This is a genomic window from Streptomyces sp. NPDC127106 (assembly GCF_042677605.1).
GTDB lineage: Bacteria > Actinomycetota > Actinomycetes > Streptomycetales > Streptomycetaceae > Streptomyces.
In genome coordinates this window covers 13,697-57,721 of the sequence record NZ_JBHXTC010000047.1, presented here as the reverse complement: position 1 = coordinate 57,721, position 44,025 = coordinate 13,697, and the positions used below count along the sequence as shown (strand labels likewise).

The window sequence follows — 44,025 nt, the reverse complement described above, 5'->3', positions numbered from 1 at the left end:
GGGGGGGGGGCGGGCGGCCGGGCCCGGGGCCCGCCCCCGGGGCGGGATGCCCGGGGGGGCCCGGGGGGGGGCGCGCCGCCCCGGTACCACCGTTCGGGCGCATTCGGTACGGGCGGCGCCGACGTGCGACGATGAGCGACATGTCGCAGCCGCCCCACAACCGGAGCTCTGCGCCGACGCCGTCGGCGCGCCCGGACGCGTCCATGTCGCTGCTGACGCACGTGATGGACCACAGTCTCGACGAGGGCTATGCGGAAGCGTCGGCCCGGCGTGAGGCCGAGGGCACGGCCGGACTCCCGCGGACCCTGAAGTCCAAACTGGCGCTGGCAGCCGGACTCGTCCTGGCCGCCATGGTCGTCACCCTCGGCGCCGCCCAGACGCAGTTCACCGCTCCGGTGCTCGCCAAGGAGCGCCAGGAACTGATCGACCGCGTACAGGTGGCCGACGAGCGGGCGGACGGCCTGGAACAGGACATCGAGCGGCTGCGTGCGGACGTCGCGCGGCGCCAGCGCCAGGCGCTCAAGCAACACGGCGGGGACCAGGGGCAGCTGGTGACCTTGCTGTCCGGTGCCTCGGAGGTCCGCGGTCCGGGGCTCAAGCTGGTCGTGGACGACGCGAAGGGCTCCTCCGCGGCCGGTGGGGGCAAGCCGCGGGAGAACACCGGGTTCTCCGACACCGGGCGGCTCAGGGACCGCGACATGCAGCGGATCGTCAACGGGCTCTGGCAGGCCGGGGCCGAGGCGATCTCCATCAACGGGCAGCGGCTGACCGCGCTGTCGGCGATCAGGGCCGCGGGTGACGCGATACTGGTCGACAACAGGCCCCTGGTGCCGCCGTACGAGGTACTGGCGGTGGGGGACAAGAAGCGGCTCGGCACCGTGTTCCAGGACTCCGTGGACGGCCAGTACCTGCGCGTCCTCCAGGAGAGCTACGGGATCCGGTACTCCCTGTCCCCGACGGACGAGGTGCGGCTGCCCGCCGCGTCCAGCCTGACCGTACGGACAGCCACAGCAGAAGAGCCGAAGAAGGGTGCATCGTGATCGCGGTACTGGGCCTCGTGGCCGGAGTGGTGGTCGGACTTCTGGTCCGGCCCGAAGTGCCGGCCGTCGTCGAGCCTTATCTGCCGATCGCCGTGGTGGCGGCGCTGGACGCGGTGTTCGGCGGCCTGCGCGCGATGCTGGACGGCATCTTCGTGGACAAGGTCTTCGTGGTGTCGTTCCTGTCGAACGTGGTCGTGGCCGCGCTGATCGTCTTCCTCGGCGACAAGCTGGGCGTCGGCTCGCAGCTGTCCACGGGTGTCGTGGTCGTGCTCGGCATCCGCATCTTCTCCAACGCGGCGGCCATCCGCCGGCACGTGTTCCGGGCGTGAGGCCGATGAGTACGAACGACACCCCGCCCGAGGAGCCGAAGGTCCCGGAGCAGCCCCCGCGGGAGATCCGGAAGGGTCCGCAGCCCGGGGAGCAGTCCGCAGCCCCCTCCGCGCCCCGGCCTGGCGAGCCGGCGGCCGAGCCCTCCCCGCCCGCGGCGCCGGGCCCGCCGGCCGGGCCGGCCGAGTCCGCCGGGCCGGCCGAGTCCGCCGAGTCCTCCGGGCCCGCCGAGTCAGTCGAGCCCGCCGAGTCCGTCGAGCCGGAGATGACCGGGCGGCAGCGGCTCGCCGCCGGGCTGTGGCCGCTCCGGGCGAGCCGGGCCCAACTGATCGTGGCGCTCCTGCTGTTCGTGCTGGGACTGGGCCTGGCCATCCAGGTGCGGTCGAACAGCGACTCCGGCGCGCTGCGCGGAGCCCGCCAGGAGGACCTCGTCCGGATCCTCGACGAGCTGGACAGCCGGACCAAGCGCCTGGAGGACGAGAAGCAACAGCTGGAGGATCAGCGCAAGGAGTTGGAGAGCAGCTCCAACCAGGCCGAGGAGGCGCGCCGGCAGACCGTCGAAAAGGAACGCCAACTGGGGATCCTGGCCGGTACGGTGGCGGCGCAGGGCCCGGGCATCACCATGAAGATCACGGACCCGAGGGGGCAGGTGGAGTCCGACCAGCTGCTGGACGCGCTCCAGGAGCTGCGGGCCGCCGGGGCCGAGGCGATCCAGGTCAACGGTGTGCGAGTGGTGGCGGGCTCGTACTTCTCGGACGAAGGCGGCCAGATCGCGATCGATGGTAAGAAGATCGCACAGCCCTACGAGTTCAAGGTGATCGGCAAACCGCAGGACCTGGAGCCGGCGCTGAACATCCCGGGCGGTGTGGTGCAGACACTGGAGAAGGAACAGGCCACTGTTGCCGTCACACGGTCGGCGAAGATCGTTGTGGATGCCTTGCGGGCTGCGAAGCAGCCTGACTACGCTCGGTCGTCATCGTCGTGATGCGGGACGGAGAGCGGAGGGTCCTGCGCGGGCTGCTGCCTGCGGGGGGTCGGCGCACTGAAGTCGTGGTGCGTGGTGGAAACTGTCTGGTGGTTGCGGACGTTGAGAGGGTGTCCGGGTCGGCAGGTGTGTGCATTCGGAGTTCGTCCTGCCCCACGGGCGGGTCTGTTTCGTTCAAGGGGAATCGCCCGTGAAGTTGTTTGAGAAGTTGTTCGGCAAGAAGAACCGCGAGGAAGGCGGCGCGGCAGAGCCCCGTGCCGGCCACGAGGAGACGCAGAGCCGGGGGGACCGGCCGCTCTTCCGGGACGAGGTCGCGGGTGCGGGGGGTGTTCAGGGCGCGCCGGGCGCGTCGGCTGTTGACCCTGCCGGTACCGGACGCATAGGTTTCGGTGAATCATCAACCTCGAGTACGGGTGGCGGGTTTGCTCCCGACCCGTATGCCACCGACGCCTCCGCGGGGTACCCGCGGCACGAGGAGCCGTCCATGTCGGCCGAGCAGGTTTGCAGCAGGTGCGGGCACCGTAGCGATGCGGCCAGCCGGTTCTGCTCCAACTGCGGGGCGCCGCTGCGGGCGGGTCTGACGCCGGAGCGTGCCTCGGAGACCACGTCCACCATCTCGATCTCGGGCCTGGAGGCCTATGAGGCCGAGGTGACGGGACAACAGCACGTGTCGTCGGCGCTGTCCCCCGAGGCCCAGGCCGCGGTGGAGGCCCTGCCTCCGGGTTCCGCGCTGCTGATCGTGCGGCGCGGCCCCAACTCCGGCAGCCGTTTCCTGCTGGACGGCGAGCTGACCACGGCGGGCCGGCACCCGCAGAGCGACATCTTCCTGGACGACGTCACCGTCTCCCGGCGGCATGTCGAGTTCCGCAGGAGCCAGGACGGCGGCTTCACCGTCGCCGATGTCGGCAGCCTGAACGGCACGTACGTCAACCGTGAGCCGATCGACTCGGTCCCGCTGCACAACGGCGACGAGGTCCAGATCGGCAAGTACCGGCTGGTCTTCTACGCGAGCCTGCGGGGCGTCTGACCCATCCCGGACTCCGTCCGGGGGGAACCCCAGGGAGGTCCTGTGCTGCGTACTCCGACGGGCGGTGCCGGGAACGGCACCGCCGCCTCGGCCGGGCGGCTGGTGAGCATCGGCACGGTGCTCACGATGCTGCGCGACGAGTTCCCCGAGGTCACCATCTCGAAGATCCGGTTTCTGGAGGCGGAGGGGCTCGTCGAGCCCCGACGCACACCGTCCGGGTACCGCAAGTTCAGTACCGAGGACGTCGAGCGGCTGGGCCGCATCCTGCGCCTGCAGCGCGACCACTACCTGCCGCTGAAGGTCATCCGCGAGCAGCTGGACGCGCTGGACCGCGGTGAGCAGGTGCGGATCCCGGCGCCCACGGCGCACGGGGACGGCGCGGAACCCGCCGCTCCCGGGGCCCTCCCGGGCAGTCCGGGGCAGGAGCTCCCGGCCGGAGCCCGCGTCGGGCGGGCGGAACTCATGGCCGCCGCCGAGGTGGACGAGGCCCAGTTGGCCGAATGGGAGTCGTACGGGCTGCTCGCGGAGGCCGCGGGCGGCGGGTACGACGCGGATGCGCTCACCGTGGCCCGGCTGGTCGCAGATCTGGGTCGCTTCGGGCTGGAGCCCCGGCACCTGCGCGCCATGAAGGCGGCCGCGGATCGGGAGGCGGGGTTGGTGGAACAGGTCGTGGCCCCGCTGCGGCGCCACCGCAACCCTCAGACCAGGGCGCATGCGGAGGCCACCGTGAAAGAGCTCGCGGGGCTGTCCGTACGGCTCCACGAGGCTCTGGTCCAGGCCGCCCTCGGGGTGCGGCTGCACTGACCGGCGGGGTCCCGACTACCCAAACCTGCCGGGCAGGTCCTAGGGTTGCTGTGTGAACGAGCTCGACGTTGTGGGTGTCCGGGTGGAAATGCCCTCCAACCAGCCGATCGTGCTCCTGCGTGAAGTGGGAGGCGACCGGTATCTCCCCATCTGGATCGGACCCGGGGAGGCGACCGCGATCGCCTTCGCGCAGCAGGGCATGGCCCCCGCCCGTCCGCTGACCCACGACCTGTTCAAGGACGTGCTGGAGGCGCTCGGTGAGGAGCTCACCGAGGTCCGGATCACGGATCTGCGGGAGGGCGTCTTCTACGCGGAGCTGGTCTTCTCCAGCGGGGTCGAGGTGAGCGCGCGGCCCTCCGACGCCATAGCGCTGGCCCTGCGGACGGGAACGCCGATCTACGGCAGCGACGGCGTGCTGGACGACGCCGGAATCGCCATCCCGGACGAGCAGGAGGACGAGGTGGAGAAGTTCCGCGAGTTCCTCGACCAGATTTCCCCGGAGGACTTCGGCACGGGGCCGCAATGAGACAGCGGTCTTGTCAAAGTCGATGAGACCGTCGCCCCATTCAGTTAGCCTTGCCCCTTCAAGAGGCACGGGAAACCACTCTCAGGGTGATTATCACTCGGCGTGCCGAGTGTGGCGATCGTTGACGCACCCCGGGTGACTGCCTACCTTCGAGGGGGCAGGTCAAGGACGGAGGGTCGGCGTGAGAGTCACGGGCGACGGTACGACCGGGGGCATCCCCGCACGGACTGACGGTGGGCCGTACCCGCTCCTCGGGAGTGCGTCGGGCTCCGCGCGCCGTCAGCCGGAGACCTCGCCGACGGCGTCGGCGGCCGGCTCCCCGGCGGCCGAGCAGGTGGGCTACCGCGGGCCGACCGCGTGCGCGGCGGCCGGCATCACGTACCGGCAGCTCGACTACTGGGCGCGGACCGGGCTGGTGGAGCCCACGGTGCGGCCCGCGTACGGCTCCGGCACCCAGCGCCTGTACAGCTTCCGTGACGTGGTCGTCCTCAAGATCGTGAAGCGTTTCCTGGACACCGGGGTCGCGTTGCAGAACATCCGCAACGCGGTGCAGCACCTGCGGGACCGCGGTTTCTCGGACCTGGAGCGCATGACGCTGATGAGCGACGGCGCCACCGTGTACGAGTGCACCTCGCCGGAGCAGGTGGTACGGCTGCTCCAGGGCGGTCAGGGGATCTTCGGCATCGCGGTGGGCGTGGTGTGGCGGGACGTGGAGAACGCCCTGTCGCAACTGCACGGCGAGCGGGTCGATACCGGCGAGACGGTGATCGGGCACAACCCGGCGGACGAGCTGGCGGCCCGGCGCAACCGGGCCGGCTGAGACGCCTCACGCACCGGCGCGCGTAGCCCGGCGCGCGCTGCCCCCTGCGGCCTCGGCATTGTCAGCGGCGTAAGGCAGCATCGGTGCTGTGAGAGCCGCGCCGACCATCCTCCATCTCGACATGGACGCCTTCTACGCCTCGGTGGAGCAGGCGTCGAAGCCGAGCCTGCGCGGGAAGGCCGTGATCGTCGGCGGGCTCGGGCCGCGCGGGGTCGTTGCGACCGCCTCCTACGAGGCCAGGCGCTTCGGGGTGCACTCGGCGATGCCGACGGCCCAGGCGAGGCGGCTCTGCCCGAACGGCGCCTACCTGTTCCCCCGCTTCGAGCTGTACCGGTCGGTCAGCGACATCGTGATGGGTCTGCTGCGGGAGCTCTCCCCGCTCGTGGAGCCGCTGAGCCTGGACGAGGCCTTCGTGGACCTGGAGGCGGGCGGCGGCGTCTGGGACTCCCGCTCCGCGCGGGAGACCGGGGAGCAGCTGAGGGCGGACATCCTGGCCGCGACGAGCCTGACCGGGTCGGTGGGGCTCGCCGGATCGAAGATGCTCGCCAAGGTGGCCTCCGAAGAGGCCAAGCCGGACGGGCTGCTGATGATCGAGCCGGGCACCGAGCGGGAGCTGCTCGCGCCGATGTCCGTACGCACCCTGCCCGGGGTGGGGCCGGCCACCGGTGAGCACCTGCGGCGGGCCGGGATCTCCACGGTCGGGGAGCTCGTCGAGGCCGGGGAGGACGAGCTGGTCCGGCTGATCGGGCGGTCGCACGGGGTGGGGCTGTACCAGATGGCGCTGGGCCTGGACGACCGGCCGGTGGTCGCCGAGCGCGATGCGAAGTCGGTGTCGGTGGAGGACACCTTCGACGTGGACCTCCACGACCGGGTGCGGATCCGGACCGAGGTGCAGCGGCTCGCCGACCGGTGCGTGGGACGGCTGCGGGCCTCAGGGCACTCGGGGCGCACGATCGTGCTGAAGGTGCGGCGGTACGACTTCTCGACCCTGACCCGTTCGGAGACGCTGCGGGGGCCGACGGACGATCCGACGGTGGTGCGGGAGGCCGCGGCCCGGCTGCTGGAGGCGGTGGACACCACCGGCGGGGTGCGGCTGCTGGGCGTGGGCGTGACCGGCCTCGCGGACTACACGCAGGAGGACCTGTTCGCGCAGTTCCAGGCCGCCGCCTCGGCCATCGGGGGCGCTGGGGGCACCCCGGACGCGTCCTCGGGGGCCGCAGGGTCCGCGGGGCTTCCCGGGGTCGGCGGGGGCGAGGGGTCGGAGGGGGCCCAGGGGGCTCCTGAGGCGCCTGCGGCGGACGGGTCTACCGGATCGACCGAGGGGCCGACTGACGGTCCGGAGCGGGCCCGTGAGCGGCACTGGGCGGCCGGGAAGGACGTCCGGCACGCCGTCTACGGGCCGGGGTGGGTGCAGGGCAGCGGACTCGGCCGGGTCACGGTGCGGTTCGAGCAGCCCGGATCGGCCCCGGGCCGGGTCCGCACCTTCCAGGTGGACGACCCGGACCTGGAGCCGTCCGATCCGCTGCCCCTGGTGGGCCGGGCCGGGTGACCAGTGCCCGCGGGCGGGCGGTCGTCCTCGCCGGCGCTACTCCTCGTTCTGCTCGCCCTTCGCCAGACGGCCGAAATCGGCCTGGAACGTGAAGTCGGACGGGAGGGACACGTCCAGTCCGTAGTGGTGGTAGAGCTGCAGCTCCTGCTCGGGGGACAGGTGGCGGCCCACCCCGAAGTCCGGGGCGTCCTTGATCAGGGAGCGTTCGAAGGGGACGCGCAGGGTGTCGTCGACCAGCTCGCTCGGCTCCAAGGGGACGAAGGCGTCCCGGCTGAACAGGCCGGTCCGGACGGCGGCCCACTCCGGCACTCCGGTGGCATCGTCGAGGTAGACCTCGTCGACCGTTCCGATCTTGGTCCCGTTGCGGTCGAACGCCTTGCGGCCGATCAGGCTGCGGGGATCGATATCTGTCTGCACGGTCCCTCCACGTGGGTCGCAACTCCTCCGTAATGACTACAAAAGGCCATTTCCCTGATGGGGGCCACTCGAAAGAGGTCCGGGAACCTCGCTGGTAGGCTGGGTGGTGGCTGCTGACCCTGTGCGGGAGAGTCCTCCACCGAGTTCGACGGAGGCGCCGAAGGAGCAAATCCTCCCCGGAATCTCTCAGGCATACGTACCGCACGGACGAGGCCACTCTGGAAAGCAGGGGCGGTGCCGGGCCCGCAGTGCCGGTTCCACTCCTCACCGACGGTGAAAGCCGGACCCCGCGGACGACCTCCGCAGGAGCCGGTGAAGCTCTCAGGTTGAGATGACAGAGGGGGAGGCCGTCCGGGCGCCCGCGCCGTGGTGCCCCTCGCAGGTCGTACGACCCAGGAGGCCTCCGTACATGACCGCCAACCGCATTCCGCTCTCCCAGCTGGAGCGAGGCATCCCCTTCGAGCAGCGCCACATCGGCCCGGACGCCGAGGCGCAGGCCAAGATGCTCGCCCAGGTGGGCTACGGCTCGCTCGACGAACTGACCGCCGCCGCGGTACCGGACGTCATCAAGACCGCCGAGGCGCTGAACCTGCCCGAGGCGCGGACCGAGGCCGAGGTACTGGCCGAGCTGCGCAGCCTGGCCGGCCGCAACCAGGTCATGACCTCGATGATCGGTCTCGGCTACTACGGGACCTTCACCCCGCCGGTGATCCTGCGCAACGTGATGGAGAACCCGGCCTGGTACACCGCGTACACGCCGTACCAGCCCGAGATCTCCCAGGGCCGTCTCGAGGCCCTGCTGAACTTCCAGACCGTCGTCGCCGACCTGACCGGCCTGCCGACCTCGGGCGCCTCCCTCCTCGACGAGGGCACCGCCGCCGCCGAGGCCATGACCCTGGCCCGCCGCGTCGGCAAGGCCAAGGGCAACGTGTTCCTCGTCGACGCCGACGCCCTGCCGCAGACCATCGCCGTGGTCGAGACCCGCGCCGAGCCGATCGGCATCGAGGTCGTCGTCGCCGACCTGTCCGACGGCATCCCGGCCGAGATCGCCGAGCGTGGCATCTACGGTGTCCTCGTCCAGTATCCGGGCGCCTCCGGTGCCGTCCGCGACATCAAGCCGGTCATCGACCAGGCCCACGGGCTCGGCGCGATCGTCGCCGTCGCCGCCGACCTGCTCGCGCTGACCCTGCTGACCTCCCCGGGCGCCCTGGGCGCGGACATCGCCGTCGGCACCACCCAGCGCTTCGGCGTCCCGATGGGCTTCGGCGGACCCCACGCCGGCTACATGGCCGTCCAGGACAAGCACGCCCGCTCGCTGCCCGGCCGCCTCGTCGGCGTCTCCGTGGACGCGGACGGCAACAAGGCGTACCGCCTGGCCCTGCAGACCCGCGAGCAGCACATCCGCCGCGAGAAGGCCACCAGCAACATCTGCACCGCGCAGGTGCTGCTCGCCGTCATGGCCGGCATGTACGCCGTCTACCACGGTCCCGAGGGCCTGAAGACGATCGCCCGCCGCACGCACCGCTACGCGGCGCTGCTCGCCGCCGGTCTGACGGCCGGCGGGGTCGAGCTCGTGCACGGTTCGTACTTCGACACCCTGACCGTCCGGGTGCCTGGCAAGGCCGCCGAGGTCGTCGCCGCCGCCCGCGAGGGCGGGGTCAACCTGTTCCAGGTCGACGCCGACCACGTCTCCGTCTCCGTCGACGAGACCACGCTGCGCGCCGACATCGAGGCCGTCTGGGCCGCCTTCGGCGTCACGGCGGACGTCGAGGCACTGGACGGGACCGCCGCCGACGCGCTGCCCGAGGGTCTGCTGCGCTCGGACGCGTACCTCGCGCACCCGGTCTTCCACCAGCACCGCTCCGAGACCGCGATGCTGCGCTACCTGCGCAAGCTCGCCGACAAGGACTACGCGCTGGACCGCGGCATGATCCCGCTGGGTTCCTGCACGATGAAGCTCAACGCGACCACCGAGATGGAGCCGGTGACCTGGCCCGAGTTCGGTCAGCTGCACCCGTTCGCCCCGGTCGAGCAGGCCGAGGGCTACCTCACGCTCATCAGCGAGCTGGAGGAACGTCTCTGCGAGGTCACCGGCTACGACAAGGTCTCCATCCAGCCGAACGCCGGCTCCCAGGGCGAGCTCGCCGGCCTGCTCGCCGTCCGCGGCTACCACCGCGCGAACGGCGACGAGCAGCGCACCGTCTGCCTCATCCCGTCCTCCGCGCACGGCACCAACGCCGCCAGCGCCGTGATGGCCGGCATGAAGGTCGTCGTCGTCAAGACGGCGGACGACGGCGAGGTGGACACGGACGACCTGCGCGCCAAGATCGAGCAGTACCGCGACGAGCTCGCCGTGCTGATGATCACCTACCCGTCCACGCACGGTGTGTTCGAGGAGCACGTCGCCGACATCTGCGCCCAGGTCCACGAGGCCGGCGGCCAGGTCTACGTCGACGGTGCCAACCTGAACGCCCTGGTCGGCCTCGCCAAGCCGGGCCACTTCGGCGGCGACGTCTCGCACCTGAACCTGCACAAGACCTTCTGCATCCCGCACGGCGGTGGCGGTCCGGGCGTCGGCCCGGTCGGTGTCCGGGCCCACCTGGCCCCGTACCTGCCGAACCATCCGCTGCAGCCGACCGCCGGCCCGGAGACGGGCGTCGGCCCGATCTCGGCCGCGCCGTGGGGCTCGGCCGGCATCCTGCCGATCTCCTGGTCGTACGTGCGGCTCATGGGCGGCGAGGGCCTCAAGCGCGCCACCCAGGTGGCCGTGCTCGGCGCCAACTACATCGCCAAGCGCCTGGAGCCGCACTACCCGGTGCTCTACACCGGCCCGGGCGACCTCGTCGCGCACGAGTGCATCATCGACCTGCGCCCGCTGTCGAAGGAGACGGGCGTCAGCGTGGACGACATCGCCAAGCGTCTGATCGACTACGGCTTCCACGCCCCGACCATGTCCTTCCCGGTGGCCGGCACGCTGATGATCGAGCCGACGGAGTCCGAGGACCTCGTCGAGATCGACCGGTTCTGTGACGCGATGATCGCCATCCGCGCCGAGATCGAGCGGGTCGCGGCCGGCGAGTGGCCGGCGGACGACAACCCGCTGCGCAACGCCCCGCACACCGCGACGGCGCTCGGCGGCGAGTGGACGCACGCGTACACCCGGGACGAGGCCGTCTTCCCCGGCGGCGTCTCGGCGGCGGAGAAGTACTGGCCGCCGGTGCGCCGCATCGACGGCGCCTTCGGTGACCGGAACCTGGTCTGCTCCTGCCCGCCGCTGGACGAGTACGACGCCTGATCCGCGCGACCTGACACAAAAGTGTGAGGTGACTGCACGCTGAAGGGGCCGGTCCGGGAGAATTGCTCCCGGGCCGGCCCCTTCGGTTCGGGCTGTTCCGGCGTTCCGTCGAGCCGTGTCGGCTAGGCCGCCTGCGCCGCCGCGAGCGGGCGGTGCGGTGCGATGATCTGGCCGTCCGGCAGCAGCTCACCGGTGTCCTCGAAGAGCAGGACACCATTGCACAGCAGGCTCCAGCCCTGTTCCGGGTGATTGGCCACGGGCTTCGCGGCCTCCCGGTCGGCGGAGTCGGCTGACGGGCACGCTGGCTGGTGCTGGCACATGGATGCGTTCTTTCGCTGCGGTGTGGTCTGTGTGCTGCGGCTCGATGCCTGGTTCATGGCCGCCCCCCGTGGTCGACGACTAGATGCGGTCAGTCCCAGTGTTGCCCTCCGGACCTCGGACCGCAGGGATTTCCGGTAGCTGTCCTCACAGATTGATGACGCATCACCCGTGCGGGCGGTTCAGCCCAACTCCCCTGTCATTTTGGGTGGTTCACGGGTGGCCCGGCAGGACTACGCCGGATGGGCCGTACGGGGGAGGGGCTCTGCCGAGCGGCCTGCCGAGCGGCCTGCCGAGGGGTCTGCCGAGGGGCCTGCTCAGGCAGCCGGAGCGGCCAGCGGAGGCCTCATCGGCGGGGCCGGAGGGGTGAGCCGGTGCGTCATCACGGGCAGCAGCTCCGATACCGGATGCGGCCGGTACGCGGCGATGCCGGGCGGGGCCGGGGCCAGTGGCACCAGCAGGTCCGCGGCCGCGGGCAGACCGGCGGAGGCATCGGCTCCGACCGCACCGTGCAACCAGAGCGTCAGCATGTACAGCTCCGGCACGGACAACAAGCGGGGCTGGTAGTTCTTGCCGAGCGCCTCCGCCTGGCGCAGCGCCCGCTCGGTGGCGGCGACGTAGGGGCCCTCGAAGAAATGGGAGAAGACCCAACCGTCCGCGGTCAACCGGGTGTCCGCGGCGGCGATGTGCCGGTCTCCGCTGCGGATCAGGAACCGCCAGCCGGTCAGCCGGGTGCGGGGCGGACGGGCCGGGGTGGCCGGCTGGGCCATGCCGAGCCGGTCGAGGACGTGGACCGGCAAGGGCAGCTCGGCAGTCAGCGGACCCTGCACGGCGCGCAGGGCGGGGGTGCCCGCCGCGACGGCTGCGGGGGAACCGAGTGCCGCGAGGACGCTGCGCAGGGCAGGCGCGGGAGCCGGGGGGACATGCAGCGGCATGGTGGGTCGCCTCTCACTTGGGAGACCTGTGGATCGGGGGGCAGTGCGGACGGCGCTGTCGCATTCTGGGGCCAGAGGGGGGCTGAGGGGCAATGGCCGCGCGCCAACTCTCTGCCTCGTTTGCGGAGTTTATACGACATGTGTTCACGCAGTGTTTCGGGTAGCCGGCCCGCCTATTGCAGGCAAGGCGCTTACCGGTCCCGCTGACATGGCATGCATGCCGGATACACGCGAACACGTCGCGCTGACCTCGGAGGTTACCTGACGGGGGCTCGGCTGGAAAGCGTCGATTATCCGGAACCGGCAAAACCGATGCGGAATTTGCATACGGACGGTTGCCAGGTGAATGTGCCATGGCGCCCTTCGGCCAAACCGGCGCACGCTCCCCGTCCCGCTCCACCCCGCCGCGTTATCGATCTCGCCTCCGGGGCATCATCGACCGTACACGCGCGTCCGGGTGCCCGGGCGATGCCCACTCGAGGAGGGACGCTTCGATGGGGGAGAAGGTCGTGGCGGGCGGATTCGACCTGTCCGATCGCCGGCGGTATCGGAGGAAGCTCCACGAGTGCCTGGAGGGACTGGAGCGGCTTCTGGCGGAGAAGCGGTTCGACCGCCCCAAGAACATGATGGGGCTGGAGATCGAGCTGAATCTGGCGGGGGCCGACGGGATGCCGAGAATGGTGAATGCGCAGGTTCTCGAGCGCATTGCGAGCCAGGATTTCCAGACCGAACTCGGAATGTTCAACCTGGAGGTGAACGTCCTTCCGCACCGACTCGGCGGCCGGGTTTTCGACCAGCTCGCCGAAGAACTGAGCGCGGGGCTCGGCTATGCGCACCGGCAGGCCGCCGCGATCGACGCGGGCGTGGTGATGATCGGCATCCTGCCGACGATCACCCGCTCCGACCTGGTCACCGCCAACCTCTCGGCCGTGGACCGCTACTCGCTGCTCAACGAGCAGATCCTGATGCTGCGCGGCGAGGACTTCCTCCTCGACATCGACGGGGTGGAGCGGCTGACCTGGAGCACCGGGTCGATCGTCCCGGAGGCCGCCTGCACCTCCGTACAGCTGCACCTGCAGGTGACGCCGGCCCGGTTCTCGGACGTGTGGAACGCGGCCCAGGCGGTGACCGCCGTCCAGATAGCCGTCGGAGCCAACTCGCCCTTCCTGTTCGGGCACGAGCTGTGGCGGGAGTCGCGCCCGCCGCTGTTCACGCAGGCCACCGACACCCGGCCGCCCGAGTTGCAGGCGCAGGGAGTGCGGCCGCGGACCTGGTTCGGGGAACGGTGGGTGGATTCGGCGTACGAGCTCTTCGCGGAGAACGTCCGCTTCTTCCCCGCCCTGCTGCCCATCTGTGACGAGGAGGAGCCGCTGCGGGTGCTCGCCGAGGGCGGGGTCCCGACCTTGCAGGAGCTGGTCCTGCACAACGGCACCATCTACCGGTGGAACCGGCCCGTGTACGGGGTCGCCGACGGGGTGCCGCACCTGCGGGTGGAGAACCGCGTGCTGCCGGCCGGGCCGACGGTCGCCGACGTCGTCGCGAACGCCGCCTTCTACTACGGGCTCGTCCGCACCCTCGCCGACGAGCAGCGCCCGGTGTGGACCCGGCTGCCGTTCGCCGAGGCGGAGGCCAACTTCGACGCGGCCTGCCGGTACGGGATCGACGCCCGGCTGCGGTGGCCGCGCCGCGGCCGCGGCGGCGGCCTGGCCAGCGTCCCCGCCGTACGACTGGTCCTGGACGAGCTGCTGCCGATGGCGGCGGCGGGGCTGGACGCCTGGGGCATCGAGCGCGCCGACCGGGACCACTACCTCGGCATCATCGAGGAGCGCTGCCGGCGGCGGGCGAACGGGTCGACCTGGCAGGTCGACACCTACCACCGGGCGCTCGCGGCCGGCCTGGATCGGGACGCGGCGCTCGCCGCGATCACCCGTCGCTACAGCGAGCTCATGCACAAGGGCGACCCCGTGCACACCTGGCCGGTCGGTCTCCCGGCCCAGGAGAGGGGAGCGCCGGTACCGGCCCGGAGGCCCTGAGCCGGGCCGGGCCGGGCCGCGTTGCAGCAGCCGGTACGCCGTCCGCTGATCCCGTTCCGCCGCCGAGGAGGCAGTATGGGGTGGTCGGAACGGGATGGCGGAACGGGAGTCGGACGTGCGGGCGCAGCCGGAGCCGGTGGTCGGGTCGTTGGACGAGGACGGGCGGCGGAGTCTGCTGCGCACCGAGACGCTGCTCGTGCTGGCGCTGTCGCTGGGCGCGAGCGCCGCCTCCTCGCTGATCAGTTTCATCGGTTCGCTGACCAAGCCCGGCGGCCTGAAGGACCAGGCCGCCACGCTCAACGGTTCGTACGCACCCGGCCGGCCCTGGCTCGACCTGGCCTGGCAGCTGTTCGGGATCTGCACCGCACTGGTACCCGTGCTGCTCGTCGCCCACCTGCTGACCCGGGAGGGGGTGCCGGGGCTGCGGGTGCTGGGCTTCGACCGTACCCGGCCCGGCTGGGACCTGGCGCGCGGGGCGTTGGTGGCGGCGGGGATCGGGAGCGCCGGGCTGGCGTTCTACCTGGCGGCGCGGGCGAGCGGGTTCAACCTCACGGTGGTGCCCGAGGCGCTGCCGGACGTGTGGTGGAAGTTCCCCGTGCTGGTCCTCTCCGCGGTGCAGAACTCCGTGGTGGAGGAGGTCATCGTGCTGGCCTACCTGCTGCGCCGGCTCGACCAGCTGGGTTGGTCGCCCACGGGTTCGCTGGTGGCCAGTTCGGTGCTGCGCGGTTCGTACCACCTGTACCAGGGCGTCGGCGGCTTCATCGGGAACATGGTGATGGGCGCGGTCTTCGTGCTCGCCTACCGACGGTGGGGGCGAGTGATGCCGCTCGTCGTCGCACATGCCCTGCTCGACGTCGTGGCCTTCGGCGGGTACGCGCTGCTCGCGGGCAAGGTGGGCTGGCTGCCGACCCCCTCGTAGCCCCCGGTTCCCGGAGCCGGCGCCGCACGGGGGGCTCAGGGCCGGGTGAGCAGCTCGCCGTCGATGACGGTGACCGCGTTCCCGGTCAGGAGGGTGCGGTCGCCCGCCAGGGTGACCCGTACCAGGCCGGTGCGGGCGCCGCCCTGGAGACCGGTCAGCTGCGTGCGGCCCAGACGTTCGGCCCAGAACGGGGCGAGAGCGGTGTGGGCGCTGCCGGTGACCGGGTCCTCGTCGATCCCGAAGGCCGGGAAGAAGCCGCGGGAGACGAAGTCGTAGCCGCGGGCGGGGTCCTCTGCGGGAGCGGTGACGATCACGCCGCGTCGGGCGTAGCCGCGCAGGGCGGCGATGTCGGGGGTGAGCCCGCGCACGGTCCGCTCGTCCGCCAGCTCGACGAGCAGGTCGCCGACGTGCGCGGACGTGTCGTGGACGGACCTGATCTCGGCGCCGAGGGCCGCGCGGACGGCGGTCTCGGTCGCGACGGGCGTCAGCTCGGAGGTCGGGAAGTCCAGGGTGATGCCGCCGTCCTCGGCGGCTTCGGCGGTGAGGATGCCGCAGCGGGCGGTGAACCGGATCAGGCCCCGGGCGAGGCCGCCGGTGGCGAGGACGTGCGCGGTGGCCAGCGTGGCGTGGCCGCACATGTCGACCTCGGCGGTCGGGGTGAACCAGCGTAGGGCCCAGTCGGCGTTCCCGCCGGGCGGCAGGGGGTGGGCGAAGGCCGTCTCGGAGAGGTTGACCTCGGCGGCGACCTGCTGGAGCCAGGGGTCCGGGGGGAAGCCGTCCGCCAGGAGCAGCACCCCGGCGGGGTTCCCGGCGAAGGGGCGGTCGGTGAAGGCGTCGACGATTCGGAGGCGCATGGCCCGACGGTAGGCTCGTTCCTTGATCGCGGACAAACGCCGATCCGGGAGGACTGGTGTCCGGTCTCACTGAACCTTGACCCGTCTCACTGAACTGTGACCGCTCGCCGCCAGTCAGCTGGCTGTGGTCCGGCCACGGGCGACCGGCGGCTGACCCGACTCCGGGCTCTTGTGGCTAGTCGGTCAGGGGGTGCCGGGGGCGGCGTCGAACAGGGGGGCGAGCGGACCACCGTCGTACCCGACGACGAGGCAGTCCGCCGCGACTGGTCCCCGGGAGAGCTCCACGAGTCGGGTCAGGGCCGCAGCCTCGGACGGCAGCCCGGCCGGATCGAGACCGAGCGCCTGGGCCGCGCGGTCGCGCCGCCGGTCGAAGTCGGGGCGGTCCTCCCGGTACTCGTCGGCGACCACCCGGAGCCCTTCGGCCGTCCTCCCGGGAGCGTCCCGCCACCACGGCGCCACGAGACACAGCCTCACCAACTCCGGCAGCCCGAGCGCGAGCAGTCCGGCCCCGCCGTCGAGGCTCACGTACACCACCGGGCGTTCCTCGCCGCCGTCGCCGACGAAGCAGAACGCGTCCCCCGAGCCGGCCCGAGCGAACTGCTCCAGTCGGGCTCCGGATGCGAGCCGGATCCCGTCCCCCAGCTCGTGGGAGGCCGGGTCCGTCGCGTCGAGGTCCGCGACCCCGGCGAAGAACGCGATGACCTCCTCGTCGGTGCCCAGGAGGGGCAGCAACGCGGCCGGCACATCGGGAGAGGTCGGTACGGCGGGTCCGGCTGGTGGATTCGATCCGTTCACCCGGCCACCGTATCCAGGGTCCCCGACACCGGCTGCGGCGGGCTGTCAGGGGCCCCTGTGGGCTCGTTGCGGTGACGAGGTGGCGCGACGCGCAGTCGAGGGGGTGCCGCCTGATCCACAGGGGGCAACGTCGACTGGACTGGTCACAGGGGTGTTCGGTACGAGTTTCCGATATATCGTTGACGCATCGCGAGCGATTGGCGATAGTTGAGACATCGCAGGAGCGATACACGGAGCACCGGAACCACGGATGGCGAAAGGAGCGCAGTCATGCGTTCACGCGGACAGCACGGATACGGCCACGGCCACGAGCACGGTCGGGGCCACGGGCACTGCGGGCCCGATCGTCGCGAGGAGTTCATGAAGCGCGCCGCCTTCGGCCCGTTCGGCCCGCCCTTCGGGGGCGGCCCCTTCGGCGGGCGGGGCGGGCGCGGCGGGCTGCGCGGCCGGGCCCGGCGGGGCGATGTGCGCGCCTCGATCCTGGCGCTGCTCAAGGACCGGCCGATGCACGGCTACGAGATGATCCAGGAGATCGGCGAGCGCAGCGGCGGGGCCTGGAAGCCCAGCCCCGGCTCGGTCTACCCGACCTTGCAGCTGCTGGAGGACGAGGGGCTCATCGCGAGCGAGAGCGAGGGTGGCAAGAAGCTCTTCACGCTCACCGACGCCGGGCGCGCCGAGGCCGAATCGGGGTCGGAGGCCCCCTGGGCCGAGGCCGGGCGCGGCTTCGACTTCGAGGCGATGCACGAGGTCCGGACGGCCGGGATCGGCCTGATGGAGGCCTTCGGGCAGGTCTTCAAGACCGGCACCCCCGAGCAGCGCGAGAAGGCCCTCGCGGTCATCAACGACGCCCGCAAGAAGCTCTACCTGATCCTGGCCGACGAGCACTGAGCCGGCGGGTGACGGGTGACGGGTGACGGTCAACGGCGCGGCGCGCCCCCCCGGGGCCCCCCCCGGGGGGGCGGGGGGCCCCCCCCCCGGGGGGGGGGGCGGGCCGGGGGGGGGGGGGCCCGGGGGGGGGGGCGGGGGGCGGGCGGTCGCGCCCGGGCGGGGCCCCCCGCGCGGCGCCCCCCCCCGGCGGGCCCCCCGCGCCCGCACGGCCCGGGGCGGCGGCGTCCCCGGTGGGGGGCGCCCCGGAGGCGGTCAGGTGACCAGGCCGGCGAGCTTGCGCAGCGATTCGTTCAGGGCGGCGGTGGCGGAGTCCTTCAGCTTGCCCGCCATCAGGGAGACGGCCGCGCCGGTGAACTCCCCGTCGATGCGGACGACGGTGGCGCCGTCGTCGGGGGCCAGGGTGTAGCGGGTGAGGACGGCGACCCCCATCGGGCCCTTGCCGGTGATGGCGAAGAGGCGCTCCTCCTCCAGCTCCGAGACGGTCCAGACGACTTCGGCGGGGAAGCCCATCATCTTCATGTTCTCCTCGAAGGTCGCCCCGACCGCGAGGGTCTCGGGTCCGCCCTTCGGGAAGCTCGTGTGCGTCGCGCTCCACCGGCCGTACGCCGGCCAGTCCGTCAGCTGGGCCCAGAGCCGCGCCGGGGACGCCTCGATGCGTGACTCCGCGGTCACCTCTGCCATGCCGCCACCACCCTTCTCGTCGGGTACGTGCGGCGGAACGTATCCCCGGCGGGCGGAACATTCAATACTGACGACTCGTCAGATAACAGGAGCTGATCACGGCGGGTATCACATGTGTCTCAACAGGTGTCATGGTCGTGACGGTCCTGACAAGCCCTGACATGATGGCCCGATGCAAGCGTCTGGGAGGAACGCCGGACTCGGCCTCGCGCTGGTCTCCGCGTTCGCGTTCGGTGGTTCGGGAGTGGCGGCGAAGCCGCTGATCGAGGCGGGGTTGGACCCGCTGCACATGGTCTGGCTCAGGGTGGGCGGCGCGGCGTTGGTGCTGTCCCCGCTGGCCTGGCGGCACCGGGCCCTGCTGCGCCGCAAACCGCTGCTGCTCGCAGGCTTCGGCATCGTCGCCGTAGCGGGCGTGCAGGCCTTCTACTTCGCCTCCCTGTCCCGGATCCCCGTCGGCGTGGCCCTGCTGCTGGAGTACCTGGGGCCGGCGCTGCTGCTCGGCTGGATCCGCTTCGTGCAGCGCAAGCCGGTGACCCGGGCGGCCGCGGCCGGCGCCGCGGTCGCCGTCGTGGGGCTGGCGTGCGTGGTCGAGGTGTGGGCCGGGCTGAAACTGGACGCGCTGGGCGTGCTGCTCGGCCTCTGCGCCGCCTGCTGCCAGGCGTTCTACTTCGTCTTCGCCGACCAGGGTGCCGACGGTGACGACGCGCCCGACCCGATCGGCGTGATCGCGTACGGCATGCTCATCGGCGCGCTCGTGATGTCGGTGATCGCCCGCCCCTGGGAGATCGACTGGCAGGTGCTGGGCGGTCATGCCCTGATGGGGGACACGCGGGTCCCCGCGCTGCTGCTGCTCGGGTGGGTCGTGCTGGTCGCGACCGTGTTCGCGTACCTGACGGGTGTCGTGTCGGTGCGCAGCCTCTCGCCCCAGGTGGCCTCGGTCGTGGCCTTCCTGGAGGCCGTCGTCGCCACCGTGTTCGCCTGGATCCTTCTCGGCGAGCACCTTTCGACGCCGCAGGCCATCGGCGGTGCGCTGGTGCTGGGCGGAGCCTTCATCGCCCAGACCGCGCGGCCGGCGCCCGCGCCGCCGCAGGCAGCGCCGCCGCAGGAGCAGCCGCAGGGAGCGGAGCAGCTCGTGCCGGTTCCGGTGGACCGGGAGGCGACCACCGCATAGGCTGGCGCCCATGCTTTCGACCGTGCTCCCGCCGCCCGCCGCCTAGCGCGGGCGGCCCACACCGTCTGAACGAGAACCCGGCCCGGGGGCTCCCGGGCCGAGTCGTGCTGCCCGCGATGCGATGAGTCGTCTCCTTCGTCCTTTACGCATGCGCGGAGAACCACGTGTCGAATCCCTCGCCCGCTTCCGGGCGCAGTCTGCTGTCCCTCGTCGTCGCCGGTGCCGCCTGGGGCACCGCCGGCGCCGCCGCCTCGCTCCTGTACCTGGCCAGTGACCTCGGCCCGCTGGCCCTGACGTTCTGGCGCTGTGCGGGCGGCCTCGCCGTGCTGCTGGGCGTGCTCGCCGTACGTCGGGCACACCGGGCACACCGGGCGCGCCGGACCCGGTCCCGCGGCGCGGCGGCCGCCCCCCGCCCGTCCGTGCGCTCGCTCGTCGGTACGGGGCTGCTGTTCACGCTCTTCCAGGCCGCGTACTTCGCCGCCGTGCAGGAGACCGGCCTCGCCGTCGGCACGGTGGTCACCCTCGGCGCGGGGCCGGTGCTGATCGCCGTCGGGGCCTGGTACCGGATGGGTGAGCGGCTCGGCGCGGGCGGCGTGGCCGCCGTCGCCGGGGCCCTCGCCGGGCTCGCCGTCCTCGTCCTCGGCGGAGGGTCCGGGGAGGTGCGGCCGCTGGGCGTGGGCTGGGCCCTGGCCTCGGCCGCCGGGTACGCGGGGATGACCCTGCGGGCCCGCGCGCTCGGGCGCCGCGGGGCGGCGGGCGACCCGCTGGTCACCACCGCCTGGTCGGCCGCGGTGGGCGCGCTGTGCCTGCTGCCGCTCGCGGCCGTGGAGGGGCTGCTGCCGCACACCGCGGAGCCGGCGCGGGTGCTGTGGCTGCTGGTGTACGTCGCCACCGTGCCGACGGCACTGGCGTACGCCCTGTACTTCACCGGGGCGGCTGCGGTGCGGGCCGCGACGGTGTCGGTCATCATGCTGATCGAGCCGGTCAGCGCGGCGGTGATCGCCGTGTTCGTGCTCGGGGAGCGGCTGACCGGTGCGGTGGTGCTCGGCACCGTACTGCTGCTGAGTGCGGTGGGCGGGCTGACAGCCGCTGAGGCGCGACGGCCGGCGGGCGGTGACCTCGCCGGCGGTGTGGTCGCGGCCGGCGGGCCGGCGGCCGGTGCTCCGGCGGACGCCCGGCCCGTGGAGGAGCCTGCGGCCGGCGGGGGCGCTTCCGGGCCCGCCGCCGTACCGGCTCAGAGCGCCGCGAGGTAGTCCGGAGCGGCGATCCCGGGGGCCAGCCCGTCGGCCGGGACGGGGGTCCCGTACGCCGGCGCGACCGGGACCACGCCCGACCAGTAGGGCAGGTCCAGGTCCTCGGGGTCGTCGTTCGGGCCGCCGGTCCGCAGCTTCGCGGACACCTCGGCCAGGTCCAGGCGGATCACGGCGGTGGCGGCGAGCTCCCTCGCGTTCGCGGGCCGGCAGTCGGCCGAGCGGCCCGGCACCACGTGGTCGACCAGGGCGTCCAGCGCCGTGCGGCGCTCGTCCTCGTCGGTCACCTGGTGGGCGGTGCCGTGCACGATCACCGAGCGGTAGTTCATCGAGTGGTGGAACGCCGACCGGGCCAGCACCAGGCCGTCCACGTGCGTCACCGTCAGGCAGACGGGCAGTCCGGCGTCTGCCTTGCCCGCGGCGAGCAGGGGACGGGAGCCGGTGGAGCCGTGGACGTACAGGGTCTCGCCGACCCGTGCGTACAGCGTCGGCAGGACCACCGGCGCGCCGTCGCGGACGAAACCGAGGTGGCAGACGTAGGCCTGGTCGAGTATCGCGTGGACGGTGGCGCGGTCGTAGCGCGCCCGCTCGCGGGAGCGGCTCGGGACGGTGCGGTCGGTGGGCTCGTAGGCGCCGGCCGGCGCGGTCGGCTCGGCCGACCCGGTGGTCCCCGTGGTCTCGGTCGTGGCGGTCATTGGCGCACCCCATTGCACTAGTGCATAATCGACTTTGTGCTAGGAGAGTATCGGATCACGGGCCGCCGCGCATCGGACATTGCGGCCAGCGTCGAGACGGGTGTGGGGTCGGGCGCGCTCCCGCCCGGCACGCTGCTGCCCCCGATGCGGGAGCTCGCCGGGGTGCTGGGCGTGAACCCGAACACGGTGGCAGCCGCCTACCGCACGCTGCGCGAGCGCGGGGTCATCGAGACCGACGGGCGGCGCGGCAGCCGGGTGCGGGGCAGGCCGGCCACCGCCCCGCGGGACGCGCTGCGGCCCGCAGTGCCGCCGGGCACCCGCGATGTCGCGTCCGGCAATCCGGACGTGCGGCTGCTGCCGGGGCTGGCCGCCGCACTGGCCGCGGCCGCGGCGCGCCACGCTCAGGAGCCGACCCTGTACGGGCACGACCCCGTCGCGCCGGAGCTGGCGGGTCCGGCCCGGGCGGGGTTCGACGCGGACGGGGTGCCGGCCGGTCCGCTGGCAGTGACCTCGGGCGCGCTGGACGGGATCGAGCGCGTGCTGAACGCACACCTGCGCCCCGGGGACGCGGTCGCCCTGGAGGACCCGGGCTGGGGAAGCGTGCTGGACCTGGTGGCGGCGCTGGGCCTGCGGGTGGAACCGGTGGCCGTGGACGACGAGGGGCCGTCGGCCGCGGGCGTCGAGCAGGCGCTCCGGCGCGGGGCGCGGGCGCTGGTGGTGACCGCCCGGGCACAGAACCCGACCGGAGCGGCCGTGAGCGGGCAGCGGGCCGCGGAGCTGCGGGCGGTGCTGGCGGCCCACCCCGAGGCGCTGGTGATCGAAGACGACCACGGGCACGGCATCGTCGACGTCCCGCTGCACCCGCTCGGCGGGGTCACCCGGCACTGGGCGCTGGTGCGGTCCACGGCGAAGGCCTACGGGCCCGACCTGCGCCTGGCCGTGCTGACCGGCGACGGCGTGACCCTGGACCGGGTGCGCGGGCGGCAGCGGCTCGGGCCGGGATGGGTGAGCCGGGTGCTCCAGTACGCGGTGGCGGACCTGTGGTCCTCGGGGCTGGTCGACCCGGCGGCGGTGGTGCGCTCGTACGGGGAGCGGCGGGACGCCCTGGTCGCAGCCCTGGCGGAGCGCGGCGTACGGGCGCACGGGCGCAGCGGGATGAACGTGTGGGTGCCCGTCGCCGACGAGACGGGCGTGGTGACGCGGATGCTGGCGGCCGGATGGGCGGTGGCGCCGGGCAGCCGGTTCCGGATGCAGGCGGGGCCGGGCGTGCGGGTGACGGTGTCCGGGCTGGACCCCGCCGAGGTGGCCCCCCTCGCCGAGGCCCTCGCGACGGCGGTACGCCCCGCCCCCGCCGGCCGCTTCGACTGACCGGTCGCTTCGACTGACCGGCCGCTTCGACTGGTCGACCGGTCGGCCGACCGGCCGACTGGCCGGGGCCGGGCGGACGCGGGTCCGGACGCGTGCGTCAGGCAGTGCCGTCGGCCGTCGGGGCCGGGCCCATCAGGACGAGGAGCGTACGGAAGGCGCCCCCGAGCCATCCGGGTTCCGCGCCGCCGTGGCAGGCCGTGACGACCTGCGCCGGCGCGTCGAGGAGGCCCCGGGCGTGACGCACGCCCCCGGCGGTCGAGCGCTGCGGTCCTGGCCCGGCCGGAGAGCCTAGCGGCGGCGGGTTTGGGTGAGGGCCGCGCCGGCCAGGACGATCGCCGCGCCCACGGGGGTGTTCCAGTGGAGCTGCTCGCCCAGCAGGAGGACGCCCGCCGTGGTGGCGATGACCGGGATGAAGTACGTGACCATCTGGGCCGTGGTCGGCCCGACTTCCGCCACCAGCCCGTACTGCATCTGCAGGGCCATGCCCGTGCCGAGTGCGCCGAGGGCGATCACGGCCAGCGTCGGCCACAGCGGCAGCCCCGCCGGCGCCGCCGTGAACAGGGAGCTGACCAGCAGCAGCTGGAGCGTGGAGATCAGCAGCTGCCCGGCGGTCAGGGCCGCCGGGGAGCCCGGCACCGAGGCCAGGGTGCGGCGGACGTAGATCCAGCCGACGGGGTAGCAGAGCGAGGCCAGCAGGGCGTAGGCCGTGCCCTCGGCGTCGACGCCGGAGAAGCCCTGCCAGGCGCCGAGGACCGTCAGCACCCCGAGGAAGCCGAGGCCGAGCCCGGCGACGCGGCGCCGGGTCGGGCGGTCCTCGGACAGCGCCACGAGCGACAGCGCCATCCCCCACAGCGGGGAGGTGGCGTTGCAGATGCCCGCCAGGCCGGACGGGATCGTCAGCTCCGCGTACGAGAAGAGCGAGAACGGCAGCGTGTTGAGCAGCAGCGCAGCCACGGTGAGGTGGACCCAGGTGCGCCGGCCCCGGGGGAGCGCCTCGCGCCGGACCAGGAGCACCGCGAGCAGGGCCAGCGCCCCGAAGAACACCCGTCCCAGGGCGACGTGGAACGGGGCGTAGCCCTGGGTGCCCACCTTGATCAGGAGGAAGCTGAAGCCCCAGACCACCGAGAGGAGCGCGAAGCGGAGTCGCCAGTCCACGAGGGCGGACCGGGCGGATCGGGCGGACCGGGCGAAGGGGGACGGCTGGGTTGCGGCCTGGGACGGCGGCGCGGGGCGGGGTGTGGCGGGGGCGCTCATGAGGAGTACTCTGCTCGGCTCAACCTCGTAGGACAAGCGAGATTTCTTTGGGGTGACGGCGTAGCATCGCTTACATGTTGAACCTGGAGCGCCTGCGCACCCTCGACGCCCTCGCCCGCCACGGGTCGGTCAGCGGCGCGGCCGACGGCCTGCACGTCACCACCTCCGCGGTGTCCCAGCAGATGGCCAAGCTGGAGCGCGAGGTCGGCCAGCCGCTGCTGGCCAAGAACGGGCGCGGGGTCCGCCTCACGGACGCCGGGCGGCTCCTCGCCGACCACGCCGCGCGGATCCTCTCCCAGGTGGAGCTGGCCCAGGCCGACGTCGAGGCCCAGCGCGGCCGCGCCGTCGGCGAACTGCGGATCGGAGCGTTCCCCACCGCGATGCGCGGGCTGCTGCCGAGGACGCTGAACGCACTGGCCGCCGCCCACCCCGGGCTGCGGCCCCTGGTGCGCGAGCAGGAGCCCGAGGAGAGCATGGCGGCGGTCGTCCGCGGCGACCTCGACCTGGCCCTGGCCATCGACTGGCACAACAAGCGGATGCCGGTCCCGGCCGAGCTCGTCCGCATCCACCTCCTCGACGACGCCTGCGACATCGCGGTGCCCGTCGGTCACCCGCTGGCCGACCGGGCGCGCATCTCCCTCGGCGAGTTCGCCGCCGACGAGTGGATCTCCTGGAACGAGGGCCAGTTCTGCTACGAATGGCTCGTCTACACCCTGCGCGGCCTCGGGGTGGAACCCTGCATCCGGCACATCGCCGAGGAGCACCACACCCAGCTGGCCTTCGTGGAGGCGGGGCTCGGGGTGTGCGTGACCCCGCGGCTCGGACGCGGGCCGGTGCCGCCCGGCGTCCGACTGCTGCCGGTGTCCGACGCCGTCCGTCGGCACGTCTACGTGGTCTGGCGGGCCGACGCCGACCGGCGGCCCTCGATCCGGGCCGCCGTCGACGCCCTCCGCGAGGTCGCCGCGGGGCTCTGAAGCGCGTACGGGGCCGGGCTGCCGGGCCGCAGGTCGCGCCCCCTACAGCTTGCGGAAGTCCCAGGAGACCACCGCGTCCGGGGTGAGGCGGATCCACGCGTGGCGCCCGTCGTGCGGCATCTCGGCGACGCCGAAGTTCTTGGCCGGGAAGATCCGCTCCACCTCCACCAGCTCCGGGCACGGCTCGCCCGTGCGCGGGGCCTCGCCGACGAAGACGGCGCGCCCCGACAACTCGACCCCGCGCAGCTCGTCGTACGCCTCGCCCGCGTCCACGACCACCGAGATCCGCGGGTTCCGGCGCAGGTCGGACCAGCGGCGGCTGCGCGTGATCGAGTACAGCCACAGCGAGGTGCCGTCCCAGGCGAACCACAGGGCGCCCACGTGCGGGCCGCCGTCCGGCGAGACGGTCGCCACCCGGCAGGTGCGCTGTTCCCGCAGGAAGGCGTCGACCTCCTCGTTCGTCATCATGATGCGGCGGCCCCGCCGCTGGGTCGCGCGTGTGCTCTCCGTCCGTTCCATCCGTACCGCACCCACCCTTCACATCTGACTGTGTGTCAGGAATCATGCGGGCTCGTCGGCCGCCACGCCAGGGGGAGCCATGACCCGACCCGATCCCGCCGGAGGAACCGGCCCCGCCACCCGACCCGATCCCGCCACCCGACCCGATCCCGCCACCACCGCGCTGCTCACCGTCGAGTGCCAGAACGGCGTCGTCGGCGAGGAGAGCGCGCTGCCCGAACTGGCCGAGGAGGCCCGGGACTCCGGGATGCTGGAGCGGGTCGCCGCGCTGGTCGACGCCGCCCACACGGCGGGCGTCCAGGTGCTGCACGCCGTCGCCGAACGGCGCCCCGACGGCCGCGGGGCCAGTGCCAACGCCCGGCTGTTCCGTGCCGCGGGCCGGCTCCCGGTGCGCCAGCTGTCCGGGAGTCCGGCCGTGCGGATCGCGCCGCCCATCCGGGTCGCCGAGGAGGACCTGGTGGTACGCCGCCTGCACGGCCTCTCGCCGATGGCGGGAACCGAGGTGGACGCCCTGCTGCGCAACCTCGGCGTCCGCACCCTCGTCGTCGCCGGCGTCTCGTCCAACATCGCGATCCCGAACACCGTCTTCGACGCCGTCAACCTCGGCTACCGGGTCGTGGTCCCCGCCGACGCCATTGCCGGGGTGCCCGCCGCCTACACCGCGGAGGTGGTCCGCCACTCGCTCTCCCTGGTCGCCGAGCTGACCACCACCGCCGCGCTCGTATATGCGTGGTCTCCCGCGGGCTGACCGCCGTAACCTGGGCGGATGCTGTCCGAAGTGATCGCGACCCGCTACGTCACGCCCCTGCGTGAGGGCGGCTCGCTGCCGGGGATCGTCGAGGCCGACGACCTCGGAACCTACGTCATGAAGTTCACCGGAGCCGGCCAGGGCCGCAAGACCCTGGTCGCCGAGGTCATCTGCGGCCGCCTCGCCCAGCGGCTGGGACTGCGGGTGCCCCGCCTGGTGCAGATGCAACTCGATCCCGTCATCGGGCTCGCCGAGCCGGACCAGGAGGTGCAGGAGCTGCTCAAGGCCAGCGGCGGCCTCAACCTCGGGATGGACTACCTGCCCGGGTCGCTCGGATTCGACCCGCTCGCCTACCAGGTCGATCCGGTCGAAGCCGGCCGCGTGGTCTGGTTCGACGCCCTCGTCAACAACGTCGACCGGTCCTGGCGCAACCCGAACATGCTGGTCTGGCACGGGAAGCTGTGGCTCATCGACCACGGCGCCACCATGATCTGGCACCACAACTGGCCCACCGCGCAGAGCGCCGCGGCCAAGCCCTACAACGCCTCCGACCACGCCCTGGCCCCCACCGGCCCGGACCTCGCGGCGGCCGCCGCCGAGCTCGCGCCCCTGGTGACCGAGGAACTGCTGACCGAGGTGGCCGCCGACGTCCCCGACGAGTGGCTGGTCGACGAGCCCGGCTTCGACTCGCCCGGCGCGGTGCGACGCGCCTACGTGGCGGCCCTGCTGCCGCGCGCGGCCACGATCCACGAGAGGATCTCCATGGAGCCGCAGGTGAAGGCGGAGCAGAAGCCGCCGGGCTGGCTGACCGACCACCTCACCGAGTGGCCCCACAAGACCGGGAACAAGCAGAAGAGCGGCGACGAGTGACCGAGCGGGACGTGTTCGAGTACGCGCTGGTGCGCGTGGTGCCCCGGGTGGAGCGCGGGGAGTGCTTCAACGCCGGGGTGATCGTCTATTGCCGGGCGCGCTCTTACGTCGCCGCGCGCACCCATCTCGACGAGGCGAAGCTCCTCGCGTTGGACCCGGAGGCCGACGTGACCGGCGTGCGGGCCGCACTGCGCGGGGTCGAGGGCGTGTGCAGCGGCGGTGAGCGGGCCGGCCAGGCGGCGGGCGACGACCCGGGCCGCCGGTTCCGCTGGCTGATCGCGCCGCGCAGCACGGTCGTGCAGCCGGGACCGGTGCACACCGGGCTGACGCTCGACCCGGAAGCCGAAGTGGAACGGCTGCTCGACCTGTTGGTGCGCTGATCCGTGCGACCTCGCAGCCCCGGGCCCGGCGCCGTTGACACCGGGTGCCGGGGCTCCTAGCGTCTCCTCAGTCGAAGCTACTAAGCGGTTGCTCACCCCTGGGTGGCCGCCAAGAGGATTCCAAGGGCGAGGAGATCCAGCATGTCCACCACCGAGCAGCGCGTCGCCGTCGTGACCGGGGCGGCCCGGGGCATCGGCGCGGCCACCGCCGTGCGCCTGGCCGCCGAGGGCCGGGCGGTCGCCGTACTCGACCTCGACGAGGCGGCCTGCAAGGACACCGTCGAGGCCATCACGCGGGCCGGCGGCAAGGCCCTGGCGGTCGGCTGCGACGTCTCGGACGCGGCGCAGGTGGAGGCGGCCGTCGAGCGCGTCGCGAGCGAGCTGGGCGCCCCGACCATCCTGGTCAACAACGCCGGTGTGCTGCGCGACAACCTGCTGTTCAAGATGAGCGACAGCGACTGGGACACCGTCATGAACGTGCACCTGCGCGGCGCGTTCCTGATGTCGAGGGCGTGTCAGAAGTACATGGTGGACGCCGCGTTCGGCCGCATCGTCAACCTCTCGAGCAGCTCGGCCCTCGGCAACCGCGGCCAGCTCAACTACTCCGCCGCCAAGGCGGGGTTGCAGGGCTTCACCAAGACCCTGGCCATCGAGCTCGGCAAGTTCGGGGTCACCGCCAACGCCGTCGCCCCCGGCTTCATCGCCACCGAGATGACCGCCCAGACCGCGGCCCGCGTCGGCATGGGCTTCGAGGACTTCCAGGCCGCCGCGGCCACCCAGATCCCCGTCCAGCGCGTCGGCAACCCGGACGACATCGCCAACGCGATCGCGTTCTTCACGGGCGACGCCGCGGGCTTCGTCTCGGGCCAGGTCCTGTACGTGGCCGGCGGCCCGCTCAACTGACGAGAGGCAGGCCACAGCCATGGCGTACGAAGGAACGGACAGCGGCAAGGTCGCGCTGATCACCGGCGCCAGCCGGGGCATCGGCTACGGCATCGCCGAGGCGCTGGTGGCCCGGGGTGACCGGGTGTGCATCACGGGCCGCAACGAGGAGGCCCTCAAGGAGGCCGTCGAGCGGCTCGGTGCGGACCGGGTGATCGGGGTCGCCGGCAAGGCGCACGACGAGGGCCACCAGGCCGTCGCCGTCGAGCGCGCGATGGAGGCCTTCGGGCGGGTCGACTTCCTGATCAACAACGCGGGGACCAACCCGGTCTTCGGCCCGATCGCGGACCTGGACCTGAACGTCGCCCGCAAGGTCTTCGAGACCAACGTGATCTCCGCGCTCGGCTTCGCCCAGCGCACCTGGCACGCCTGGCAGAAGGACAACGGCGGCGCGATCGTGAACATCGCCTCGATCGCCGGAGTCTCCGCCTCGCCCTTCATCGGCGCGTACGGGATGAGCAAGGCCGCCATGGTCAACCTCACCCTGCAGCTCGCGCACGAGATGGCGCCGGGGGTCCGGGTCAACGCGATCGCACCCGCGGTGGTCAAGACCAGGTTCGCGCAGGCGCTCTACGAGGGTCGGGAGGCGGAGGCCGCCGCGGCCTACCCGCTCGGGCGCCTGGGCGACCCGGCGGACATCGGCGGAGCTGCGGCATTTCTTACGTCTGCGCAAGCGGAATGGATCACCGGTCAAACTCTGGTCGTTGACGGAGGAATGTTCCTCAATGCCGGAGTCCACTGATCGATAACCGGACGTATTTGCCTCCCGATGGGAGGCAAATACGTACCGAACATGTGCGAAATCGGTCAAGTGTCACACCAAACCTACCCATTGGATTTGTGACGCACTGCGCTAGGGTTTGCCGCACCCCTGGCAGATCGAGGAGCGTGCACGTGTCCAACCGGACCAGAAGCCTGCAGATCACTGCGGCCCTTGCGTCCATATCCCTGCTCGCCGGATGCGGCATGCTTTCCGACGACAGCAAAGACGCCGAGAAGAGAATCGTCGTCGGCACGACGAGCGCCCCGAGCACCCTCGATCCCGCCGCCGCATGGGACGGCTCCTGGGAGCTGTACCGCAACGTCTACCAGACCCTGCTGGCGTTCCCCACGGGCTCCTCCAAGCCCCAGCCGGACGCCGCCCAGAACTGCGAGTTCACCGACTCCGGGAACGAGTCGTACCGCTGCACCCTGCGCAAGGGCCTGAAGTTCTCCAACGGCGAGGTGCTCGACGCCAAGGCCGTCAAGTACTCCCTCGACCGGATCCGGACCATCGGATCCAAGGTCGGCCCCAAGGACCTCTTCGGCAGCCTCGACAAGATCGAGACCCCCGACGCGCAGACCGTCGTCTTCCACCTGAAGACGCCCGACGCGACCTTCCCCTTCGTCCTCGGCTCGCCCGCCGCCTCGCTGGTCGCGCCCAAGGACTACCCGGCGGACAAGGTGCGCGAGGACGGCAAGGTCACCGGCTCCGGCCCGTACCTGCTCGAGTCCTACAAGGAGGGCAGCGAGGCCGTACTCGGCAAGAACGCCGGCTACACCGGCTTCGCGAACGTCCGCAACGACGCCGTCACCATCCGCTACTTCGCGGACGCCGCCCAGATGGTCACCGCGCTGAAGAACAAGGAGGTCGACGCCACCTACCGAGGACTGTCGGCCTCGCAGATCAAGGAACTGCAGAGCCCCGACGCCCACGGGAACGGCGTCCAGGTCGTCGAGAACGTCGGCGCCGAGATCCGCTACCTGGTGTTCAACCCCCAGGACCCCAACGTCAACAAGCTCCCGGTGCGCCAGGCGATCGCCCAGGTCATCGACCGCGGGTCGATCGTCTCCAAGGTCTACCAGGGCACCGCCGAGCCGCTGTACTCGATGGTCCCCAAGGGCGTCGTGGGCCACAAGACGCCCTTCTACGACAAGTACGGCCAGGCCGACATCGCCAAGGCCAAGAAGATCCTCAAGGACGCCGGGATCAACCAGCCGGTCGAGCTGACCTTCTGGTACACCACCGACCGCTACGGCGCCTCCACGGCCGACGAGTTCACCGAGATCAAGCGCCAGCTGGACGAGAGCGGACTCTTCAAGGTCACCCTGCGCAGCCAGCCCTGGAAGACCTTCCAGGAGGGCTACAAGAACGGCCAGTACCCGGTCTTCGGCCGAGGCTGGTTCCCCGACTTCCCGGACCCGGACAACTTCATCGCGCCGTTCGTCGGCAAGGAGAACGCGGTCGGTACCCCGTACGAGCCCGCCGAGATCCTCACCGACCTGCTGCCCAAGTCCCGCCGGGAGAGCGACCGCGCCGCCGGCGTCCAGCAGTTCGAGCAGGCGCAGAAGATCTTCGCCGACGACGTCCGGCTGCTGCCGCTCTGGCAGGGCAAGCTGTACGTCGCCGCGCGCGAGGACATCGCGGGCGCCGAGCGGGCGCTGGACCCGCAGACCGTCTTCCAGATGTGGGAGCTGTACCGCAAGACCAGCTGGTAGTGGCTGCGCCGGGGTCTTCGGACCCCGGCGGGTGCGGCGATGTCAGTGGGCACCGGTAGGTTCTGGAGCTGTCGCACCACGCAGTTGCGCAGACTTGTACTACCGGAGGTTGTCGCCGTGACCCAGATGCTGCCCGAGTCCTGGCTCCCCGTCCTCGGCGGGGAGCTGGACCAGCCCTACTTCAAGGAGCTCACCGAGTTCGTCGAGAAGGAGCGGGCGAACGGGCCGGTCTACCCGCCCCACGAGCAGGTCTTCGCGGCCCTGGAGGCCACCCCCTTCGAGAAGGTGAAGGTCCTCGTCCTCGGCCAGGACCCCTACCACGGCGCCGGCCAGGGCCACGGCCTGTGCTTCTCCGTCCGGCCGGGCGTCAAGACGCCGCCGTCGCTGCGCAACATCTACAAGGAGATGCACGAGGAGCTCGGCACCCCCATCCCGGACAACGGCTACCTGATGCCGTGGGCCGAGCAGGGCGTCCTGCTGCTCAACGCGGTGCTCACCGTCCGCGAGGCCGAGCCCAACTCGCACAAGGGCAAGGGCTGGGAGAAGTTCACGGACGCGGTGATCCGCGCGGTGGCCGACCGCCCGGACCCGGCCGTCTTCGTGCTGTGGGGCGCGTACGCGCAGAAGAAGCTCCCGCTGATCGACGAGGAGCGGCACGTAGTCGTCAAGGGCGCCCACCCATCCCCGCTGTCGGCCAAGAAGTTCTTCGGCTCCCGGCCCTTCACGCAGATCAACGAGGCCGTGGCCGAGCAGGGCCATGAGCCGATCGACTGGCGGATCCCGGACCTGGGCTGAGCGCCGACCGCGCCTCGGCGGCGCGGGCGGTACCTCCGGCTAGCGTCGTGACGATCAGACCGAACCAGGTCTGGCAGACCCAGCCGGAGGCCGCGGTGACCGAGCAGCAGGAGGCGTCGGAGGACGCCGTCATGACCCGGATCGGCCAGGCGGTCATCCTGCTGCACGCCGGGGACCGCGAGGAGGCCCGCAACCGGCTCCGCGATCTGTGGACCGAGCTCGGCGAGGACGGCGCCGGCCTGCACCGGTGCACGCTCGCCCACTACATGGCCGACGCCCAGGACGACCCCGCCGACGAGCTGGCCTGGGACCTGCGTGCCCTGACCGCCGCCTGCGGGCCGCGGCACGGGCCGCAGGTCGAGCCGGGGGAGTCGGGGGAGCCGGGGAAGGGGCGGCGGGAAGAACCGGAGGCGGAGCCCGCGGAGGGGCCGGCGGGCCGGCCCCGGGGCGGGCCCGGGAGCCGACCGCGTACGCCGGACGAGCCGGATCCGGCCGTGCGGGTGCTCTACCCCTCCCTGCACCTGAGCCTGGCCGCCGACTACCTCAAGCTGCAGCGGCCCGAGGAGGCGCGGATCCACCTGGCCCGCGCCTGGGCCGCCGCGGGCGTGCTCCCGGACGACGGGTACGGGTACGGCGACGGCGTACGGGCCGCGCTGGCGCGCCTGGAGCGGCTGCTGGCCGGGGAGCCGGGCCGGGGACCCCGCCCGTTCCCGGAGCAGCACGCCTGACGGCCGACGGGCCCGGGTCGCTCTCGGGAACGTCCCCGGGAAGCCTCCGGGAAGCCCCGGGGGTGTGCGGCGGACCGGGCGCCTCCCCTTCCGGCCGCCGCGGGCGGCGGAAGCGTCAGCCGCCGTGGACGCCCTCGCAGATCCGGGCCTCCGGGCTGTCCGGGGACCAGCGGCCGTGCTTGCGGCCCATCGCGCACACGTCCGAGGGCCGCACGGGCAGCTTCTCCGCCAGCCCGCGGGCCACCCCGGCCTTCGGATCCAGCGGATCGGGGCGGTTCGCCTTGCTCCCGGGGGCCGGTTCCACGGCCCCCCGCGGCTCGGGGATGTCCGGGACCGGCGGCACGCCCTTCGCGGCCGGCCCGGCGGCCGCCCCCACCGCTGCTGCCGCTCCCGCCGAGGCCCCAGCGGCCGGGCTGCGGCCGGCGGGGGCCGAGGCCGTCGGCCGCACGGACTGCTCCGGCAGCACCTCGAGCGCCTCCAGGGCGGGTGCCTGGACCTCCACCGGAGCAGCTCCCGGGCCCCCGCGCGGCTCGTGCTGCGGCGGGGCGCCCGCGGTTCCGGGAGCGCCCGCCGGCTGCGTCGGGGCGGGGGACACACTCACACAGCCGGACACCGCCGAGACGGCGCAGGCGACGGAGAGCAGCAGCTTCGTCGTGGTTCGGGTTGGGTGCACCCGCGCAACTCTGCTGTGCGAGGACCCCGTTGCGGAAACCGGGAGCCGATATTCACTCCGCACGGGTGACGCCGCGTCCCCCGGACACCCTCGCCCCCGCCCCCGCCCGGACCGGCGTCAGTCGCCGGTGGCCCCGTCTATCTGCTCGCGCAGCAGGTCCGCATGGCCGTTGTGGCGGGCGTACTCCTCGATCATGTGCGTGTAGACCCAGCGCAGGCTGAACACCTCGCCCCGGTGGTGGCTCTCCGGCTTCGACACCAGGTCCAGCGAACGGCTCGCCGCGGCCTCCCGGGCCCGCTCCACCTCGGTCCGCCACACCTGCTCCGCCTCGGCGAAGGTGTCCTGCGCGGTGAAGTGGAAGTCGCCGTCCCGGTCTTCCCGGGTGACGTACAGGTCGGGCAGGTCCTCGCCCAGCATGATCTCCCGGAACCAGTACCGCTCCACCTCGGCCATGTGCCGTACGAGGCCCAACAGGCTCAGCTCGGAGGGCGGCAGCGGCATGCGGCGCAGCTCCTCCTCCCCGAGGCCCTCGCACTTCCAGGCGAGGGTGGCGCGGTGGTAGTCCAGCCAGCCGTCCAGCATCGCCCGCTCGTCGGCGGAGGTGGAGGGTTCGGTGCGGCGTGATCCCGAAGTCATCGTCATGGCCGCCATCCTCGGGCCAACCGGACCGTCTCCACCAGGGATTAAGCTGCGGGGGTTGGGGACCGCCGGCGAGCGGCCGCGCACGAGGAACCACCTGGAGGTCCGCGGTGAAGGTCGGCGTCATCGGACTGGGCGACATCGCCCAGAAGGCGTACCTGCCCGTCCTCTCGGCCCGCCCCGGCCTGGAACTGCACCTGCAGACCCGTACCCCCGCCACCCTGGAGCGGATCGGGGAGAGCCACCACGTCCCGGCGGAGCGCCGCCACACCGACCTCGACGCGCTGCTGGCCCAGGGCCTCGGCGCGGCGTTCGTGCACGCCCCGACCGACGTCCACCCCGAGATCGTCACACGGCTGCTCCAGGCCGGCGTGCCGACGTACGTGGACAAGCCGCTGGCCTACGAGCTCGCCGACTCGCGGCGCCTGGTGGAGCTCGCCGAGGAGCGCGGGGTCCCGCTGGCCGTGGGCTTCAACCGCCGACACGCGCCCGGCTACGCCCAGTGCGTCGAGCACCCGCGCGACCTGATCGTCCTGCAGAAGAACCGGGTGGGGCTGCCCGAGGACCCGCGGACCCTCGTCCTCGACGACTTCATCCACGTCGTGGACACCCTGCGTTTCCTGCTGCCCGGCGAGAGCGACCACATCGACGTCCGGGCCCGGATGCACGGCGGGCTGATGGACCAGGTCGTGCTCCAGATGTCCGGGCCCGGCTTCACCGCGCTCGGGATCATGAACCGGCGGTCCGGCTCGGCCGAGGAGATCCTCGAAGTGTCGGGGCAGGACTCCAAGCGGCAGGTCGTCAACCTCGCCGAGATCGTCGACCACCGCGGTCAGCCGACCGTGCGCCGCCGTGGGGACTGGGTGCCGGTGGCCCGCCAGCGCGGCATCGAGCAGGCCGTCGACGCGTTCCTGGAGGCCGTCGCGGCCGGGAAGACGGTCAGCGCCCGGGACGCCCTGCTGACCCACGAGCTGTGCGAGCGGGTGGTGCTGGCCGCTCTGGAGCAGGCTTCTTGAGCCGCAGCGCACGGGTCCCCTCGACGGTGCAGTACACCGCCAGCAGCGCGAGGGCGACGCCCACCGGCCAGTCGCCGAAGCGGACGTAGGGCGTCGTGCCGCGGGCGAGCGGGACCTCGTACACCTGCGCCGTGCTCGCCGAGACGGGCAGTTGCGGGCCGGTCCGCCCGCCGTCCGGCCCGTACACGGAGCTGATGCCGGTCAGGGTGGCGTGCACCACCGGGCGGCCGGTCTCCGCGGCGCGCAGCGCGCCGAGCGAGGCGTGCTGCGCCGGGGCCCAGCTGCCCTGGAAGGTGGAGGTGGCCGACTGGGCGACGAGCAGGCCGGCCCCGTCGCGGACGAGGTGGCGGCTCATGTCCGGGAAGGCCGACTCGAAGCAGACCAGCGGGCCGATCCGCACCGCGGCCGGTCCGCCCGGCAGGTCCATCAGCACGGGGGCCGCGCCGCGGCGCCGGTCCTCGCCCGCGGCCCTGCCGACCGCGGTGGCCCAGCCGAGCAGGGAGCGGGCCGGGACGTACTCGCCGAAGGGGACCAGGCGCATCTTGTCGTACCGGTCGCCCGTCGGGCCGTGCGGGCCGACGAGTACGGAACTCTTGAAGATGCCGTCCCCGCCGCCCCCGCCCCCGGCCTGGCGTTCCCGTGCGGCGGCGGCCGGGCGCGGGGCCGCCGGCTGCCGGGCGTCGACGTTCACTAGCACCGGGGCCCCGACCTCCGCGGACAGCGCGGCCAGCCGCCGGGACAGGTCCGGGCGGGCCGCGAGGTCCGCGCCGACGCTGCTCTCCCCCCAGACCACCAGGTCCACCGGCCGGCCGGCCAGCGTCCGGGTCAGCCGCTCCCCGGCGGCGAAGCGCCGCTCCGCGCTGTCGGGGCCGTCCGCGACCAGGCCCGGCTGGACGACGGCCACCCGCAGCGGGCCCGAGCCCCCCGAGCCCTCGGCCCGCGGCAGCCACAGCCACACCGCCCCCGTGAGCACCGCGCACCCCGCCACTCCGGCCACGGCCGGCACCCGGGCCCGGGGCACCGCGATCAGCAGCACCACCGCGCAGTTCACCGCCACCACCAGCAGGCTCACCAGCCACACCCCGCCCACCGAAGCGAGCCGCAGCACCGGCGGCACCTGCCACTGGCTCGCCCCCAGCAGCCCCCACGGCCCGCCCAGCCCCTGCCAGGACCGGGCCAGCTCCGACACCAGCCAGCCCGCGGGGACGAGCACCAGGGCGGCGGCTGCCCGGCCCGGTCCCGGGGTGCCGCCGAGGAGCTCGCGCACCAGCAGCGCCCAGGGGACCCAGAGCAGGCCCAGCAGGGCCGCGAGCGGCAGCAGGAACACGTGCAGGCTGGGCAGCAGCCAGTGGTGGACGGCCACGATGAACCCCGCGCCGCCCAGCCAGCCCTCCCAGGCCGCCCGCCGCCCGGTCGGCGCCGACCTCAGCAGCAGCATCCAGGGCACGAGGGCGACGTACGCCCACCACCACAGTGCGGGGGCGGGGAAGGCGAGGCACGGCAGTGCCCCGGCGGCGGCCGCGGCGGCCGCGCGCCAGTGCCGGGTACGCCTCGGGACCGTGACCACCCTCGGGACCGTGACCATGCGCGCCTCCGCTTCCAGTGTGGGACAGGGCCGTATCGGCCGCTCAGGCGGAGAGGTGGCGCCACTTCTCCTGGACGGTGACCCGGGTCAGCCGCCAGCCGTCGCGGGTCGTGCGGGCCAGGGCGAAGGTGTAGCGGCCGGCGGCGGCGAAGTTCGGGGCGGTCACCGGCCCGCCGGCGCCGCTGCCGTCGAGCCGCATCGGATTGACGAAGTCGGCCCGGACCTCGGCCCGGTCGGCGGCCCAGCCGCCGCCTTCGCCCAGCTGGACGAGCCGGTTGACGATCAGGTGCTGGCGGACCGGGAACAGCTGCATGGCCTCCGCGAGCCAGTCGGCCACCTCCTCGGCCGGGCCCTCGATCCCGCCCGCCGAGCGGTAGTCGGCGCGCCCGCCGGGCGCGAAGAGCGCGCGGTACGCCGCCCAGTCACCGTCGTCGACGGCTCTCGCGTACCCCGTGACCACCTCGTCGATCGCCAGCCGGTCCATGACCGAGGCGAGATCCACACGCTGCGTCATCGGGTCAGTCTGCGGGCGGCGGGCGACCAGGCCAAGGGGCGTGCGCCGGCCAGTCCGGCCGGGCTGCGGTCAGTGGCCGGAATGCGGCTCCCGCTGCGCGACCACGACCAGGAACGCGTCACTGGCCAGGTCCATCACCACCTCTGCGGGCACGCCCTCGCGCGTCCGCTGGGCGGCGTACTCCTCGGCGGGCCAGCTTCCCCTCGGGCTACCCGCCGGGAACCGCTCCAGCACCACTCGTCCCATGGGGCACCCCCTGCTGCTCGGCTTCGGGACTCCGACACTCTCCGGGCACAACGACGCGAAGGCCGCCCGGGAACGTTCCCGGGCGGCCTGGCGGTTCACGCGAAACGGTGAGCGGGGCGGTGCGCTACCCCGCCGACTCGGCGGCGTGCGGGCTCAGCACGCCCATGCCGACGAGGACGAAGAGCAGGATGCCCAGCAGGATGCGGTAGATCACGAAGGGCATGAAGCTCTTGGTGGTGATGAACTTCATGAACCAGGCGATGACGGCGTAGCCCACGGCGAAGGCGATGACCGTCGCGAAGATCGTCTGGCCCCAGGAGACGGGACCCTCCCCGATGTGCTTCAACTCCAGCCCGCCGGAGGCCAGGACGGCCGGGATGGCGAGGAGGAAGGAGTAGCGGGCGGCGGCCTCGCGGGTGAAGCCCATCAGCAGACCGCCGGAGATCGTCGCGCCGGACCGGGAGACGCCCGGGACCAGCGCCATCGCCTGGCACAGACCGAAGATCAGGCCGTCCCTGACGCCCAGCTCCCGCAGCGTCTTGCGCTCGCGGACCGCGCGGTGCCGGCCGCCCTCTTCGTCCCGGGCCGCCAGTCGGTCCGCGAAACCGAGGACGACGCCCATGACGATCAGGGTGGTGGCGGTCAGCCGAAGGTCGCGGAAGGGGCCCTCGATCTGGTCCTTGAACAGCAGGCCCAGCACGCCGATCGGGATCGAGCCGACGATCACCAGCCAGCCCATCTTGGCGTCCTGATCCCCGCGCAGCGACTTCGTGTACAGCGAGCGGAACCAGGTGGAGACGATCTTCGCGATGTCCTTGCGGAAGTAGATCAGCACGGCGGCCTCGGTGCCGATCTGGGTGATCGCCGTAAAGGCCGCGCCCGGGTCCTCCCAGCCGGCGAATGCCGCGGTCAGCCGGAGATGGGCGCTGGAGGAGATCGGGAGGAACTCCGTAAGCCCCTGGACGAGACCGAGGATTAGGGATTCGAACCAGCTCATGTCGGGGTGCGTTCGTCCTTGTGATCGTCGGGAAGTTCGGGTCCGATGCTAGGGCCCGTGGGAAGCGGCTCCGACCACAGGGGGGTGCTGGTGCAGGGCGCCCGGTGCCGCGGGCCGCGCCGGGCGCGCGAGCCGGTGCCGTTTGCGCCATCCGACGACGGCGGCCGCCAGCAGGGACGCGGCGATGAAGCCGAACGAGACGAGGAAGGCGGGCGAGCCCGGCGACGAGGCGCTGGCGCCGGCGACGACGTACGCCGCGGTGTTCGGCACGACGCCGAGGCCTGTGGCGGCCAGGAACGGCAGCCAGCCGCAGCGGGACACCGCGGCACAGTAGTTGGCGGCTGCGAACGGAAGCCCGGGGAAGATCCGGACCGCCAGCATCGAGCGGAAGCCGTGCCGGGCCAGCTGGTCGTCGGCCGCCAGCAGCCAGCGCCCGCGCAGCAGCGGGCGCAGTGCGTCCCGGCCCATGGCCCGGCCCAGGCCGAAGGAGATCCCGGCGCCCAGGACCGAGCCGGCCACCGCGGCGGCCAGGCCGAACGGGATGCCGAACAAGGCGCCTGCGGCCAGATTGAGCAGCGGCCGCGGTACGAGGGCCGCCGTGCCCAGACCGTACGCGCCTGCGAACAACAGCGCCGCAACCCCCACCGGCAGCCCCGGGGGCCACCCCTCCGACAGGATGCGCTGGGGCTCGAACAGCAGCACGCACGCGCCGGACGTGAGCAGCAGCACGACGAGCAGCGACAGCCGCGTCCACGGCGCCAGGAGGAGGGACATCCGGGGAGACTATCCGACCTATGCGGCGCCCCGCCGTAATCCAGGCCTCATGCGGAGGAACGACCGGCTTCCGCCGCGAGCCCCGCGCAGTGCTCCGGGAGCGCGGGCCTTCCTCCCGCACGGAGCCCGGCCGTACCGGAATTCAACGAAAGTTCATTCGAAGGAAATTCGTTGGACGGGGACGCTGCCGGTCCGGCACGATCGGCCGCATGTCCCGGCACGCCTCCACCGCAGCGCCGTCCGCAGTCGCGGACGCGCCGAAGGCTGCCGTCCTGCTCTTCGAGGCACTCGCCTTCGCCGCGTTCGACGGCGCACGACGCTGACCCTTCCCGGACAGTCCGGCGGACCCCACAGGGGGAGGGTCGGCTCGGCCCCGGGGGTCCCGTTCCGGCTTCGGCCGGTCGCAGCAGTGCCTGTACACGGGAAGGGACATCATGGCCAAGACGGCCTTCGTGCGTACCAAGCCGCACCTCAACATCGGCACCATGGGTCACGTCGACCACGGCAAGACCACCCTCACCGCCGCCATCACCAAGGTCCTCGCCAGGCGCGGCGGCGCGTCCTTCGTGCCGTTCGACCGCATCGACCGGGCCCCGGAGGAGGCCCGGCGCGGCATCACCATCAACCTCGCGCACGTCGAGTACGAGACCGACACCCGGCACTACGCCCACGTCGACATGCCCGGGCACGCCGACTACGTCAAGAACATGGTCACCGGCGCCGCCCAGCTCGACGGGGCGATCCTCGTCGTCTCCGCACTCGACGGGGTCATGCCGCAAACCGCCGAGCACGTGCTCCTCGCCCGGCAGGTCGGCGTCGACCACATCGTCGTCGCCCTGAACAAGGCCGACGCAGGGGACCCCGACCTGACCGACCTGGTCGAGCTGGAGGTCCGCGAGCTGCTCACCGCCCACGGCTACGGCGGGGACGGCGCGCCGGTCGTACGGGTCTCCGGGCTCGGGGCCCTGGAGGGCGACCCGCGCTGGACCGGGGCGATCGAGGCGCTGCTGGACGCCGTGGACACCTACGTGCCGATGCCGGTGCGGTACACGGACGCGCCGTTCCTGCTGCCGGTGGAGAACGTGCTGACCATCACCGGGCGCGGGACCGTCGTCACCGGATCCGTCGAGCGCGGGCGCGTCCGCCCGGGCGACCGCGTGAGCGTCCTCGGCGGCGACGGCGAGCCGGTGGAGACCGTCGTGACCGGCCTGGAGACCTTCGGCAAGCCCATGGAGTCCGCCGAGGCCGGGGACAACGTGGCGCTGCTGCTGCGTGGGGTGCCGCGCGACGGGGTGCGTCGCGGGCAGGTGGTCGCCGCGCCCGGCAGCGTGGAGCCGAGGCGGCGCTTCACGGCGCAGGTGTACGTGCTCTCCGGGCGGGAGGGCGGCCGCACCACCCCGCTGTCGACGGGGTACCGGCCGCAGTTCTACATCCGCACCGCCGACGTGGTGGGGGACGTGGACCTGGGCGCGGCCGCGGTGGCCCGGCCCGGGGAGACGGTCACGATGACCGTCGAGCTCGGCCGGGACGTGCCCTTGGAGGCGGGGCTCGGCTTCGCGATCCGCGAGGGCGGGCGCACGGTCGGCGCGGGGACGGTGACGACCGTCCTCGGCTGAGGCGCCCCGGCGTGGTGGCGGCGGTCCGGGTACGCCAGACTGCCGTCACCACTGGGCGTGACACGAGGAGGAGCGGCGGCATGGGCGGCGGCGGGACGGCACTGGTGCTCGGCGGCGGGGGGCTGACCGGCATCGGCTGGGAGTCCGGGATCCTGTACGGGCTCGCGCAGGCGGGCGTCGACCTCTTCGGCGCCGACCTCGTCGTCGGCACCTCCGCGGGCTCGCTCGTCGGAGCCCAGCTGGCCTCGGGCCTGCTCACCCCGCGCGAACTGTACGAGCGCCAGCTCGTCGACCCCGCGGGGGAGGCCGTGGCCCGGTTCGGCAGCGGGCTCGTCGCCCGGTACGCGCTGGCCATGCTCCGCTCGCGCGACGCGGAGGAGTACCGCAGGCGCGTCGGGGCGACGGCCCTGGCCGCCGACACCGGCGAGGAGGCGGAGCGGCGCAAGGTGATCGCGGCCCGGCTGGTCTCCCACGCATGGCCGGCCGGGCGCCGGCTCCTGGTCACCGCGGTCGACGCGCTCAGCGGGCAGCTCGCGGCCTTCGACCGGGAGAGCGGCGCCGGGCTGGTCGACGCCGTCTCGGCGAGCTGCGCGGTGCCCGGAGTGTGGCCGCCGGTGACGGTGGGGGAGCGCCGATACATCGACGGCGGGATCCGCTCCGCGGCCAACGCGGACCTGGCCGTCGGCTGTGACCGGGTGGTGATCCTCGCACCGATGACCCTCGGCTCCGGGCACGTCCCCGCGCCGGCCGCCCAGGCCGAGCACCTGCGGAAGGCGGGTGCCCGGGTGCTGCTGATCACACCGTCCGCCGAGGCCCGCAGGGCCTTCGGGCGCAACGTCCTGGATCCGGCGCGGCGGGCCCCGGCGGCGCGGGCCGGACTCGCCCAGGCGGCACGGCACGCCGCGGAGGCGGCCGCGGTCTGGGCGGGCTGACCCGGGGAGGGACGCCACGGGCCTGCGGGCGGGCCCTCGTACGGGCGTCCGGCACGGCTGCCGGACAATGGTGCGGTGAGCGAGGAACAGATCCCGGTGATCCGGGCCGTGGGCCAGGGCACCGCCAAGCTGATGCCGGACGTGGACCGGGACCGGGCCTGGCTGCTGACCGTCGACGGCGCCCCGCAGTCGTACGTGGACCTCGACGATCCGGAGCACCTGGAGTTCGAGTACGTACGCCGCCTCGCGCACGTCCTGGACTGTGCCGCGGAGCCCGGCACGGCCCTGGACCTGCTGCACCTCGGCGGCGGCGCGCTGACCCTGCCCCGGTACGCGGCGGCGACCCGGCCGGGTTCCCGGCAGACCGTCGTGGAGTTCGACGCGGAGCTGGTGGCCCTGGTCGAGGAGCACCTGCCGCTGCCGGCCGGCTCCGGGGTCACGGTGCACGCCGCCGACGCGAGGGCCTGGCTGGAGGGTGCGGACCCGACGGCCGCGGACGTGATCGTGGCCGACGTGTTCGGCGGCTCGCGGGTGCCGGCCCAGCTGACCTCCCTGGAGTACGCGCGGGAGGCGGCGCGGGTGCTGCGGCCGGGCGGGGTGTACGCGGCCAACCTGGCCGACGGGGCGCCGTTCGACTTCCTGCGGAGCCAGCTGGCCGGCTTCCGCGCGGTGTTCGGGCAGGTCGCGCTCGTCGCGGAGCCGGGCGTGCTGCGCGGGCGCCGGTTCGGCAACGCGGTGCTGCTCGCCGCGGACCGGGACCTCCCGCTGGACGCCGTGGCCCGGCGGTGCGCGGCGGACGCCTTCCCCGCGCGGGTGGTGGCCGGCCCCGAGCTGGATCGGTTCGTCCGGGGGGCCGCGCCGGTGGCCGACGCGGACGCCGCCGGCTCACCGGAGCCGCCGGGCGGGGCGTTCAGCCTCGGCTGAGCCCGCCTGCCTGCCCGCCTGCTCGCCTGCCCGCCTGCCCGCGGGCGGCAGGCGCCGGGCGGTGCCGCGGGCCCGGTCCCCGGTGGCGTGGTCGCCGACTGCCGCGGAGGACGGGGCGGGGGATAACCCCCACCCCGGACCATTCACGCCCCGGTACGGTAATCCGAACCGATTACCGCACCGGGGCGTGGGGTCGTGCGGGAGCGGGGCTCACCCGATGCGGGGTCGCCCCGCCGGATCAGCCGCTGGTGCCGGTGCCGTGCAGCCGCACCGAGCTGAGCACCTTGTCCATGGTCTCCTGCGGGATCTCACCGGGAACGCCCACGGCGCTGAAGAGGATCCAGCTGGAGAAGTCGCCGTTGGCGGTCTTGAAGCTGAACGCGATGGACTTGCCGTCGCGGGAGCACTTGTTCTCCTTGGGCACGCCGGTCGCGGTGCCGGTCGCCATGTGGCCCTTGAGCCCGGAAGAGGTGGTGTACTCCTTCGGCTCGGAGACCTTGACGGTGCCCTTCGGCGCCTTCTGCGCGAACGCGGCGAACGCCCAGTTGCCGGCCTCGTTCTTCACGGCCTCGGCGGTGTCCTTGGCGCCCTGGCCGCCCTTGGTGCCGCTGCCGGCCAGCTCGGTCTTCTCCTCACGACCGTCCTTGTTCGAGTCGATCGAGCACCAGTCCTCCTTGAAGAAGGCCGGGGCGGAGAAGCTGACGATCGGCTTGCCGTCGTTCTTCACGTCGTCCGTGAAGCTGGCGATGACGCCCGGGCTCAGGACGTTCCAGTCCGGCGGCACGTCGAAGGCGGTGCCGTACTTCGGGTTGACGACGACCTTCCAGCCCGGGATCACGGGCTGGACGTCGCCGCCTGCGCGCGGGTTCTCGCCGGGCGAGGACGCCGCGGGCGACTGGGGCGCCGCGGACGAGGCGGCCGGCGGGTTGTCGTCGGCCACGTCCTTCGTGTCGTCGTCCCGGGTCAGGACGAACGCGCCCATCGCGGCGCCCGCGACGACGACCGCGGACGCGGCGACGATGGCGATCGTCTTGGTGGAGAGCCCGCCGCCACCGCCGTTCGGCGGCGCCGGAACGGCCTGTTGGGGCTGGGGCCACGGCTGGGCCGGCGCCTGGTAGCCCGCCTGCGGGTACCCGTAACCGGGCTGCTGCTGGTACGGGTTCGGCTGTCCCGGCTGCCCCGGCGGCTGCTGGTACGGATTGTGTTGCGCGTCCTGAGGGTTCTGCTGTCCCCCGGGCGGCTGCTGCTGTCCTGGCCACATGGCCGGTAACGATAGTGGGAGTGGCCGACAGGAGCCACGGCCGCCCCCCTGGCAGGGTCTGGTCAAGGGCATCTACTCGTGGGTAACATCGCGTCCCATGAGCGCAGACCAGATGAATGTGGGCGAACTGCTCGCCGCGACCGTGCCGATGGCCCGGACCCTGAACCTCGAGTTCCTGGAGACCACCCCCGAGCGCGCGGTCGTCCGCCTGCCGGACCAGCCCGACTACCACAACCACGTGGGCGGTCCGCACGCCGGCGCCATGTTCACCCTCGCCGAGTCCGCCAGCGGTGCGATAGTCCTGGCCGCCTTCGGTGACCAGCTCTCGCGCGCCGTGCCGCTCGCCGTGAAGGCCGAGATCGCCTACAAGAAGCTCGCCAAGGGCGTCGTGACGGCCACCGCCACCCTCGGCCGCCCGGCCGCCGAGATCGTCGCCGAGCTCGACGCGGGCGGCCGGCCCGAG

Annotated in this window: 47 protein-coding genes and 1 riboswitch; of the genes, 29 read left to right on the top strand and 18 right to left on the bottom strand. The window is 73.0% G+C overall.

The annotated features are described in order from the left end of the window. The first annotated feature begins 131 nt into the window (after positions 1–131). The 8 genes from ACFVGY_RS29205 to ACFVGY_RS29170 all read left to right on the top strand — a co-directional run bounded on the left by ACFVGY_RS29205 (position 132) and on the right by ACFVGY_RS29170 (position 7,078). Positions 132–1,040: a DUF881 domain-containing protein gene (locus ACFVGY_RS29205; protein WP_385682619.1), complete on the top strand. Its 909-nt coding sequence runs from the start codon at positions 132–134 to the stop codon at positions 1,038–1,040. After that, the gene (locus tag ACFVGY_RS29200) at positions 1,037–1,369 is read left to right on the top strand and encodes a small basic family protein (protein ID WP_030158423.1); all 333 of its coding nucleotides are present in this window, start codon (positions 1,037–1,039) and stop codon (positions 1,367–1,369) included. The genes ACFVGY_RS29205 and ACFVGY_RS29200 overlap by 4 nt, the downstream gene beginning before the upstream one ends. Positions 1,370–1,374: 5 nt before the next feature. Further along, positions 1,375–2,352 (top strand): DUF881 domain-containing protein, encoded by a 978-nt coding sequence (locus tag ACFVGY_RS29195; protein ID WP_385682616.1) that lies wholly within the window; start codon positions 1,375–1,377, stop codon positions 2,350–2,352. A gap of 484 nt (positions 2,353–2,836) precedes the next feature. After that, the gene (locus tag ACFVGY_RS29190; protein WP_385682613.1) at positions 2,837–3,379 is read left to right on the top strand and encodes an FHA domain-containing protein; all 543 of its coding nucleotides are present in this window, start codon (positions 2,837–2,839) and stop codon (positions 3,377–3,379) included. 42 nt (positions 3,380–3,421) lie between these two features. Next, complete coding sequence (locus ACFVGY_RS29185) at positions 3,422–4,183, top strand: MerR family transcriptional regulator (protein ID WP_385682610.1); 762 nt, start codon at positions 3,422–3,424, stop codon at positions 4,181–4,183. 52 nt (positions 4,184–4,235) lie between these two features. Next, positions 4,236–4,709, top strand: coding sequence for a bifunctional nuclease family protein (locus tag ACFVGY_RS29180; RefSeq protein WP_360637280.1), 474 nt, complete (start codon positions 4,236–4,238; stop codon positions 4,707–4,709). Positions 4,710–4,890: 181 nt separating this feature from the next. Next, entirely contained in the window at positions 4,891–5,529 is a 639-nt protein-coding gene (locus ACFVGY_RS29175) for a MerR family transcriptional regulator (protein WP_385682607.1), read from the top strand. 88 nt (positions 5,530–5,617) lie between these two features. Then, the gene (locus ACFVGY_RS29170; protein WP_385682604.1) at positions 5,618–7,078 is read left to right on the top strand and encodes a DNA polymerase IV; all 1,461 of its coding nucleotides are present in this window, start codon (positions 5,618–5,620) and stop codon (positions 7,076–7,078) included. Positions 7,079–7,114: 36 nt separating this feature from the next. Here ACFVGY_RS29170 and ACFVGY_RS29165 read toward each other — a convergent pair whose 3' ends face one another. Beyond that, positions 7,115–7,495, bottom strand: coding sequence for a PRC-barrel domain-containing protein (locus ACFVGY_RS29165; RefSeq protein ID WP_385682601.1), 381 nt, complete (start codon positions 7,493–7,495; stop codon positions 7,115–7,117). Positions 7,496–7,609: 114 nt separating this feature from the next. Beyond that, positions 7,610–7,707, top strand: a riboswitch (glycine riboswitch). Positions 7,708–7,904: 197 nt separating this feature from the next. Between ACFVGY_RS29165 and gcvP the strand changes: the two genes are divergently transcribed. Continuing rightward, a complete protein-coding gene (gcvP, locus tag ACFVGY_RS29160; protein WP_385682598.1) occupies positions 7,905–10,790 on the top strand; it encodes an aminomethyl-transferring glycine dehydrogenase in 2,886 nt (961 codons plus the stop codon). A 122-nt stretch (positions 10,791–10,912) separates the two neighbouring features. Here gcvP and ACFVGY_RS29155 read toward each other — a convergent pair whose 3' ends face one another. Then, positions 10,913–11,110 carry a DUF5999 family protein gene (locus ACFVGY_RS29155; protein ID WP_385682596.1) on the bottom strand — a complete coding sequence of 66 codons (198 nt, stop codon included), beginning with the start codon at positions 11,108–11,110 and terminating at the stop codon, positions 10,913–10,915. Positions 11,111–11,425: 315 nt separating this feature from the next. Then, a complete protein-coding gene (locus ACFVGY_RS29150; RefSeq protein WP_385682593.1) occupies positions 11,426–12,043 on the bottom strand; it encodes a hypothetical protein in 618 nt (205 codons plus the stop codon). Positions 12,044–12,537: 494 nt separating this feature from the next. Between ACFVGY_RS29150 and ACFVGY_RS29145 the strand changes: the two genes are divergently transcribed. Together ACFVGY_RS29145 and ACFVGY_RS29140 are read left to right on the top strand one after the other, a co-directional pair. Beyond that, positions 12,538–14,076 (top strand): glutamate-cysteine ligase family protein, encoded by a 1,539-nt coding sequence (locus ACFVGY_RS29145; protein ID WP_385682590.1) that lies wholly within the window; start codon positions 12,538–12,540, stop codon positions 14,074–14,076. Positions 14,077–14,170: 94 nt separating this feature from the next. Further along, complete coding sequence (locus ACFVGY_RS29140; RefSeq protein WP_385682587.1) at positions 14,171–14,995, top strand: CPBP family intramembrane glutamic endopeptidase; 825 nt, start codon at positions 14,171–14,173, stop codon at positions 14,993–14,995. A gap of 35 nt (positions 14,996–15,030) precedes the next feature. Here ACFVGY_RS29140 and ACFVGY_RS29135 read toward each other — a convergent pair whose 3' ends face one another. Both ACFVGY_RS29135 and ACFVGY_RS29130 read right to left on the bottom strand, forming a co-directional pair. Beyond that, a complete protein-coding gene (locus tag ACFVGY_RS29135; RefSeq protein WP_385682584.1) occupies positions 15,031–15,849 on the bottom strand; it encodes a PhzF family phenazine biosynthesis protein in 819 nt (272 codons plus the stop codon). 183 nt (positions 15,850–16,032) lie between these two features. Further along, complete coding sequence (locus ACFVGY_RS29130) at positions 16,033–16,644, bottom strand: hypothetical protein (protein ID WP_385682582.1); 612 nt, start codon at positions 16,642–16,644, stop codon at positions 16,033–16,035. Positions 16,645–16,914: 270 nt separating this feature from the next. Here ACFVGY_RS29130 and ACFVGY_RS29125 point away from each other — a divergent pair, with 270 nt between their 5' ends. Continuing rightward, complete coding sequence (locus tag ACFVGY_RS29125) at positions 16,915–17,532, top strand: PadR family transcriptional regulator (protein WP_385682579.1); 618 nt, start codon at positions 16,915–16,917, stop codon at positions 17,530–17,532. A gap of 252 nt (positions 17,533–17,784) precedes the next feature. Here ACFVGY_RS29125 and ACFVGY_RS29120 read toward each other — a convergent pair whose 3' ends face one another. After that, complete coding sequence (locus tag ACFVGY_RS29120) at positions 17,785–18,213, bottom strand: SRPBCC family protein (RefSeq protein WP_385682576.1); 429 nt, start codon at positions 18,211–18,213, stop codon at positions 17,785–17,787. A gap of 172 nt (positions 18,214–18,385) precedes the next feature. On the opposite strand from ACFVGY_RS29120, the gene ACFVGY_RS29115 reads away from it, so the two are divergent. Both ACFVGY_RS29115 and ACFVGY_RS29110 read left to right on the top strand, forming a co-directional pair. After that, positions 18,386–19,384, top strand: a complete 999-nt coding sequence (locus ACFVGY_RS29115) for a DMT family transporter (RefSeq protein WP_385682573.1) — start codon at positions 18,386–18,388, stop codon at positions 19,382–19,384. Between the two features lie 164 nt (positions 19,385–19,548). Then, the gene (locus tag ACFVGY_RS29110) at positions 19,549–20,637 is read left to right on the top strand and encodes a DMT family transporter (protein ID WP_385682570.1); all 1,089 of its coding nucleotides are present in this window, start codon (positions 19,549–19,551) and stop codon (positions 20,635–20,637) included. Here ACFVGY_RS29110 and ACFVGY_RS29105 read toward each other — a convergent pair. Next, the gene (locus ACFVGY_RS29105; protein WP_385682567.1) at positions 20,619–21,329 is read right to left on the bottom strand and encodes a pyridoxamine 5'-phosphate oxidase family protein; all 711 of its coding nucleotides are present in this window, start codon (positions 21,327–21,329) and stop codon (positions 20,619–20,621) included. The genes ACFVGY_RS29110 and ACFVGY_RS29105 overlap by 19 nt on opposite strands. Positions 21,330–21,365: 36 nt before the next feature. Here ACFVGY_RS29105 and ACFVGY_RS29100 point away from each other — a divergent pair, with 36 nt between their 5' ends. Beyond that, positions 21,366–22,697 (top strand): aminotransferase class I/II-fold pyridoxal phosphate-dependent enzyme, encoded by a 1,332-nt coding sequence (locus tag ACFVGY_RS29100; RefSeq protein ID WP_385682564.1) that lies wholly within the window; start codon positions 21,366–21,368, stop codon positions 22,695–22,697. A 97-nt stretch (positions 22,698–22,794) separates the two neighbouring features. On the opposite strand, the gene ACFVGY_RS29095 is transcribed toward ACFVGY_RS29100, so the two are convergent. Next, positions 22,795–22,941: a hypothetical protein gene (locus ACFVGY_RS29095; protein WP_385682561.1), complete on the bottom strand. Its 147-nt coding sequence runs from the start codon at positions 22,939–22,941 to the stop codon at positions 22,795–22,797. A gap of 44 nt (positions 22,942–22,985) precedes the next feature. Next, positions 22,986–23,951: a DMT family transporter gene (locus ACFVGY_RS29090; RefSeq protein ID WP_385682558.1), complete on the bottom strand. Its 966-nt coding sequence runs from the start codon at positions 23,949–23,951 to the stop codon at positions 22,986–22,988. 74 nt (positions 23,952–24,025) lie between these two features. Between ACFVGY_RS29090 and ACFVGY_RS29085 the strand changes: the two genes are divergently transcribed. Next, complete coding sequence (locus tag ACFVGY_RS29085; RefSeq protein WP_385682555.1) at positions 24,026–24,925, top strand: LysR family transcriptional regulator; 900 nt, start codon at positions 24,026–24,028, stop codon at positions 24,923–24,925. A gap of 42 nt (positions 24,926–24,967) precedes the next feature. On the opposite strand, the gene ACFVGY_RS29080 is transcribed toward ACFVGY_RS29085, so the two are convergent. After that, positions 24,968–25,444, bottom strand: a complete 477-nt coding sequence (locus tag ACFVGY_RS29080; protein WP_385682552.1) for a pyridoxamine 5'-phosphate oxidase family protein — start codon at positions 25,442–25,444, stop codon at positions 24,968–24,970. Between the two features lie 79 nt (positions 25,445–25,523). On the opposite strand from ACFVGY_RS29080, the gene ACFVGY_RS29075 reads away from it, so the two are divergent. The 8 genes from ACFVGY_RS29075 (at position 25,524) to ACFVGY_RS29040 (ending at position 32,385) form a co-directional block, all read left to right on the top strand. After that, positions 25,524–26,192 (top strand): cysteine hydrolase, encoded by a 669-nt coding sequence (locus tag ACFVGY_RS29075; protein ID WP_385682550.1) that lies wholly within the window; start codon positions 25,524–25,526, stop codon positions 26,190–26,192. An 18-nt stretch (positions 26,193–26,210) separates the two neighbouring features. Further along, positions 26,211–27,062, top strand: coding sequence for a HipA family kinase (locus tag ACFVGY_RS29070; RefSeq protein WP_385682547.1), 852 nt, complete (start codon positions 26,211–26,213; stop codon positions 27,060–27,062). Then, the gene (locus tag ACFVGY_RS29065; RefSeq protein WP_385682544.1) at positions 27,059–27,442 is read left to right on the top strand and encodes a DUF3037 domain-containing protein; all 384 of its coding nucleotides are present in this window, start codon (positions 27,059–27,061) and stop codon (positions 27,440–27,442) included. Before ACFVGY_RS29070 ends, ACFVGY_RS29065 begins: the two co-directional genes overlap by 4 nt. Before the next feature lie 141 nt (positions 27,443–27,583). Continuing rightward, positions 27,584–28,345, top strand: coding sequence for a 3-oxoacyl-ACP reductase FabG (gene fabG / locus ACFVGY_RS29060; protein WP_385682542.1), 762 nt, complete (start codon positions 27,584–27,586; stop codon positions 28,343–28,345). Positions 28,346–28,364: 19 nt separating this feature from the next. After that, the gene (locus tag ACFVGY_RS29055; protein WP_385682539.1) at positions 28,365–29,126 is read left to right on the top strand and encodes an SDR family oxidoreductase; all 762 of its coding nucleotides are present in this window, start codon (positions 28,365–28,367) and stop codon (positions 29,124–29,126) included. A gap of 146 nt (positions 29,127–29,272) precedes the next feature. Then, on the top strand, positions 29,273–30,862 hold the full coding sequence (locus tag ACFVGY_RS29050; protein ID WP_385682536.1) for an ABC transporter substrate-binding protein: 1,590 nt from the start codon (positions 29,273–29,275) through the stop codon (positions 30,860–30,862). Positions 30,863–30,988: 126 nt separating this feature from the next. After that, positions 30,989–31,657 carry a uracil-DNA glycosylase gene (locus tag ACFVGY_RS29045; protein ID WP_385682643.1) on the top strand — a complete coding sequence of 223 codons (669 nt, stop codon included), beginning with the start codon at positions 30,989–30,991 and terminating at the stop codon, positions 31,655–31,657. A 95-nt stretch (positions 31,658–31,752) separates the two neighbouring features. Further along, a complete protein-coding gene (locus ACFVGY_RS29040; RefSeq protein WP_385682640.1) occupies positions 31,753–32,385 on the top strand; it encodes a hypothetical protein in 633 nt (210 codons plus the stop codon). A gap of 115 nt (positions 32,386–32,500) precedes the next feature. On the opposite strand, the gene ACFVGY_RS29035 is transcribed toward ACFVGY_RS29040, so the two are convergent. Further along, positions 32,501–33,058 (bottom strand): hypothetical protein, encoded by a 558-nt coding sequence (locus ACFVGY_RS29035; protein WP_385682534.1) that lies wholly within the window; start codon positions 33,056–33,058, stop codon positions 32,501–32,503. 117 nt (positions 33,059–33,175) lie between these two features. Then, a complete protein-coding gene (locus tag ACFVGY_RS29030) occupies positions 33,176–33,694 on the bottom strand; it encodes a DinB family protein (RefSeq protein WP_385682637.1) in 519 nt (172 codons plus the stop codon). A 113-nt stretch (positions 33,695–33,807) separates the two neighbouring features. On the opposite strand from ACFVGY_RS29030, the gene ACFVGY_RS29025 reads away from it, so the two are divergent. Next, positions 33,808–34,713 carry a Gfo/Idh/MocA family protein gene (locus tag ACFVGY_RS29025; protein WP_385682531.1) on the top strand — a complete coding sequence of 302 codons (906 nt, stop codon included), beginning with the start codon at positions 33,808–33,810 and terminating at the stop codon, positions 34,711–34,713. Here ACFVGY_RS29025 and lnt read toward each other — a convergent pair. The 5 genes from lnt to ACFVGY_RS29000 all read right to left on the bottom strand — a co-directional run bounded on the left by lnt (position 34,637) and on the right by ACFVGY_RS29000 (position 38,829). After that, positions 34,637–36,298, bottom strand: a complete 1,662-nt coding sequence (lnt, locus tag ACFVGY_RS29020) for an apolipoprotein N-acyltransferase (RefSeq protein WP_385682528.1) — start codon at positions 36,296–36,298, stop codon at positions 34,637–34,639. The genes ACFVGY_RS29025 and lnt overlap by 77 nt on opposite strands. Positions 36,299–36,341: 43 nt before the next feature. Further along, positions 36,342–36,812 carry a nuclear transport factor 2 family protein gene (locus ACFVGY_RS29015; protein WP_385682526.1) on the bottom strand — a complete coding sequence of 157 codons (471 nt, stop codon included), beginning with the start codon at positions 36,810–36,812 and terminating at the stop codon, positions 36,342–36,344. Between the two features lie 69 nt (positions 36,813–36,881). Then, positions 36,882–37,058: a hypothetical protein gene (locus ACFVGY_RS29010; RefSeq protein ID WP_385682523.1), complete on the bottom strand. Its 177-nt coding sequence runs from the start codon at positions 37,056–37,058 to the stop codon at positions 36,882–36,884. Positions 37,059–37,182: 124 nt separating this feature from the next. Continuing rightward, complete coding sequence (locus ACFVGY_RS29005) at positions 37,183–38,055, bottom strand: undecaprenyl-diphosphate phosphatase (protein ID WP_385682520.1); 873 nt, start codon at positions 38,053–38,055, stop codon at positions 37,183–37,185. Positions 38,056–38,103: 48 nt separating this feature from the next. Next, a complete protein-coding gene (locus tag ACFVGY_RS29000) occupies positions 38,104–38,829 on the bottom strand; it encodes a TVP38/TMEM64 family protein (protein ID WP_385682517.1) in 726 nt (241 codons plus the stop codon). Between the two features lie 434 nt (positions 38,830–39,263). Here ACFVGY_RS29000 and tuf point away from each other — a divergent pair, with 434 nt between their 5' ends. The 3 genes from tuf to ACFVGY_RS28985 all read left to right on the top strand — a co-directional run bounded on the left by tuf (position 39,264) and on the right by ACFVGY_RS28985 (position 42,301). After that, the gene (gene tuf / locus ACFVGY_RS28995) at positions 39,264–40,445 is read left to right on the top strand and encodes an elongation factor Tu (protein WP_385682515.1); all 1,182 of its coding nucleotides are present in this window, start codon (positions 39,264–39,266) and stop codon (positions 40,443–40,445) included. 80 nt (positions 40,446–40,525) lie between these two features. Next, the gene (locus tag ACFVGY_RS28990; RefSeq protein WP_385682512.1) at positions 40,526–41,377 is read left to right on the top strand and encodes a patatin-like phospholipase family protein; all 852 of its coding nucleotides are present in this window, start codon (positions 40,526–40,528) and stop codon (positions 41,375–41,377) included. Positions 41,378–41,509: 132 nt separating this feature from the next. Continuing rightward, positions 41,510–42,301, top strand: coding sequence for a spermidine synthase (locus tag ACFVGY_RS28985; RefSeq protein WP_385682634.1), 792 nt, complete (start codon positions 41,510–41,512; stop codon positions 42,299–42,301). Positions 42,302–42,539: 238 nt separating this feature from the next. On the opposite strand, the gene ACFVGY_RS28980 is transcribed toward ACFVGY_RS28985, so the two are convergent. Continuing rightward, on the bottom strand, positions 42,540–43,562 hold the full coding sequence (locus ACFVGY_RS28980) for a hypothetical protein (protein WP_385682509.1): 1,023 nt from the start codon (positions 43,560–43,562) through the stop codon (positions 42,540–42,542). 97 nt (positions 43,563–43,659) lie between these two features. On the opposite strand from ACFVGY_RS28980, the gene ACFVGY_RS28975 reads away from it, so the two are divergent. Continuing rightward, on the top strand, positions 43,660–44,025 hold a 366-nt coding region (locus ACFVGY_RS28975), incomplete at its 3' end, for a DUF4442 domain-containing protein (RefSeq protein WP_385682507.1).

Excerpts from the sequence above, each read along its gene's own strand:
- ACFVGY_RS29205 (WP_385682619.1), top strand. The coding sequence starts at position 132 with ATGAGCGACATGTCGCAGCCGCCCCACAACCGGAGCTCTGCGCCGACG.
- ACFVGY_RS29195 (WP_385682616.1), top strand. The coding sequence starts at position 1,375 with ATGAGTACGAACGACACCCCGCCCGAGGAGCCGAAGGTCCCGGAGCAG.
- ACFVGY_RS29190 (WP_385682613.1), top strand. The coding sequence starts at position 2,837 with ATGTCGGCCGAGCAGGTTTGCAGCAGGTGCGGGCACCGTAGCGATGCG.
- gcvP (WP_385682598.1), top strand. The coding sequence starts at position 7,905 with ATGACCGCCAACCGCATTCCGCTCTCCCAGCTGGAGCGAGGCATCCCC.
- ACFVGY_RS29155 (WP_385682596.1), bottom strand. The coding sequence starts at position 11,110 with ATGTGCCAGCACCAGCCAGCGTGCCCGTCAGCCGACTCCGCCGACCGG.
- ACFVGY_RS29150 (WP_385682593.1), bottom strand. The coding sequence starts at position 12,043 with ATGCCGCTGCATGTCCCCCCGGCTCCCGCGCCTGCCCTGCGCAGCGTC.
- ACFVGY_RS29145 (WP_385682590.1), top strand. The coding sequence starts at position 12,538 with ATGGGGGAGAAGGTCGTGGCGGGCGGATTCGACCTGTCCGATCGCCGG.
- ACFVGY_RS29140 (WP_385682587.1), top strand. The coding sequence starts at position 14,171 with ATGGCGGAACGGGAGTCGGACGTGCGGGCGCAGCCGGAGCCGGTGGTC.
- ACFVGY_RS29135 (WP_385682584.1), bottom strand. The coding sequence starts at position 15,849 with ATGCGCCTCCGAATCGTCGACGCCTTCACCGACCGCCCCTTCGCCGGG.
- ACFVGY_RS29125 (WP_385682579.1), top strand. The coding sequence starts at position 16,915 with ATGCGTTCACGCGGACAGCACGGATACGGCCACGGCCACGAGCACGGT.
- ACFVGY_RS29120 (WP_385682576.1), bottom strand. The coding sequence starts at position 18,213 with ATGGCAGAGGTGACCGCGGAGTCACGCATCGAGGCGTCCCCGGCGCGG.
- ACFVGY_RS29115 (WP_385682573.1), top strand. The coding sequence starts at position 18,386 with ATGCAAGCGTCTGGGAGGAACGCCGGACTCGGCCTCGCGCTGGTCTCC.
- ACFVGY_RS29105 (WP_385682567.1), bottom strand. The coding sequence starts at position 21,329 with ATGACCGCCACGACCGAGACCACGGGGACCACCGGGTCGGCCGAGCCG.
- ACFVGY_RS29090 (WP_385682558.1), bottom strand. The coding sequence starts at position 23,951 with ATGAGCGCCCCCGCCACACCCCGCCCCGCGCCGCCGTCCCAGGCCGCA.
- ACFVGY_RS29085 (WP_385682555.1), top strand. The coding sequence starts at position 24,026 with ATGTTGAACCTGGAGCGCCTGCGCACCCTCGACGCCCTCGCCCGCCAC.
- ACFVGY_RS29080 (WP_385682552.1), bottom strand. The coding sequence starts at position 25,444 with ATGGAACGGACGGAGAGCACACGCGCGACCCAGCGGCGGGGCCGCCGC.
- ACFVGY_RS29075 (WP_385682550.1), top strand. The coding sequence starts at position 25,524 with ATGACCCGACCCGATCCCGCCGGAGGAACCGGCCCCGCCACCCGACCC.
- ACFVGY_RS29070 (WP_385682547.1), top strand. The coding sequence starts at position 26,211 with ATGCTGTCCGAAGTGATCGCGACCCGCTACGTCACGCCCCTGCGTGAG.
- fabG (WP_385682542.1), top strand. The coding sequence starts at position 27,584 with ATGTCCACCACCGAGCAGCGCGTCGCCGTCGTGACCGGGGCGGCCCGG.
- ACFVGY_RS29055 (WP_385682539.1), top strand. The coding sequence starts at position 28,365 with ATGGCGTACGAAGGAACGGACAGCGGCAAGGTCGCGCTGATCACCGGC.
- ACFVGY_RS29045 (WP_385682643.1), top strand. The coding sequence starts at position 30,989 with ATGCTGCCCGAGTCCTGGCTCCCCGTCCTCGGCGGGGAGCTGGACCAG.
- ACFVGY_RS29030 (WP_385682637.1), bottom strand. The coding sequence starts at position 33,694 with ATGACTTCGGGATCACGCCGCACCGAACCCTCCACCTCCGCCGACGAG.
- lnt (WP_385682528.1), bottom strand. The coding sequence starts at position 36,298 with ATGGTCACGGTCCCGAGGGTGGTCACGGTCCCGAGGCGTACCCGGCAC.
- ACFVGY_RS29015 (WP_385682526.1), bottom strand. The coding sequence starts at position 36,812 with ATGACGCAGCGTGTGGATCTCGCCTCGGTCATGGACCGGCTGGCGATC.
- ACFVGY_RS29010 (WP_385682523.1), bottom strand. The coding sequence starts at position 37,058 with ATGGGACGAGTGGTGCTGGAGCGGTTCCCGGCGGGTAGCCCGAGGGGA.
- ACFVGY_RS29005 (WP_385682520.1), bottom strand. The coding sequence starts at position 38,055 with ATGAGCTGGTTCGAATCCCTAATCCTCGGTCTCGTCCAGGGGCTTACG.
- ACFVGY_RS29000 (WP_385682517.1), bottom strand. The coding sequence starts at position 38,829 with ATGTCCCTCCTCCTGGCGCCGTGGACGCGGCTGTCGCTGCTCGTCGTG.
- tuf (WP_385682515.1), top strand. The coding sequence starts at position 39,264 with ATGGCCAAGACGGCCTTCGTGCGTACCAAGCCGCACCTCAACATCGGC.
- ACFVGY_RS28990 (WP_385682512.1), top strand. The coding sequence starts at position 40,526 with ATGGGCGGCGGCGGGACGGCACTGGTGCTCGGCGGCGGGGGGCTGACC.
- ACFVGY_RS28985 (WP_385682634.1), top strand. The coding sequence starts at position 41,510 with ATGCCGGACGTGGACCGGGACCGGGCCTGGCTGCTGACCGTCGACGGC.
- ACFVGY_RS28980 (WP_385682509.1), bottom strand. The coding sequence starts at position 43,562 with ATGTGGCCAGGACAGCAGCAGCCGCCCGGGGGACAGCAGAACCCTCAG.